This is a genomic window from Streptomyces sp. NRRL B-24484, from assembly GCF_000717715.1.
In the GTDB taxonomy this organism is placed as follows: Bacteria; Actinomycetota; Actinomycetes; order Streptomycetales; family Streptomycetaceae; genus Kitasatospora.
Window position 1 is genome coordinate 1 of the sequence record NZ_JOAI01000007.1, and the last position, 54112, is coordinate 54112.

Genomic DNA, 54112 nt, shown 5'->3' on the forward strand with positions numbered 1-54112 from the left:
GGCAGGCACTCCGGTTCACCGCGAACGCCCGGTGGAAGATCACGCCGGGCGGGAAGCTGTCCCTGCCGAAGGTGGGCGACCTGGACGTGAAGTGGTCGCGCATCCTGCCGTCCGACCCGTCCACGGTGACAGTGGTCAAGGACTCCGCCGGCCGGTACTTCGCCTCGTTCGTCATCGAGACCGACCCCGCCGCGGACCTGGCCCGCATGTCCGACACCGACACGGCGGTGGGAATCGACCTGGGGCTGACGCACTTCGCGATCCTGTCCGACGGCACGAAGATCGACAGTCCCCGCTTCCTGCGCCGCGCCGAGAAGAAGCTGAAGCGCGCGCAGCAGGCCCTCGGCCGCAAGGCCAAGGGATCGAAGAACCGCGACAAGGCCCGCACCAAGGTCGCCCGCGCACACGCGCGGGTCGCCGACGCGCGGCGCGAGTTCCACCACCAGTTGTCCACCCGGCTGATCCGCGACAACCAAGCGGTCGCCGTCGAGGACCTGGCGGTGAAGGGGCTCGCGCGCACGCGCATGGCCAAGTCGGTGCACGACGCCGGCTGGTCGCAGTTCGTCAACATGCTGGAGTACAAGGCCGCACGGTACGGGCGCGCCCTCATCCGGATCGGCCGCTTCGAGCCGACGTCCCAGGTGTGCTCACAGTGCGGCGTCAAGGACGGCCCCAAGCCTCTGTGCGTCCGGACATGGACCTGCGGAGCCTGTGGGGCCGTCCTCGACCGGGACATCAACGCGGCGGTCAACGTCGCCAGGGCCGCCGGACTGGCGGTGTCGGCCTGTCGAGCGCAGGTAAGACGGGCATCCGTGCCCGCGCAGCGCAGTGAAGCAGGAACCCACCCGAAGCCCTCACCCATCCGGTGGGAGCAGGCGGGCTCCACCGCACAGGTCGCACGGCCCGGCAGCTCCGCCCCGCCGGCCGGCGCCGCATCGAGGAAGGCCCGGGCCGTCCCCGGTTCGTGCAGGCTCAGCACCGGCCCGTCCGCCGTCGTCACCGCACCGGAGGGCAGGAACCCGTCCGACACCGTCCGGCCCAGCCCCTCGGCGAACACCACCGGCAGCCGCCCGGCGACCCCCGGCCGGCGGACCGTCAGGACATTGCGGCACTGACGCTCCGCGCGCTCGCCACCCACGTGGGAGTGCCGCACCGACCACAGGACGGTCCCGTCACCGACGACCGTCCGCCGGGCCCTTTGCCCGCTGCGCACCATGGGCGGCAGCCTGGGCCCTGCCTTCCGAGGCGCAGGGGTCGTCGGCCTTCGCCCGCGATGCCGTACGTCCCCGAACCGACCTCCCGGGGGTCCTCGAAGACCGCTCCCGGGCGAACCCCGGAGGCGGCCGCCGGGCGGGGCGGTGCGGCCGTTCGGTGGCCCGGGTGTGCACTTTTCGGTTCTGGCTCGTTGGGTGGGTGTGGCGGAAGATGCGGGTGGTGGTGGACGGCGTGCCGCGCCGATGGTGTGGGCCCTGGCGGTGCGCGAGGGGCCGGACGGCCGGTCGGAGGCGGAGGCGATCGTCGAGGTCGGGCAGGAGTGGTACGGCGAGCTCGTCGCGGACGCGATGGACAGCGGGTTCGTCCTCGCCGCGGGCAAGCCCCCGGCCACCACCGGCGTGGTGGAGGTCCGGGAGGGCTGGTTCGAACGGCTGGTGCTGGTCGGCGGCCGCGGGGTCTGGGAGCCGCACCCGCCGGTGCAGGCCTCCTCGGTCTGGCAGACCGCGGCGGCCGAGCCCCCGGGTGTGCTCGTCCTCGTCGTCCCGCCCGGCACCTGGCCGCCCGGGCTGATGGGCCTCGACCCGATGCAGCAGGCGGAGGCCTTCGGCCGCAGCCTGGAGGCCGCCCGCCTGCGGGGACTCGTCCTGCACGGCACGGCCTCGGTCGTGAAGCACTGACGAGGTGTCAAATCCCTTGCACGGGTTACACGCAGACCGGTCGGGACACCGACGCGTGGATCCGGGGAGGGCGGGGCGATGGCCTTGAGGCGCACGGGCACGGGCAGCGGGGCGGTCGGCGGTGCGGCCGCCGCGGTGGCGGAGCGGGTACGGGCGGAGGGCGCGGCGCCGCGGCGCGTCCGGAAGCGGCGGCGGCCGGAGCCGGAGCGGCCGCTGCCGTTCCTGCACCGCCCGGGCCCGGTGGCCGCACTGGTGCGCCTGCTGGTGTTCCTGGTCGCCCTGGCGGCGACCGTCCTGTTCGCGGTGGCGCTCGCCCGCGCCACCCTCGTCCCGCAGCCGGGGTCGCGCGGCCTCGTGCACGCCAACCTCCGGCCCGGATCGACCCTGGAGCTCTACCTCGACCGGCCCGCGGTCCGCGAGGCGGTCAAGCAGGTCGGCGGGAACCTGCTGCTCGGGGCCCCGTTCGGGGTCCTGTTGCCGCTGCTGTCGCGGCGGGTCGGCGGGCTGGTGCGCGTCACGCTGCTCACGGCCCTGACGATGGCGTTGGTGGAGTGCGCGCAAGCCGGGCTCGTTCCGGGCCGTGCCTTCGACATCGACGACGTGCTGCTCAACACCGCCGGTGCGGTGCTGCTCCACCTGGTGGCCGGCCGCCGGATCGGGCGGGCGCTGCACCGCGCCCCGCGTGCCGGCCGCGTCCGGGATGACGGCACGGCGGGCTGTGCCGGACGCGCCGGCGATGCCGAGTGCGCCGGATGCGGGCGGCCTGTGGCCCAACCATGACCTGGCCCCGGGCCCAGGCCGCCCGGTGCCGACTGTGGCACAGGTGCGTCCGGTTGTGCGCGATCGTCTCAGCAGGCGAAAGGGCGGTGGTCCCGGTCACGGGTCGACGGCGGAGAGCGTGGCGTAGACGACGACGTTGCCGAGGTAGCCGGTGCGTTTGGTGAAGCCGCCGCCGCAGGTGATCAGCCGGAGTTCCGGCCGGCCGCCGGCGTTGCCGTAGACCTTGCCGTCGGGGAAGGACTTCTTGTCGTAGACCTCGACGGCGTCCACGGTGAACACCGCGGTCCGGCCGTCGGCCCGGTCGACCTCGACGGTCCGCCCCTTGGTGAGGGCGCCGAGCCGGAAGAAGACGGCCGGCCCGGTACGGGTGTCCACGTGACCGGCGAGGACGGCGGTGCCTGAGGAGCCGGGGGAGGCACCGCCGCCGTACCAGCCCGCGAGGTCCGGGCGGTCGGCGGGCGGAGGTTGCAGTGCTCCCGCCGGGTCCAGGTCCAGCCTGGTCATCGGGGCGTTCACGCCGACGGCGGGGATGCGCAGGCGCACCGGGTCCGAGGGCGGCAACGCTCGGACGGCGTCCGGTTCGGCCGGGCGCTGCGTCGCGGGTGCGGGTACCGGAGTCGGTGCGGGCGCGGATGCGGGTCCCGGCGCGGCAGAAGGGGACGCGGCGGACGGGGACGTGACAGAAGGGGGCGGAGCGGGCGAGGGCGTCGGAAAGGCCTGGGCGGCCGAGGGCTGCGGCGGCCGTTCGGGGTGCGTCCCCCGGCCCACCAGCAGGAGGCCCAGCGCGAGTGCGCAGCCGAGGGCGAGGGCCGACGGCGTGGGGCGGCGTCCGCGGGTCGGACTGCCGGGCCCGGTCTCCATGGTGATCACGCTTTCGGGTGCGGGGGACGGGAGGTGCCCGGCGCCCCGGACGGGTCCGGGGCGCCGGGCGAGGGGGCTGCCGCCCGGTCAGATACGGCCGGGGCGCACGCGGCGGCGCACCTTGACCGCGCCGCCGACCGCGGCACCGGCGACCAGCAGGCCGCCCAGGGCGACCCGGGCGCCGTCGGTGTCCGCGCTGCCGCCGAGCCCGGCGGCTACGGCACCGGTGGGCCGGCGGGTGATCTCGACGGTGTCCGTCATCTGGATCCGCGGAGGACACTTCACGGTGACCTTGCTGCTGCCGGGCGCGGCGTCCTCGGGCACCTCGAAGGTGCCGACCAGCACGCCCGGACGGTCGCCCTGGAAGAGGTGGAACTGGCCGCCGGCCTCGGACTCGCCCTTGCCGTAGGTCACGTCGGGGCCGCAGGCCGTCGTGCTGACGGTGACGGTCGAGCCGGGGCTCGCGTTCCCGGGGCCGATGCGGATCCCGGAGTCGTCCGCCGCGGCGGCGGGGGCGGACAGGGCGAGGGCGCCGAGAGCCAGGGCGGAACCGATGGCGACGCGTGCAATCTGCATGGATGTCCTCCGACGGGCACGTGGCCGGGCCGTCTGCCGGGTGCTGTGCCGTGCCCTCTGCCCGAGGAAACCGACGGCCCGTCAGTGCGGCAACCTGACGGACGCTCGACAGGGCCGTCCCGCCGGGCGCGTCCCGTCCCCGGCGGGCAGGATCCGTGCAGGTGGGAGGGGGTGTTCGACCGGAGATCGGCCGGGGTCGGCCGCGGTCGTGCGCACGGCGTCCAACGGGTGACGGCGCATCAGTGCGGCCCGGTCGCCCGCCCCCGTTCCGCCCAGGGACTTCCGTTGCCGGGAGCGCCCGTGACCGCGGGCCGGGAGCGTGGTGTGATGGGGCCGTGAGCCGCGCCGCCGAAGACACCAACCGCCGCATGCTCCGGGCCCGGGACGCGATGGACCGCCGGTACGCGCAACCGCTGGACGTCCCGGCGCTGGCCCGGATCGCGCACGTCTCCCCGGCGCACTTCGCCCGCACCTTCCGGACGGTGTTCGGCGAGACGCCGCACCGCTACCTGCAGCGCCGCCGGGTCGAGCGGGCGATGTTCCTGCTCCGGGAGACGGAGCGCAGCGTGACCGACATCTGCTACGAGGTGGGCTTCGGCAGCACGGGCACGTTCAGCCGCACCTTCCGCGGCATCGTGGGCCGGTCGCCGCGGGAGTACCGCAGGGCCGCGGTGGCGGCCGACGTGCCCACCTGCTTCACGATGGCGTGGACGCGGCCGCACACCTGAGCCGGATCGCGGCGCGCCGCGGCCGGATGCGCAGTTTCGGATAAGTCTTCCGCCGCTGCCGGCCCTAGCGTGGTTCCCATGTTCACCTCCATCACGCACTCGCAGATCTACGTCCTCGACCAGGACGCGGCGCTCGACTTCTACGTCGGCAAGCTCGGCCTGGAGGTCGGGGCCGACGTCGACCTGGGATTCATGCGCTGGCTGACCGTCAACGTCCCCGGCCACCCCGACCGCCAGGTCCTGCTGGAGAAGCCGGGTCCGCCGGCCATGTCCGAGGAGACCGCCCAGCAGGTCCGCGAACTCGTCAGCAAGGGCGCGACGGGCGGCTCGCTGATCTTCAGCACCGACGACTGCCGCAAGACCTACGAGACCCTGCTCGGCCGCGGCGTCGAGTTCACCGAGGAGCCCACCGAGCGGCCGTACGGGATCGACTGCGGCCTGCGCGACCCGTTCGGCAACAGCATCCGCTTCACCCAGCCCAAGGGCTGAGCCGGCCGGCCGGATCAGGGGCGCGCCGGGGCCGTCCGCCCCGCGCGCCCCTCGCCGTCCGTCGCGAGGCGCTCCAGCCGGCGGCGCAGGAGGGCGGTCTCGGCGGGCTCCAGGGCGGTGTCCGGGGCGAGGACGAGGAGACCGTCGCCCGCCTCGCCGCGCAGCCGCCGCTGCAGCGGCTCGGCACCCCGCAGGACATCGCCGAGGTGGTCGCCTTCCCGGCGAGCCCCGAGGGCCACTGGGTCAACGGCCAGGTGCTCCGCGCCAACGGCGGCATCGTCTGACCGCACGCCACCGCCGGTGCGCGGCGGACCGACGGCGCGCCACCGGGCATGTCGTGTACGCGTCTTCCCCTGGCGGCGGTGGACTGGCAGGCTGGTCGGGTTTGCCGACACCGGGAGGTCCCTTGTTACGCCTGTCAACCCTGGCCGTGGCGCTCACCAGCGCGTTCGTCCTCGTCACCGGAACGGCCGCCACCGCCACGGCCGCACCGGAGCCGGCGGCGGCCAAGGTGGAGCCGGTCGCCTGGACACCGTGCAACCCCGACCCGTCCAAGCCCGACCCGAAGATCTACGACTGCGCCGTCTACCCCGTCCCGCTCGACTACGCGCACCCGTCCGGCGAGAAGATCGGCATCGCGATGATGCGCCGCCGCGCCGGGAACCCGGCCGAACGGATCGGCTCGCTCTTCCTCAACCCCGGCGGCCCCGGCGGCAGCGGATACCTCTGGGCCACCACCACCCGGTTCGAGCCCCGCGTCACGGACAGCTTCGACCTGATCGGCTTCGACCCGCGCGGTGTCGCCCGCAGCAACCCCCTCAGGTGCTTCACCACCGACGAGGAGGCCACCGCCGTCTTCGACCGCATGGTCGGCGTCCCCGTCACCCGCGACGAGATCGGCGGCACCCTCGCCGCCGACAAGGACTACACCGGCGCCTGCGCCCGCAACGCCGGCGAGCTGGTGAAGCACATGTCCACCCTGAACGTCGTCCGCGACCTCGACCGGATGCGGCAGGCCGTCGGCGACACCGGACTCACCTACGCCGGCTTCTCCTACGGCACCCTGATCGGCGCCACCTACGCCGCCCTGTACCCGGGCAAGGTGCGGGCCGTGATCGTCGACGGCAACGTCGACCCGCAACTGCGCCTGCACGACGGCCTCGAGTACGACCGGCAGCGCGCCACCGGCTTCGAGCTCGCCCTGGGCGAGTACCTCCGGCGCTGCCAGGCCGCCGGCGCACCGCGCTGCGCCTTCGCAGCCCCCGACACCCGAGCGAAGTTCGACGCCCTCCGCGACCACCTGCGGACCGCCCCGGTCACGCTGCCCGACGGCTCCACCGTCACCCTGAGCACCTTCACCGGCCAGGTCGCCAACGCCCTCTACGCGCAGACCCGCCAGGCTCCGCTGGCCCGTTCGCTCCAGGCGCTCCACCTGGTGGTGAACCCGCAGCAGACCCTCGGCGCCGCACCCTCCGCGGACGAGGCGAAGCTGCTGGCGACCCCCGCCCCGACCGCACTGCGCGAAGCCCCGGCGGACACCCCGTACAGCGCCGACGACTCCTACTACGCCGTCAACTGCCAGGACAAGCCCTTCCCGCCGGTGCCGCAGCTGTTCCCGCTGGTGGCCCGCGCCTGGGAGCGGGAGTCGCCGACCTTCGGCCGGTACCAGGCCTTCGACGCGCCGCCCTGCGCCACCTGGCCGGCTCCGGCCCTCACCTCCGAGCGGTACACCGGGCCGTGGAACCACCGCACGGCCACCCCGGTCATGGTGATCGGCAACACCTTCGACCCCGCCACCCGCTACGCCTTCGCCCAGCGGATGCAGCGGGAACTCGGCAACGCCGTGCTGGTCACGGTCGACGTGGTCGAGCACTGCGCGGTCGGCCGCAGCGCCGCGCTGAACACCCTGGTCACCTCGTACCTGGTCGACCGGACGCCGCCGCGGCCCGGGCAGCTGCTGAAGCCGGACGCCGAGGCGTTCCCCGCGTGAGCCGCGGACGCCGCTGAGCGGACGGGTCCGGCGGCCGACCGGTGCGGCCGGTCGCCGGACCGTCGCCGGGCCGTCAGCCGAACAGCTCGGAGGCGGTCACCGCGCGGAGCCCGCGGGCGTCGAGGTCCTGCAGGATGGCGGGCAGCGCGAGCACCGTGCCCCGGTGGCCGAAGTGCAGGCTCACCACCGAGCCGGGCCTGATCCGGTCCATGACGTTCCGGCGGACGGCGGCCGGCCCGGGATCGGTGTAGTCGAGCGAGTCCACGTCGTACCCGAGGCAGTGCTCGTACCCGATCCGGCGGGCCTGCTCCATGACGGTGGGCGTGCAGTACTCCGTCTGCGAGGGCCGCAGCCAGCGGCCCTTCGAGCCGGTCAGGCGCTCCAGCCGCTCCGCGCAGCCGGCGATCTCGGCGTAGGCCGCGTCCGCGTCCATCGCGGCGAGGTTGCCGTGGCTCAGGGTGTGGTTGCCCAGCTCGTGGCCGGCGTCCAGGATGCGCTTGGCCATGTCCGGCTGGTCGTCCAGCCAGGTGCCGACCGCCAGCACGGTGATCCGCGCGCCGGCGGAGGCGGCCTCGGAGAGCAGCGCCTCCGCGATGTCGGCACTGCCCTGGCCGTGGAAGGTCAGCGCGACCTTGGTGCCGTCCCGCGGCCCCGAGGACACCTGGAACGGCAGGCCGGCCGGCAGCGGCCGCAGCGCGGCAGGAGTCGACGCCGTCGCGCTCGGGCTCGGCGCGGGCGACGGCGGAGGCGAGGCGGTCGGCGCGGGCGAGGGCGCAGCGGTCACGGCCCGGCTCCGGCCGGCACAGGCAGCGGCGGCCGCGCCCACCGCACCGAGCCCCACGGCCCGCAGGAGGCCCCGGCGGTCGATCGGATTCACGGTCGAGACCATACGGCGTCCACGGCGAACCGCCACTCGGGCGCCGTCCGGCCCCGGCGACCGGTGGGCGCCGCCGGCCCCGGGGCGTCCCGCCGCCCGTCAGGCGCGCCGGACGGTACGGGGGCCGGTGACCAGGGCGCCGAGGGCGGTGACACGGGTGCGCAGGCCGCGGTCGGCGGTGACGACCAGACAGCTGCGACCGGGGTCGGCGGAGAGGGCCTCCTGCACCGCGGCGACCACCCGGTCGTCGCCGCTGCCGGGCGCCTCGACGACCCGGACCTGCGGCAGCCCGGGCACGCCGCGGGCCGCGCCCTCCACGACGAGGACCACCTCCAGCGGACCGGTCCGCGCCCAGGGCGGCACCTCCGCCCCGTCGCCCAGGCCGTGACCGGTCAGCGGCGCGAGTGCGTCACGCAGCCGTTCGGCCGCACCCCGCCGGTCCCGCCACCAGCCGTCCGGCACCGAACCCACCACGTTGGCGGCGTCCACCACCAGCAGCGGTACGGCCCGTGCCCGTCCGCCCGCGTCCTGCTCGCCCATGGCAGCCAAGGCTGCCACACCCCCGCACCCCGCCGTCCCCGCCGACGGGCCGGGGCGACCGCCATCCGGGTGCGGCGCCGTGTCGCACCGCCGCGGACGGGCCGCGGCGGGTTTGATGAAGCCATGGAGAGCGACCCCACCGAGCCGTACACCGACGAACTGCTCGCCCTGGCCGCCGGCCTGGACCGCCCGGCCGCCGACCTCTTCGTCCGCCGGGTCTTCGAGGGCGGCGTCGAGCACGGCGCCCGGACCGCGCTGGCGAACGTCGCCGCGGCCGAGCACGAGAAGGAGACGCAGATCCGGCGGCTCGGCGAGCGCCTGGTCGAGCTGGGCGAGGACCCGCTCGACGTCGCCCGGCTGCTGAGCGGCGGCTGAGCGGAGACCGCACGGCGGCCGAGCCGCGACCGGGCGGGCGGCCGGGCCGCCGGTCTTGCCTGCGCCCTGGTGGGCGAGGGCCCGGGGCCGGCTCAGAGCCAGCCGTTGCGGGCCGCGTGCAGCGCCAGCTGGAAGCGGGTGCGCGACCCGGCCCGGGCGCCGATCTGCTCCAGGTGCCGGGAGAGCGTGCGGCGGCTGACCCCGAGGAGCTCCGCGATGGTGTCGTCCGTGACGCCGGTGGCGAGCAGTTCCAGGATGCGGCGCTGCACCGGGCCGAGCCCCGGCGGCGAGCCCCCGCCCCGGTGCATCGGCAGCGCCGTCCGCCACGAGGTCTCGAACAGACCCGTCAGCGCGGACAGCAGGCTCGACGGGTGCACCAGCAGCAGTGAGTCGTTGACCTCCGCCTCCACGAACGACATCGACACGATCGCCAGCCGGCCGTCGAAGACCGTCAGCTTCACCGGCACCGTCGGCAGCACCCGCGCCTGCTCGCCGGCGGCGATGCAGGGCCGGATGTTGACGTCGTAGTAGGCGGTGTTCTCCACCGCCGAGCGCGAGTACACCACCCGGTAGGCCACGCCCCGCTCCAGATTGCGCTCCTCCACCGGGTTGGCCGTGGCGTTCGTGTGGTACGGCGGCGAGTCGAAGCGCAGCACCTCGCGCTCCGCCGCCGCCTCGATCTGCCGGATCCGTTCGGTGACCGCGGGGCCGGTCACCACCTCCAACAGGTCCTCCGTGCCCTGCGGGCTGACGGTGCGCCGGTAGCCGCGGTAGGCGTTCACCGCGGCCTGGTGCGCCCGGTGCAGCTCGGCCGTCCGGGTGTGCGCGAGGTGGTCGAGGGCCACCGACGGCTCCACCGGGGCGTGCTCGGCGCCCTCCGGACCGGCCGCCGTGATCAGGCCCAGCCTGCGCAACTCGGCGAGCTGCCCCTCCAGTTCCCCGTCCAGTTCCCCGTCCGGGCCGTCGGCGCGGCCGATCCGGTCGGCCAACTCCTCGCGACCGCAGGGCCCGTCGGCCAGCAGCGCGGCGTAGGCGTCGGCCTGGCGCCGGGTCAGGCCCAGTCGGGCGAGGTGCGTCCCCAGGTCCTCGTCGATCAACGGGCCTGCCTCTCCGTGCGGATCACGGCGCCGGGTGCGCGCCGGTGGGCTGCATAGTGGCACGTCCGGCGGCCGGCGCACCAGAACGGGAGCGACGCGAGTGACGGATCGTCACGGTACGGCGGCGGGTGCCCGTCCGCGTCACTGACCCGGCTGTGCCACCGGGCGGCCGGTGCGGCAGTAGACCGTTGCTGTCCCGGACGGTCCGGGGCGGCAGCACCCACACCGAACGGGAGTCACCCGTGCCCAAGCACCGCGCCCACCGCATACGCCGCAGGACGCTCGCCGTCGCCGCGGCCGCCACCGCGGCGACGGCCGTCGCCGCCACCCTGGCGGTCACCTCCGCGGACGCGACGCCGCCGCCCACCGGCGAGGTCCGCGCCGCCGCGGCCGAACCGATCGCCGGGCGCTACCTCGTGGTGTTCAAGGACGCCGGCGACGCGCTCCAACAGGCCGCCGCGGTCGCGCCGGCCGCGGCCAGGATCGCCCGGGAACGCGGCGGCACCGTCCGCACCGTCTTCGACACCGTGCTGCACGGCTACGCCGCCGAGATGACGGCGGCCCAGGCGCAGCGGGTCGCCGCCGACCCGGCGGTCGCCTACGTCGAGCAGGACGCGGTGCAGCACCGCTCGGCCGGCCAGCAGAACCCGCCCTCCTGGGGGCTGGACCGGATCGACCAGCGGAACCTGCCGCTGGACCACAGCTACGGCTACTCGACCACTGCCTCCGACGTCACCGTCTACCTCGTCGACAGCGGACTGCGCACCACCCACGCCCAGTTCCAGGGCCGGGCCTCGATCGGCGTCGACGAGGTCGGCGACGGCCGCCAGGGCACCGACTGCCTGGGCCACGGCACCCACGTGGCGGGCACGGTCGGCGGCAGGGACTACGGCGTGGCCAAGGGCGTGAAGCTGGTCGCCGTCCGGGTGACCGACTGCAACGACAGCGCCGCCACCTCGGCGATCGTCGCCGCCGCGGACTGGATCACCAAGAACGCCGTCAAGCCGGCCGTCGTCAACATGAGCATCAACGGCGGGGTCAGTGCCACCGAGGACAAGGCGATCAAGCGCTCGATCGCCTCCGGCGTCACCTGGGTGGTCTCCTCCGGCAACGGCAACTCCGACGCGTGCAAGAACTCGCCAGGGGACATCGCGGAGGCCATCGTCGTCAACAACGCCACCTCCGACGACAAGCGCCGCTCGGACTCCAACTGGGGCTCGTGCACCGACCTGTTCGCACCCGGCACCGACATCGTCTCCGCGTGGAACACCGGCGACAGCGCCACCAAGTCGCTCACCGGCACCTCCATGGCCGCACCGCACGTCACCGGCGCCGCCGCGCTGTACCTCGCGGCGCACCCCGGTGCCACCCCCGCCCAGGTGCAGAGCGCGCTGCTCTCGGCCGCCACCACCGGCAAGATCGGGAACGCCGGCAACGGCACCCCGAACCGCCTGCTCTACACCGGGGACAAGCCGAACGGCTGACCCGCCCCCGCCCGGACGAGCGCCGGGCCCGGCACACCGCCGGGTCCGGCGCGCACCGGCCTGCCCAAAGGCCGCGCCCACCCGTTGCCCGCCCGCGGCCCCGCCTGCCGCCGGCCCGCGGAGCAGCGGTGGACGCGGCCTTCGGCATGCCTGCGCACCGATCCTCCTCCGGTTCCCCACCGGTCGTGGCAGGCACACCAGTTGACGAATCCACAGATTTGGACGGAGACCCGGGGCGGCAACCCGCCCGGAACTCCCGGCCCGCAAGGGCGGGCCCGTCCACAGAATTGGGCCGAGCTTGACAGGACGCACCGCACCCACTGCACCGACCTTGACGCACCCCGGCCGTGGAGAGGAGGTTCGAGCCGCGTCCGATGCAGCGGAAGGCGCCCCGCGGATCCCGGACGGCTCCCCGACTCACCCCTGGAGACAGGCATGTCCAACTCACGCCAGAACCGACACCGCCGCACCCGCACCAAGGCCGCGGTCCTGCTCACGGTGCCGGCGGCCCTCACGGCCGGTGTCTTCGCCACCGTCGCCGGGATCGACAGCGCCTCGGCGGCCGTCGTCCCGAGCCCCGACCACATCGTCGTCGTGATGATGGAGAACCACGCCTACGGCCAGATCATCGGCAGCAAGGACGCCCCGTACATCAACCAGCTCGCCACGGGCGGCGCGCTGCTGAAGGCCTCGTACGGCATCACCCACCCCAGCCAGCCGAACTACTTCGCGATCTTCTCGGGCAGCACCCAGGGCATCAGCGACGACGGCTGTTTCAAGGCCGGCTCCATGACCGCCGCCAACCTGGGCTCGGAACTGATCGCCGCGAAGAAGACCTGGGCCAGCTACAACGAGTCCCTGCCCGGCGAGGGCTCGACGACCTGCAAGAGCGGCAGGTACGCGCAGAAGCACAACCCCTGGTTCGCGTTCAAGAACGTGCCGACCAACACCGGCAAGACCTTCGCGCAGTTCCCCAGCGACTTCACCAAGCTGCCGGAGGTGTCCTTCGTCACCCCCGACCTCTGCTCGGACATGCACGACTGCTCGGTCGGCACCGGTGACGGCTGGATCAAGAACAACCTCGGCGCGTACGCCTCCTGGGCCAAGACCCACAACAGCCTGCTCGTCGTCACCTACGACGAGGACAACAAGCACAGCGGCAACCAGATCCCCACCGTCCTCTACGGACAGCCCGTCAAGGCCGGTACCGCGCCGACCACCAAGTACAACCACTACGACATGCTCCGCACCCTGGAGGACCTGGCCGGGGTCGGCAGCCACGCCGGCAAGGCCGCCAGCGCGTCCGACATCACCGGCGTCTGGAACTGACCGTGTACCTCGCGGACAGCCGCCGCACCCAGACCGCGGCGTCCGCCGCCGCCCCGGCCGACCGGCCGGGGCGGTCCGCGCGGATCGCCGGCACCGTCCTCGCCCTCGGGACGGTCAGTCTCGTCACCGACGTCTCCTCCGAGATGGTCACCGCCGTCCTGCCGCTCTACCTGGTCACCGCCCTCGGCGTGTCCCCGCTCGGCTTCGGACTGCTCGACGGCGTCTACAACGGCGCCTCCGCCGCCGTACGACTCCTCGGCGGACTCCTCGGCGACCGGGGAGGCGGCCGCCACAAGGCCGTCGCGGCCGCCGGCTACGGGCTCTCCGCCCTCTGCAAGCCGATGCTGCTGCTCGCCCGGACCACCCCGCTGATCGGACTCGTCCTCGCCGCCGACCGGACGGGCAAGGGCCTGCGGACCGCCCCCCGCGACGCGATGATCTCGCTCGCCACGCCGCCCGCGCAGCGCGGCCGCGCGTTCGGCGTCCACCGGGCGATGGACACCGCGGGCGCGCTCGCCGGCCCACTGCTGGCCTTCCTGATCCTGCGTGCCGCACCCGGCGGCTACCACGCCGTCTTCACCGTCAGCTCCTGCGTCGCGGCGCTCGGCGTGCTCGTCCTGGTGCTGCTCGTCCCCGGCCGCCTGCTGCGCCGCGCCGAACCGGCGCCGACCGCCGCCCGGCTGCGGCCGCTGGAGACCCTCCGGCTGCCGGGCCTGCGCCGGATCGCCCTCTGCGCGACCCTGCTCGGACTCGCAACCGTCAGCGACTCGTTCGTCTACCTGCTGCTGCAGCGCCGACTCGATCTGTCGGCGGGCTGGTTCCCGCTGCTGCCGCTCGGCACCGCCGCCGTCTACCTGCTGCTCGCCGTCCCGCTCGGCGCGCTCGGCGACCGGATCGGCCGCCGCCGCACCTTCGTGCTCGGCCACACCGCCCTGCTCGGCGGCTACACCCTGCTCCTGCTGCGGCCCGGCACCGGCCTGCCGCTCGCCGCCGCCGTCCTCGCCCTGCACGGCCTGTTCTACGCGGCGACCGACGGCATGCTCGCCGCCGCCGCTGCGGGCACCGTGCCCGAGGAGGGCCGCGGCGCCGGCCTCGCCCTCGTCGGCACCGGGCAGGCCGCCGGACGGTTCGCCTGCTCGATCGCGGTCGGCGCGCTGTGGGGCCGGTGGGGGGACACCACCGCACTCACCGTGATGACCTGCGCGCTCGCGATCGCCGCCACGGCGGCCGCCCGGCTCCTCGGCCCGCAGACCGACCACCCCGGACCGGAGGAGGCCCGATGACCATCGCCCGCCGGCTGACCGTCCTGGTCACCGCCACCGTCCTGCTCCTGCTCGCCGGCACCTGGGCGGTGCTGCACGCCGCCGACGACGCCCGGCACGACCGCCGGGCCGCGGCGGACGACCCGCCGAGCGAACCGGGCACCGTCACCCTGGGCGCCCGGCCCGACGGACCCCGGCTGCTCTTCCGCAGCATGATCTGGGGCCCGCACCGCGACGAGCTGGCCTCGGTGCCGCTCGACCACCCCGGCAGCACCCGCACCGTCTCCGCCCCCGACTGCCTGCGCTTCCACACCGCCGCCGGCACCGGCAGCTGCCTGCAGGCCGTCCACGGCGTCCTGCAGGACACCTACCGCGCCGTCGTCCTCGACGCGAACCTCCGCGAACTGCGCCACTACGACCTGGCCGGCATCCCCACCCGGACGAGGGTCTCGCCCTCCGGGCACATGGTCGCCTGGACGGTCTTCGTCGGCGGCGACTCCTACGCGGGCACGAACTTCTCCACCCGCACCTCGATCCTCGACACCCGCACCTGGACCCTGCAGGAGAACCTGGAGACCTACACCGCCACCGTCGACGGCAAGCCCCACCACGCCCCCGACACCAACATCTGGGGCGTCACCTTCGCCGACGACCAGTACTTCTACGCCACCCTGGCCAGCGGCGGGAAGACCTGGCTGGCCGCCGGTGATGCCGTCCGACACACCCTCACCACCCTGCACGGCAACGTCGAATGCCCGTCCCTGTCACCCGACGGCACCCGCATCGCGTACAAGAAGCGCGTCCCCGGCCTGCCCGACGACGAACCGTGGCAGCTCTACGTCCTCGACCTGAAGACCATGGCCGAGACCGCGACCGCCGAACAACGGGCCATCGACGACCAGGCCCTCTGGCTCGACGACCACACCCTCGCCTACGCCCTGGCCAGTGACGACGGATCCGCCCTGTGGCGCGTCCCCGCGGACGGCACCGGTGCCCCCGCGCTGCTCGTGGCCGCCGCACTCGCCCCCGCCGTCGTGCGCTGACCCCGCCGCCGACCGTCGCTGACGGCCCCCACGTCCCACCGCCGTCACCGGACCGGCGGCGGGACACCTCCACCACCGCATGTGCCTGGAACACCGCGTCGCACGCCGGTACATTCCTCGCAGTCGTCACGACCGCCACCCCAGCGGTCCCCTGGAAGGCAGGTGCGCCCTGACCGGACCGACACCCCGTCAGACCTGGCCGACACCCGGCGCCGAGCTCGCCCAGGCCCTGCGCACCGGGCCCTTCGACCTCGCACTGCGCACCGCGATCCGCGACAGCGGACTGAGCCTCGACACCGTCCAGCGCCGCCTCGCCCGCCGGGGCGTCCAGGTCAGCGTGTCCAGCCTCAGCTACTGGCAACGCGGGCGCAGCAGACCCGAGCGGCCCGAGTCCCTCACCGCCGTCCGCGCCCTGGAGGCCGTCCTGGGACTCGGCGCGGACTCGCTGATCGTGCTGCTCGGCCCGCGCCGGCCCCGCGGCCGCTGGCTCGACCACGTCCCCGGAGCGCTCGACTACCTCACCACCTTCGGCGACCCCGCCGTCGAGGGCGTCCTCGCCGGCTTCGACCCGCGGACCAACGCCCGGGTGGAGAACCTGCACACCCGCGTCGACATCCACATCGGCGTCGGCCGCGAGGAACGACGGATCGACGTCCTGCAGATCGTCCGCGCCCTCGGCACCGGCGCCGACCGCCTCCTCCTGATGACCCACGAAGGGCCGGAGGGCACCGACCGGAACGGCCCCGCCGTCTTCGACCTCGTCGGCTGCCGGCTCGGCCGCCGCCGGTACGACCCCGAGCACGGCCTCGCCGCCGCCGAACTCCTCTTCGACCTGCCGCTCCAGCCCGGCCGGTGCGCGGTCGTCGAGTACAGCTACTCCTATCCGCAGTCCGAGCCCTCCACCCAGTACGAGCGGATGGTCCGCTTCCCCGGCAAGGACCTGGTGCTGCGCGCCCGCTTCGACAGCCGGATGCTCCCCGTGGGCTGCCGGCTCGCCTGGCGCCCCAGCCACGACGCCCCGCCGCAGGAACTGGAAGAACTCCGGATCCCCCCGACCGGCCACGCCTGCGCCGTCCTGCCCGCCACCGACCCGGGCGTCTACGGCCTGTACTGGGAGTGGGGCGACGACCGGCTGCCCGACCGGCCGCCGGCGGGCTGACCGCCGCGGCACGGCGGCCCCGGCGCGTGCCGAACGGACCCGCACCGACCGGCCGGTCCGCCGTGCACCCCGGACGCACCCGGGGCCCTGGGCCGGACCGGACCGGGCTTCGGCCGGTTCTGCCGCCGCACCGCGGGGAAGGCATCACAGCGGGCCGCCGACCCGGCCGCCCGCACCACCGCCGCCACCCCGGCAGGAGGGCCCCGCGTGACCGGACCCAGCACGCAGACATCCGCCGAACGGCCCGACGACGGCCGGACGGACCCGCTCGTCCGGTACTCGCTGGACGACCTCCGCCGGCGCACCAGCATGAAGTGGCGCACCCACCCCGAGGACGTGCTGCCGCTCTGGGTCGCCGAGATGGACGTCCCGCTCGCGCCCGCCGTGGCCGAGGCCCTGCACCGGGCCGTCGACCTCGGCGACACCGGCTACCCGTACGGCACCGGCTACGCCGAGGCGCTCGCGGCCTTCGCCGCCGAACGCTGGAAGTGGGACGGCCTGCGGGTCGAGCACACCGCCCTCGTCCCGGACGTCATGCTGGGCATCGTCGAGACGCTCCGCCTGGTCACCCTGCCCGGTGACGCGGTCGTGCTCTGCCCGCCGGTCTACCCGCCGTTCTACGCCTTCGTCGGCCACGACGGCCGCCGCATCGTCGAGGCACCGCTCGGCCCCGACCTGCGCCTCGACCCCGCCGCCCTGGACGAGGCCTTCCACCGGGCCCGCAGCGGCGGCCGCAGCGCCGCCTTCCTGATGAGCAACCCGCACAACCCCACCGGCACCGTGCACACCCGCGCCGAACTCGAAACGGTCGCCGCACTCGCCCGCGAGCACGGCGTCCGGGTCGTCTCCGACGAGATCCACGCACCGCTGGTGCTGCCCGGGGCGGTCTTCACCCCCTACCTGAGCGTGCCCGGCGCCGAGGACGCCTTCACCCTGACCTCCGCCTCCAAGGCGTGGAACCTGGCCGGCCTCAAGTGCGCCCTGGTGGTCGCGGGCCCCGAGGCCGCCGCGGACCTGCGTCGGATGCCGGAGGAGGTCGGCCACGGCCCGAGCCACCTCGGGGCGATCGCCCACACCGCGGCGTTCCGCGAGGGCACGCACTGGCTCGACGAACTGCTCACCGGACTCGCCGCCAACCGCACCCTGCTCGGGCAGCTCGTCGCCGACCACCTCCCGGGCGTTCGGTACCGCCCGCCCGAGGGCACCTACCTCGCCTGGCTGGACCTCACCCACCTCGGCCTGCACGACGACACCCCCGCCGACGGCCCCGGCGTGGTGGGCGACCTGGCCGGCCCGGCCCGGATGTTCCTCGACGAGGCCCGCGTCGCACTCAGCTCCGGCCACGTCTTCGGCACCGGCGGCGCGGGCTGCGTCCGGCTGAACTTCGCCACCCCGCCGGCCGTCCTGCGCGAGGCGCTGGCCCGGATGGGAGGCGCCCTGCGGTCGCACTGACCGGCGGTCAGCGCGAGGGCCGGCGCTCCACCGGCTCGTACAGCTGCCCGTCCGGTGCCCGGAAGTGCGCGTAGCGCTCCTGCGCGTTCTCCGAGACCGGGCCGACCGGCACGCCCGCGGACCGCAGTTCGGCGAGCGCCCCCGCCAGGTCGTCGACCAGGAAGCCCACCGAGCGGTCCGTGTCGCCCGTCCCGCCCGGCGAGGCCACCGCGAAGGTCGAGCCGTCCGGCAGCCGGAACAGCTCCGCCTCCACCCCGTCGACCGCGGCCGGGGCCAGGCCCAGCGTCTCCCGGAGGAACCGCGCCATCGCCGGGCGCCGTTCGGTCGAGGTGCCGGCGAAGACCAGTCCGAGGATGCGCACCCCCGCACGGTACCCGGCCGCCGCGGTGCGGGGCCGGGTACCGGTCCGACGGGGTGTCAGCGGAGACTGCCGCCTTCGGCCCCGCTCCGGACGAGTTCGAGGAGGTACCGGTGGGCGGTCGTTCCTTCATGGTGGCGGCGCGGATCCCGATGCCGCGCGAGGGCTTCGACGCCTGGCTGCGCACGCCGCCGCCCGGCCCCGGCGCCATCGACAACCCGTCCGCGATGTACACCGGTTGGGCCCTCGACGGCGCCGAACCGGACTGGGGGCTGACGGCGCTCGCCGCGTACCCCGCGGCCGTCGCGGCGATCCTCGCGGCCCGTGCCGCCACGGGCCTCACCCCGGCCCGGCACCGCGACGGCGCGCCGGAGGTCTACCTGTACGACTACCACGGCGCCGAACACCGCACCCAGCCGACCTGTTGATGCTGGCCGCAGCCGGGCGCTCCGCGCCGGACGGCACCGAGACCGCGGTGATGTACCGGGGCGGCGACGTCGCCCCCGGCCTGCCGACGGCCGGCAGCCGCCCGCTCGCGGTCCTGCTGACCGGCCCCACCCGGGCCCGGTTCACCGACCGCCACCCGCTCGCCGCACTGATCGAGCAGCTCCGGCCCGTCGAGGCGGACTTCCTCGCCGCCGTCGCGGCCGCCGACGGGTACGCGGAGGAGACCGTCGGCCAGGACCCGGCGGGGGTGCTCGACCCCGCACTCCTCGACGCTGCCCGACCTGACTGACCCGTGGGCCTGCCGGCCCCGCTCCACCGTCAGGGCGCCGAACGGCTCCGGCGAGGCAATTCCCGTCCTGACGGCGGAAGACGACGGGTGGTCAGCCGCGCGGCACGGCGAAGTCCACCAGCCGGGCGCTGCCGGACGCCGCGTCCCGCCACGGGCCGGTCAGGGCGAGGACGGCGACGCCGCTGGTGGGGTACTTGGCGCGGAGCCGGTCCATCGCCTCGCCGCCCGGGCCGCCGGCCATGAACTCGACCAGGTCCTGCACCCCGGGCTGGTGGCCGACGAGCAGCACCGTCGCCGCGGCCGGGTCCAGCCCCCGGACGACCTCGACCAGGTCGTCCCCGTCGGCGCCGTAGAGCCGCTCGTCGAACACCACCGGCGGGGACTCCTCCCACCCGGCGGCGGCCAGTTCGAGGGTCTGCCGGGTGCGCAGGGCGGGGGAGCAGACCACGGCGTCCGGCACCAGCCCCCGGCCGTGCAGCCACCGGCCGGCGACCGGAGCGTCCCGCAGCCCGCGCGGCCCGAGCGGCCGGCGCCCGTCCGGCACCCCCTCGGGCCAGGCGGACTTCGCGTGCCGCAGGACGACCAGGGTCCGGGACTCGGATGCGTTCACACCCGCATCCTGCCCGCCGGCGGTCACCGGGGCCACCACCGGGCCCCGCGGCGCCCGGCACGGCCACCGCCACCGGGACGGCCGCCGCTCAGCCCAGGTGACGGCGGAAGAACGCGACCGCGTCGGCGGCGACCCCGGCACGGGTCGGCCGTCGCCCGCTACGCCCTGGCGGACGTGGTGGACGACCCGGAGGGCAGGCTCTCCTCCTTCGAGGAGACCGTCCGACTCCTCGAACAGCGAGGGGTCACGGTGGTGCTCCGACGACCCCCGGACGGCGGCGCGGCGGGCGCGGTGCTGCCGAGGACCCGGGACTCGACCGGGGGAGGGGCGGCCTGCCGGGATGCCGCCCGTGAACCGTCCTGCCGCGATGCGCCGCCTGTCGTACGTCGTTCCCGCCTCCTGGTGGGGGCGCGGCTATGTGGCGGCGGCCGCGGTGGCGGTGGCGGTGGAGCCGTCCGTCCCAGGGGCGCGCGCGGTGGCGCAGGTGCTGACGGCGCCGGCCTGGCTGGTGCTGCCGGTCGCCCGGCCGCTGTTCGCCGTCCTCCCCGGGGCGGTGTCGGCGGTGGCGCCGGCCCTGCTCCAGCTCGGCGGCGCACTGGCGTCCGTGGCCGTGTTCTCCGCCCTGGCCCGCCGGGCCCGGATCGGCCGGAGCGTCCACCCGGCCGCCCGCTGAACCCCGTTCCTAGCCGTGCGCCAGCGGGCGGACGGTGAGGATCTGCTGGGCGTGGCCGACGGGTCCGGCGGCGTCGTGGAGGACGGTGCTGGTGAGGCCGTGGCCGGTCGGGCCGAAGCTGACGGTGGTGTCCAGGCCCGTCCAGGGGCCCTCGGGGCTGCGGTGGAGGTGGACGGTCAGGTCCGTGTTGGGGTACATCCAGTCGGTCGGCGGCTGCTGGACGGCGATGCCGTTGGCGGTGTCCACCAGGGCGACGAAGGAGGCCAGCGGGCTGCTCGGCTCGCCGGCGACCAGCCCGAGCCGGGTGCTGATCCAGGCTGCGGCGCGTCCCGCCCGGCCCGGCTGCGGCCGGCGCACCTCGATCGAGGAGATGTAGCCGCCGTCCCACAGCTCGTCCATCGCCCAGGGGTCGCACGCCTCCGGCGGTGCGAGCCGCTCCACGGGGGAGTCCGCGACGGCCGCGGTGTCGAGGACGGCGAGCAGCCAGGCGCGGGCCCGGACGACCGCGCGGTCCCCGATGGTGACGACGGCCTCCAGGAGCTCGACCGTGCGGCCCGGCCGGATGCTCTCCACGGTGATCTCGCACTCGTCGAGGGCGATCCGGCCGAGGATGTCGTAGCTGATCCGGGCGAGTGCCAGGCCGGTGGCGGGGCGTTCGGCGAGGTACCGGTCGACGGCGTGCACGACGAGGCCGGCCAGCGGGCTGAAGTGCTGCTCCTCGGTGTTCCAGGCGCCCCCCGCGTGGGCCGTGGGCTTGTAGCGGTGCTCGCCCGTGCGCTGGTAGTAGCTGTCGGACGGAACGGCGGGGGCGGTCACGGTGCACCTCTCGTCGGCCGGCCCCGCGGGGCCGGACCAGGGTGGCCGGCGGTGCGGGGCGGGCCGCCGGCCGGTGCCCGCGTTCAGGATCGTAGGGGGCCGAACCGACCCGCCGTAAGGGTGAGCCTGCCCACACCGGGCGGCGGGCCGGGGGGGCGTGGTCACCCGGCCGGACGGCTGCGCAGCATCGCGTCCAGTGAGTCGACGATCCAGTCCCAGGACTGCTGCGGGTCGACCGGGGTGTGGCTGAAGCCGCCCGCCGCCTCCAGGCTGACGTAGCCGTGGAAGACGCTGCCGAGCATCCGGACGGCGTGCGTCTGGTCGGGCTCCGCGAGGTCGTAGCCGCGCAGGATCGCCCGGGTCATCTGGGCGTGCCGGACGCCGGCGCTGGCGGCGGCCGTCTCCGGGTCGAGCCGCAGCCGGGCGGCGGCGTAGCGGCCGGGGTGCCGGCGGGCGTAGTCGCGGTAGGCGGCGGCGAAGGCGGCGAGCGCGTCCCGCCCGGCCCGGCCGGCGAGGGCGTCGGCGACCTCGTCGGCGAGCTCCTCCAGGGCGAGCAGGGCGATCCGGGTGCGCAGGTCCTGGGAGTTCTTGAGGTGCGCGTACAGGCTGGCGACCTTGACGTCGAACCGGCGGGCCAGCGCCGTCACCGTCACCTGGTCGAATCCGACCTCGTCGGCGAGCTCGGCGCCCGCCCGCACCAGCCGCTCCGTGGTGAGCCCCGCGCGAACCATGTGCACTCTCCCGTCTGTCGTGGTCGATTATGCATTTGCCTAATAGTGTTAGGCAAATTAGCCTGCGACTCATGAAGCCGTTGACCGATTCCGAGATCCGTGCCGCCTTCCTCAACTGCACCAAGGGCGAGGCCAAGCGCATGTACGTCCCGCGGGACCTCGCCGAGCAGCCGTGGGAGGAGCTGGACCTGCTCGGCTGGCGCGACCCGCAGGCCCCCGACCGCGCCCACCTCGTCGCCGAGATCGACGGGCGGCCGACCGGCGTCGTGCTGCGCTGCCCCTCCGGCCCGTCCTGGAGCGCCCGCCGCAGCATCTGCTCGCTCTGCATCACCACCCACACCGGAGGCGTCTCGCTGATGGTCGCGCCGCGGGCCGGCCTCGCCGGCCGCCAGGGCAACTCGGTGGGTGCCTACATCTGCAGCGACCTCGCCTGCTCGCTCTACGTCCGGGGCCGGCGCGACCTCGGCCCCGGCACGCGCATGCCGGAGTCGCTCACCCTGGAGGAGCGGATCGACCGGCTCGCCGCCAACACCGCCGCGTTCGTCGCCAAGGTCGCCGCCTGAGCGACACCCGGCCACGGTGCCCGTGCGGCTACGGCACCCGTGCGGCTACGGGGCCCGGTCGGCGCCGTGCGGCGCGTCGACCGAGGTGGGCAGCGCCTGCTCGGCCCAGATGATCTTGCCGCGGGGGAAGTAGCGGGTGCCCCAGTGCGTGGTCAGCTGCGCGACCAGGAACAGCCCGCGGCCGCCCTCGTCCGTGGTCGCCGCGTACCGCAGGTGCGGGGCGGTGCTGCTGCCGTCCGACACCTCGCAGATCAGCGCGCGGTCGCGCAGCAGCCGCACCCGCGCCGGCTCGGTGCCGTAGCGGATCGCGTTGGTGGCGAGTTCGCTGAGGATCAGCTCGGTGGCGAAGACCAGGTCGCCGAGGTCCCACTTCTCCAGCGCCGCCGCCGCCCAGGTGCGCAGCTCGGCGACGGCCTCCGGCTCGAACGGGATGTCCCGCTCGACGATGTCCTCCGGGTCGAGCACCCGGGTGCGGGCGATCAGCAGGGCCACGTCGTCCTGCGGCCGGGCCGGCAGCAGCGCGTCGATCACGGCCCGGCAGTTCTCCTCGGGCTCCCGCCGGTGGTCGGCGAGGGCCTCGCGGAGCAGCTCCATGCCGACGTCGAAGTCCCGCGCCCGGTCCTCGATCAGCCCGTCGGTGTACAGCACGATCTGGGTGCCCTCGTCCAGCTGCAGCTCCGCCGTCTCGAAGGGCGCGCCGCCCGTGCCCAGCGGCGGCCCGACCGGGAGGTCCGGGAAGTCGACGCTGCCGTCCGGCCGGACGAGCGCGGGCGCCGGGTGGCCGGCCCGGCTGACCGTGCAGAGCCGCGAGACCGGGTCGTAGATGGCGTACAGGCAGGTGGCGCCGGAGACGCCCGTCCCGGTCGCGCCGTCGCTCTCCTCCTGGTCGATCCGGTCCACGAGCTCGTCGAGGTGGCCGAGCAGCTCGTCCGGCGGGATGTCCAGGGCGGCGAAGTTGTGGACGGCGGTGCGCAGCCGGCCCATGGTGGCCGCCGCGTGCAGGCCGTGGCCGACCACGTCGCCGACCACCACCGCGACCCGGCTGCCCGGCAGCGGGATCACGTCGAACCAGTCGCCGCTGACCCCGGACTGTGCGGGCAGGTAGCGGTGCGCGACGTCGAGCGCGCTCTGCTCCGGCAGGGCCCGCGGCAGCAGGCTGCGCTGCAGGGTCACCGCCATCGCGTGCTCCCGGGTGTACCGCCGGGCGTTGTCGATGCTCACCGCGGCCCGCGCGACCAGCTCCTCGGCCAGCGAGAGGTCCTCCTCGTCGAAGGGCTCCGGCTTCTGCGAGCGCCAGAAGTTCGCGACGCCGAGGATGATGCCGCGCGCCGTGAGCGGGGTGGTGATCAGCGAGTGCACGCCGTGGTCGATGATCCGGTGCGTCCACTCCGGGTCCTGCGCCTGCCAGCCGTCCGCCGTCGACAGGTCGGGCACCACCTGGGAGAGACCGCTGTCGAAGCCCTGCGCCATCGGCGTCGACGGGACGAAGGTGATCAGCTTGCCGCGGGGGTAGAAGGGGTGGTCCTCCTCGATGCCGCTGACCGCGACCCGGCGCAGCTGCATGTCGCCGCCGGTCGGCTCGTTGCCCTGCAGCACCGGGTCGGCGAGGTCGACGGTGACGAAGTCGGCGAGGCCGGGGACGGCCACCCGGGCCAGCTCCTCGGCGGTGTGCTCGACGTCGAGGGTGGAGCCGATGCCGGTGCCGGCCTCGTAGAGCAGGGCCAGCCGCTTGCCGGTGGCCTCGGCCTTGCCGGTCACCGCCAGCAGCTCGGTGGAGTCGCGGATCGTCGCGACCGAGCCCATGGCGCCGCTGTGGCGGTCGGTCGGCCGCTGGTTCACCACGAGCAGCCGCCCGCCGGCCCGGTGCACCTCGTCGGTGGCCTCCCGGCCGGACAGCAGCAGCTCGGCGGTGTCCGGGTCGAGGTTCTCCAGGTCGCCGACGTGCCGGTGTTCCGCGTCGGCGGGCAGCCCGAGCAGCGACTTCGCCTCGTCGTTGGCGAGCACCAGCCGCCCGTCCTGCCCGACGATGACCACGCCCTCGCGCACCGCGTGCAGCACCGCGTCGTGGTGCTCGTACATCCGCGTCATCTCCTCGGGGCCGAGCCCGCGGGTCTGGCGCTTCAGCCGCCGGGCGGCCAGCGCGGTGCCGGTGGTGGCCAGCGCCAGCGCGGCGGCTCCGGTGCCGAGGATGATCGGCAGCTGCTTGTTGCCGGCGGAGGTGACGTTCTTGACCTTCAGCCCGGCCGAGACCAGGCCCACCACCTGCCCGTCGGCGTTCTTGACCGGCACCACGGCCTGCACCTCGTGGCCGAGCGGGCCGTGCACGCTCTCGGTGTAGATGCGGCCCGCCAGCGAGGGGCCGATGGTGCCGACGAAGCGCTTGCCGATGCGGTCGGGCAGCGGGTGGGTGTACCGGATGCCGTGGGTGTCCATGACGACGATGAAGTCGACCCCGGCGTCCTTGCGGGCCGCCTCCGTCAGCGGCTGCAGCGTCGTGGTCGGCGAGGGCGACTTGAGGGTGTCGACCAGCCCGGGGGAGTGCGCGAAGGCCTCCGCGACGGCCACCGACCGGTTCTTCGCCTCCTTCTCGCTGGCGCCCCTGGACTCCAGGACCAGCGCCAGGATCGCGCCCAGCACCAGCAGGACCACCACCGCCACTTGCACGGCGAAGACCTGCCCGGCCAGGCTCCGCGGACTCCTCGCTCTGCGTGACTGCTTGGAGGTGCCCCGGGAACGGTCGGCGCGATCGACCATGGCTCCATTCAAACACCGAGCCGAGGGCGACCACGAAGCGTGGCAGTCGGCGCGGCGCGGGACCGGGACCTCCGGCGGGGGCGGTCCCGGTCCCGCGCGGGCCTCAGGCCGCCAGTGCGGTCGCGGTCGCGGGCACCGGTGCGCCCCGGTGCAGCCAGGCGCGCTCGGCGGCCGTCCACGCGGTGGTGGTCAGCAGGTACAGCCCGGCCGCGAGCGGCACGAACGCGGCGAACACCACCGTGCCGAACGACAGGTACGACAGCAGGCGCGCACCCGGCACGACGGGCGCCCCGGCCGCGGCGGACGAAGCGGCCGCGGCGGCCGAGGCACGCCGGGCCCGGCGGAAGCCGACCCAGCAGACCGCGCCGATCGCCGCGTACAGCGTGCCGAGGACGGCGTACTGGCCGGCCGTGCGGGCCTCGCCGAGGTGCAGGCCGAGCGGCACCCCGGCGAGGGTGTGGCCGAGCAGGTCGTTCGGGGTGGTGAACAGCCGGTACATCACCGAGAAGAACGGGATCTGCACCAGCATCGGCAGGAAGCCGGCGAACGGCGAGGACTTCTCCTCCCGGTACAGCTCGGTCAGCGCGGCCTGCAGCTTCTCCGGCTTGCCCTTGTGCCGCCGGTTCAGCTCGGCGACCTTCGGCGCGAGCCGCATCCGGGCCTTCTCGCCGCGGGCGGCGGAGCGGGCGAGCGGGTGCAGCGCCAGCCGGACGAGGGCGGTGAACAGGACGACGGCGAGCGCCGTCGGCACCACCGCGGCGAGCGCCGAGACGGCGTCGTGGGCGAGGTGGACGACAGGATCGAGAACAGCGAGAACGGACATGCGGGGCGGGCCCTCCGGGACTCGGACGAACGAGGTGTCGGCGGAAGGCGGCCGTGCGGAAGAGGACTACGCGGCCGCCGGGGCCGCACCCGGTGCCCTGGGGCGGCGTCGGCCGCGGGCATCCGGATCACGCTGCGGGAGGAAGGCCGTACCGAGGGCCCGGCGGCGCAGCACACCGGCGCGGACGGCGGCCGGGGCACGGGCCCCGAGCAGGCGGGCGGCCGCGAGGGCGCCCGCGACGGCACCGGCCAGCAGGACGGCGGCCGCGGTCGCCGCGACCGCGGTCAGCGCGGACGGGCTGAGCGGCAGCTCACCGGCGAACAGCCGGAGCACGGCGAGGAGCAGCGCGACGAAGGGCACTGCACACCTCCACGGGGACCGGCTGACGGGACGTGAGCCCGATGGTACGTGGCCGCAGCGCCGAACGGTACCGACCGGAGGAGGAACCTCGCCGCCCCCCGTCGCCGCCCCCGCGGTGCACCGGGCGGCCGGGTGCCGTGTGAGGATGGCCGGCGAGCCGGCGGACGGACCGCCCCCGGCCGCGGACCTCCGAACGGACGACGACGTGACCCCCGCACCGCGCCCCCTGCTGCTGCCGGACGGACGCCCCGCCGCCGCGGCGTGGACCCTGGACCCGGCGATGAGGCACCTCAACCACGGCTCGTTCGGGGCGGTGCCGCTGGCCGCGCAGCGCGAGCAGCAGCGGTTGCGCGAGGAGATGGACCGGGCCCCGGTGGTGTGGTTCCCCGCCCTGGCGGGCCGGGTGGCCGCCGCGCGGGCCGAGGTCGCCGAGTTCCTGCGGGTACCCGCCGGCGACCTCGCCCTGGTGCCCAACGCGAGCGCCGGTGCCAGCGTCGTCTACGGCAGTCTGGAGCACCGCCCCGGCGGCGAGGTGGTCGTCACCGACCACGGCTACGGCGCGGTCACCATGGGCGCCGAGCGGCTGGCCCGCCGCTGGGGCGGCACCGTCCGGACGGCCCGGGTGCCGCTGGACGCCGGCCCCGAGGAGGCCGCCGCGGCGGTGCTCGCCGAGGTCACCGACCGGACGGCCCTGATCGTGCTCGACCACATCACCTCGGCGACCGCCCGCTGGATGCCGGTCGGGGCGGTCGGGGCCGCCGCCCGCGAGCGCGGCATCCCGCTGCTGATCGACGGCGCGCACGTGCCCGGCCTTGCCGAGGACCCGCTCGACGGGCTGCAGTTCGACGTGTGGGTGGGCAACCTGCACAAGTTCGGCTGTGCGCCGCGCGGCGCCGCCGCACTGGTCGCCGGCTCCGGGCTGCGGGAGCGGCTCTTCCCGCTGATCGACTCCTGGGCTGCCCGCGAGCCCTTCCCCGAGCGCTTCGACACCCAGGGCACGGTGGACGCGACCGGCTACCTCGCGGCTCCGGCCGCCCTCGGCTTCGTCGAGCGGACCTGGGGGTGGAAGGCCGCCCGCGACTACCTCGGCGAACTGGCCGACTACGCGGAGCGGATCGTCGGCGCGGCGTTCGCGGAGGCGACCGGCACGGACGCGGCGGTCGACGTCGGGATGCCGGTCAGCGCCCTGCGCCTGGTCCGCCTGCCGGACGGTCTGGCACCCGACCGGCTCGCCGCCGACGGACTGCGCGACCGGGTCGCGGCCGAGCTGGGCGTCGAGGCGGCCTTCACCAGCTTCGGCGGCACCGGCTACTTCCGGCTCTCCACGCACGTCTACAACACGCCCGCGGACTACGAGTACTTCGCCGAGCACTGCGTGCCCGTCCTGACCGCCTGGGCGCGGGGCTGATTCCCGCCGCCGACCGCCCCCGCGCGGCCGCCGCCGGCTGTTAGGGTCCGGGCATGTCCAAGGCCGAGATAGACGCGATCACGACGGAGTTCTTCGGTGCGTTCGACAACCGGGGCGGGAAGCCCGCGGACGTCGCCCGGATCCGCCGGCTGCTGCTGCCGAACGGTGTGATCGTCAAGACCGGCCCGGACTTCGCCGCCTACGGCGTGGACGAGTTCGTCGAACCCCGGGAGCGGCTGCTCGCGGACGGCCGGCTGGTCGAGTTCTCGGAGTGGGAGACGTCCGAGCGCACCGAGATCGTCGACGACATGGCGACCCGGGTCGGCGACTACCGCAAGTCCGGCGTCCTGGACGGCGAGCCCTTCGAGGGCGGCGGCACCAAGGTCATGCAGTTCGTCCGCACGCAGGACGGCTGGCGGATCGCCGCCGTGTCCTGGTTCGACCGGGACTGATCGTTCGGCCGGGACCGGTCCGGAGCTCGGCGCCGCCGGTCACCGGTCGGCGGTGTCGCCCTCGGGCCCGGGGAGTGCCTCGGGCCGGGTGAGGGCGACGGTCGCCCGGCGGGCGGCCTCGACGACGTTCCGGTCGGTGGCCGTAGTGCCCTGGGCGGCGAGCAGTGCCGCCCGTACGGTGTCGAAGGCCATCCGGACGGCGAGCCGCTGCTGCTCGTCGGCGGGTTCGTCGACCAGCAATGCGACGACCTCCTCGAACGCGCCCGGGATGTCTGCCGCGTCCTCCGACAGACGGCGCATCACCGGCTGGTTGGCCTGTGCCAGGCGCATCACCGCCAGCCGCTCGGGCGTGGTGCCGGCGATCCACCGCAGTGCGGCCTCCCGCACCAGGCCGGGCGTCCGCGGCTGCGCGGAGATCCAGGCGGCGAGCTCCCGCACCTCCTCGCGCCGCTCGGCCACCAGGCTGGCGACGATCTCCTCCTTGTTGCGGAAGTGGTAGTAGAGGGCGGACTTCGTCACGCCGAGGGCCTCGGAGATGTCCCGTACCGAGGTGGCCTCGTAGCCCTTCTCCGTGAACAGGGCCAGGGCGACCCCGAGGATCTCGGCACGGGTCTCCGCGGCCGGGCGGCGGCCTCGCGCGGCGGGGCTGGTCATGTCCGGCTGCTCCGTCCCTCGGCTGGTGCGTCCCCGGCCGTCCCGGGGCGACTCCCATCCTACCTTGCTTACTGAACGGACGTTAAGTAGCGTGGAACTTAATGACCGGTCGTTCAGTACGGCCGGTCCTGCCGTCGTGCCCGAGGAGGCGCCCGTGAACGCCGTACCCGCAGTCCCCGCCATCGCCGTCGTCGGAGCCGGTCCGGGCGGACTGCTCTGCGCCCGCGTGCTGCAGCAGCACGGTGTGCCCGTCACCGTGTACGAGGCCGACGCCTCCGTCGACGCCCGCGACCTCGGCGGCACCCTCGACCTGCACGCCGACTCCGGCCAGATCGCCCTGGAGGACGCCGGACTCACCGCCGCCTTCCGCACCCTCGCCCGGCCCGAGGGCCAGGCCAAGACCCGCATGGACCACCGCGGCACGGTCCTCGACCGCTTCGTGCCCGAGGCCGACGACGAGGCCGCCCCCGAGATCGACCGCGGCCAGCTCCGCCGGACGATCGCCGCGCACGTCGACCCCGCCTCGATCCGTTGGGGCCACCGCCTCACCCGCGTCGAGCCGCTCGCCGGCGGCGCCCACCGGCTGCACTTCGCCGACGGCGGCACCGCCGAGGCCGACCTGGTGATCGGCGCCGACGGCGCGTGGTCCCGGGTCCGGCCGCTGGTCTCGCCCGCCACCGCCGACTACAGCGGGGTCTCCTTCCTCGACGTCGTGTACGCGGACGCGGACACCCGCCACCCCGCGATCGCCCGGCTGGTCGGCGACGGCCACCTCTTCGTCCGGGACGGCGAGGGCCGGGCGGTCATCGCCCAGCGCAACAGCGGCGGCCACGTCCGGGCCTACCTGGCCATGCGCACCCCGGCCGACTGGTACACGGCGGCGGGCATCGCCGACCCCTCCGACCCGGCCGAGGCCGATGCCGTCCGCCGCCACCTGCTCACCGAGTTCGCCGACTGGGACGCGCAGCTGCGGCCCTTCCTCACCGACGTCGACGGCGGATACCGGCACCGGCCCATCCACGTCCTGCCCGCCCCGCACACCTGGGAGCACCGCAGCGGCGTCACCCTGCTCGGCGACGCCGCCCACGTGATGGCCCCCTTCGGCGGGTACGGCGTCAACCTCGCCCTGCTCGAAGGCGCCGAACTCGCCCGTGCGATCGCCGAGGGGCCGACCCCGGACGCGGCCGTCCGCCGCTACGAGGCCGCGATGACGGACCGCGCCGCGCCGCTCGCGGCCGACGCCAACGACGCGCTCGCCCGCTTCTTCGGCGCCACCCCGCCCGCCGCGCACACCGCACCCGACCCGGCCGAGGAGCACCGCCGCTACCGGCAGGGCGCAGCCGAGTACCGGGCCCGGCAGACGGCGGCCCCGGCGGGCGGCAGCCCGCACCGGTGATGCCGACCGCTGAACGGCGGCCCACCACGGGCCTCGGGCCGCATGGTCGGACGGGCGCGTGGGGGAGATCGTGACGGCGGTGGTGGCCGTGGTGGGGACGCTGCTCGGTGCCGGGCTGACCTCGTTCCGGCAGTTCCGGCCGGCCGACCGGACGGAGCGCAACGGCCGCGACGGCTACACCTGGTCGCAGTGGGTCGAGGCGTACAGCGGTTTCGCCGCGGCGATGGCCGAGCTGTCCAGGGCGCGGTCGAACCGCTGGCACCGGCGGCTCGACCACCCGGACCGGGATCCGGAACCGGCCCGGCCCTCGTCTTCGAGCGCCGGTCGACCGCCCGGCAGGCGCTCTTCCGCGTCGTGCTCGTCGCGGGCAGCGACCGGGTGAAGGAGGCGGCCCGGGCGGCGTTCGACTCGCACCGGCCGATCGGCGACGCCCGCGACGAGGCGGAGTCCGCGCAGCTCGGCGCGGCCTGCCGACAGGCGGTGGAGGCGTTCCTCGCGCAGGCCGCCCAGGAGATCGCCTGAGGCGGCCTCGCAAGCTTGTTGACGATGCATCAGGGAATCGTCGGTAGCCCTTGACGCGGGGCGTCCGCCGGGACAGGGTATGGCCCGGTCCGGGTGCGGTCGGACGGCGCGACCTCCCCTCCCTCGGGGAGCCTCCACCAGCCCACCGACTCCTCGGAGAGCCCTTCCGTGTCCAGACTCCTCCACCGCCTGGCGGCCTGCGCGGCGGGCGCGGCCCTAGCCGTCGCCGGACCGTTCGCCACCGGTGCGCACGCCGACACCCCGGCCGCCGTCAACCTCGCCACCAACCCGGGGTTCGAGATCCCCCAACTGCCCCTGGACGACTGGGGATCGGTCCCCGGCTGGCAGTGCACCGCCGGTGAGGCGGCGATCGGCGGCACGGCGCACAGCGGCGGCTCCGCCCTCCTCGTCACCCCCGCGGCCGCCGACTCCACCGGGCGCTGCGAGCAGCTCCTCGCCGTCCGGCCCGCCACCACCTACACGGTCTCGGCCTGGGTGCGCGGCGCCTACGTCTTCCTCGGCGCCGAGGGCACCGGCCACGACGCGGCCCCCGCCTGGACCCCGGACACCGGTGGCGAGTGGCACCGGCTCACCACCTCGTTCACCACCGGCGCGGCGGTGACCAGCGTCCGCCTCTACCTCCACGGCTGGTACGGCCAGGGCGCCTACGCCGCCGACGACGTCCGGGTGGACGGGCCCGAGCCGGCCCCCGCACGCGCCCTGTGGAACGTCCCGACCGACGACCCGGTCTTCTTCGTCACCGTGGACGACGGCTGGCAGCGCACCCCGGAGGCGGCCGCGCTGATCGCCGACCGGAAGCTGCCCGTCACCGCCTTCCCGCTGCCGATGCCGCTCGGCTTCGACCCGGACTGGTTCCGTGCCGTCACCGCCGCGCCCGGCTCCTCGGTCCAGGACCACAGCGTCTCCCACCGCGACCTCACCACGCTGAGCGCCGAGGAGCAGCAGGCGGAGATCTGCGGCGGCCGTGACGCCGCGCTGCGGCGCACCGGCACCGCACCGACCGTCTTCCGGCCGCCCTACCTCGCGTGGAACGCCGACACCCTGCAGGCCGCCGCCAACTGCGGCGCGACCACGGTGATGACGGCCACCGCCGACTTCAGCTGGGGCGCGTCGAACGTGTACCACGGCGGGCCGCTGCGCCCCGGCGACGTGGTGCTGCTGCACTTCACCGACACCCTCGCCGGCGACCTGGCACGGGTGCTGGCCGCCGCCGACGCGGCCGGTCTGCGGCCCGCGGGCCTCACCGAGTACCTCTCCTGACGGCCGCTGCGGGCCGCCCGGTGCACCCCGCCGGGCGGCCCGCAGCGCTGCCCTTCCCGGCGGGCCGGGCAGCGCGGTCTCAGGGGACGGTCTCCACCGGCACCGCCTGCCGGCGGTCGAGCCAGTAGCGGCCGACCAGGGCGCCGCCGTAGAAGACGAACCCGGTGCCGATCAGCCAGGACTCCACGACGAGCAGCACGCCCACCGTGCCGTACGACTCGGCGTTGGACACCACCATCGGGTCGAACACCAGGGCCGAGAACACCCGCAGGCCGCCGAGCCCGGCGGTGGTGGCGAGTGCACCGGGCAGCAGGGACCGCCAGCCGACCCGGCCGCCGAGCAGGAAGTGCTGGCCCCACCAGAAGAACGCCACGCTCATCGCCGCCAGCAGGAGCAGCCGCTCCGCGGTGTCCCACCAGCCGGGCCGCAGCACCGTGCCGGTCTCCACCTCGACGACCAGGAACACGGTGAGCGCGCCCAACCACAGCACCTGCCGCCACAGGTGCCGCCACGACGGCGGTGGAAGCCGCCAGACCCGCTCGTAGACGGTCTGCACCGCTGCCACGAAGGACAGGCCGAACAGCGCCAGGGAGAGCAGCGACAGTGCGCTCGCGGTGCTGCGGACGTGGTGGTCGGCCGCGAACAGGTGCTGTACCGGTGCCGCGGTGCGGCCCGGCAGGCCCATGCCGTCCACCACCCACTGGGCGAAGCCGTGCTGCCGGAACGGGTCGATCGCGGCGACCACGATCAGCAGCGGGACGAGCGTCACCAGCCCGAGGGCCGCGAACCCCATCGACCGCTGCATCAGTTCCAGCCCGGTGCCCTCCCGCCAGAGCCCGCCCGGCCAGCCGCGCCGCCACCGGTCGGCCCATCGCCCGTCCGTCGTCCGTCCGCGCACCGGCCACGAGATCCCGCCGACACCGTGCATGGCACACCTCCCGACGATCCGCCCGCCCTCACCACCATCCTCCGCGCCCGGCGCCGTCGCGCACCGGCGCCCGCGCCCGGGTGTACCCGCGGTCGCCCCTCCGGGCGCGCCGGCCGTCGGCGTCAGGGGCGCTGCCACCAGCGGCGGGGGCGCTCCTGCTCCGCGGCGTCAGCGGCGTCCCGCTCGGCGGCGACGGCCAGGCGCGCGGCCTCCGCGGCCCGCGGGTCGTCGTACTCGCGCGACAGCACCTCGACCCGGCCGGTGGCGGGGTCGTGGCGCACCGTGTCCAGGGCCATGCCGTCGAGCTCGGCGACGGTCTCCGCGTGGGCGGTGGTGTCCAGGGGCATCATCATCAGCTTCGGGTCGTCCGGGGTGACGGTCACCTCCTCGGCGAGCAGGGTGTCCAGCAACCGGCGCGGGGTCTCGGAGGGCAGTCGCTCGTCCACCGCGACGTGCATCAGCAGCTGCTCGAACCCGGTGTCGATCCACCGTGCGTGGGAGACCCACACCGACCGCACCGTCGGGAACTCGCGGATCCGGCGGCGGAGCGCGTCCCGGAGGGCCACGGCCACCGGGTGGGTGGAGCGGGTCAGCCGCATCGTCCTGCCCTCGGTGCCCCGCATCCCGCGGTCGGACAGCGTCCGGATCACCAGCCCGATCGACAGGGCGACCCGGTTCCGGTCGGAGTGGACCAGCAGCACGCGGACACCCGTCCGTTCGGCGATGTCCCACAGCCGCAGCACGTCGCAGTGGAAGGACGCCGCCGGTTCCGTGACCTGCTCGGCGAGGCACGCCGCACTCACGTAGCCCGGCAGTGCCGGAACGCCGTCCTCGCGCTGCAGGAACATCAGCTTGCCGCTCGGCAGGACGGGCAGGTACACCCCGTGGTCCGCCACGGCGGCGATCAGCGCCTCCGCATCGTTCTCGTCCGCGCCACGGTCGAGGATCTCGGCGAGCGCCGCATTCGTGTCCACGCGCACAGCGTACGGGCGGCGTCAACTGCCCTGCGAAGGACGGGGAATCGAAGGGCGTGACAGGATTCCGGAGTGATCGCCGGGACGAGGGGGCGCCGTGACGGAGCAGTGGAGCACCCACGGGATCGAGCTGCTGGACGACCGGGTGGTGAAGCGGTTCCGCCCGTGCGGCGACGGCGAACCCGAGCGGGAGTGGCGCGCCCTCACCCTGCTCGGGCAGCACTGCCCCGACCTGGCCCCCGCACCGCTGGAGGCGGACCTCGCCGCGACCCCGCCGACCGTCGTCATGGCCCGCATCCCGGGCGTCCCGCTGCGCGGCACGGTGGTGACCGATCATCAGGTACGCGCCATGGCTGCAGCGCTGGACGCGATGCACTCCGCCGTCCCCGGCCCGGTCGCCGAGCGGCTGCCGCTCCGCCTGTGGAACGAGCGGCACGCCGCCCGCGGCATCCGCACCCGGTGCGAGCACCTGTGCCGGGCGGATCCGCCCCGGGCCGTACGGCGGGCGGTGGCGGAGGGGATGCGCTGGCTGGACCTGGCGGAACGGGCCCGTGCGGCCGGCCCGGACCTCCCCGCCGTCCTCGGTCAGGCGGACGGCAACCTCGCCAACTTCCTCTGGGACGGCGCGAAGGTCCGCATCGTCGACTTCGAGGACTCCGGCCGCAGCGACCGCGCCTACGAGCTCGCGGAGGTGGTCGAACACGTCTCGGCCCGGGTCGACAGCGACCTCGACGTCCCGTCCTTCCTGGGCCGCTTCGACCTCACCGCGCCCGAGGAGCGGCGGCTGCGCGAGTCCCGCAGGCTCCTCGCCCTGCTGTGGCTGCTGATCCTCGCCCTGGAGGACCCGGCACGCGCCCGCAACCCGGCCGGCACGGCCGAACGCCAGGCGGATCGCCTGCTGACCCTGCTCGGTTGAAGCCGGCGGTCCGGGCCGCCCCTTACCCGTTGTCCGGCCCGGCCGGCCGGTCGGGGTCCTCGTCCGCCGGGGGTGCGGGCTTGCTGTGGAGGACCGCGCGGGCCTGTTCGGCGGCGCGGACGATGCTCTCGCTGATGAAGTCGAGGAACCGGGCGATGTTCTCCAGGCGGGCGGCCGCCGGGGTGTCGGCGCCGAGGACGGCGACGCCCTCGCGGGCGGTGGCGACGAGCCGGTCGTTGGCGCGGGCGCTGGCGATGGTCGCCTGGTAGAAGAGCTCGTCGTCGACGATGTAGCGGTCGCGGCGGCGTTCGTCGCGCTCCCGGCGGACGAGGCTCTGGCCCTCCAGGAAGGCGATCGCCTTGGAGATGGACGCCGGGCTCACGTCGAGGTGCCGGGCGAGCTGCGAGGCGGTGAGGCTGCCCTCGTCGCTCAGGAAGAGACAGGTCAGCACCCTGGCACCCATCTTGGGCACGCCCGAGGCCATGAGGACGGTGGTGAGGGTCTCCTCGTAGTCGGCGACGGCCCCGGCGTCGCGGCCCTGCGGGTGCGGGACGGGCGCCGATCCGCGGGGCGGGGCCGGCTTGCGCCGGTGGGCACGGCGCTCGGTCGCGCGGTGCGCGAGGTCGGACCGGTACGAGGTCGGGCCGCCGTTGCGCATCACCTCGCGCGTGATCGTCGAGGTCGGCCGGTCGAGGCGACGGGCGATCTCGGCGTAGGGGAGGCTGTCGGCCAGCCCCAGCGCGATCTGCTGGCGTTCCTGCTGGGTGAGCCTGCCTCCCGGCATCGCGTTCTCCTCCGTGCTGTTGCGTGCTGCGTGCTGCTGCGCGCCGGCCCGTGGTGGGGTCGGCCGCGCCAGCCTAGCGTTCACCTCTCTCCCATTGCAATGATCGTCGCCCTGCCTGTTGCGTTATCCTCTCGCTGGTTGCAACGATTTGGCGGCTTCTACCTGCTGTTATGTGGATCGGATGCAACGGGTGTGTTGCCATCAATTGGAAAGCAACGTAGCGTTTCTCATGTCAGAAACACAGAGCGAGCACAGGAGAGCACGATGCAGACGTTCGACACCACCGCCCCGATCTCCGCCGTCCTGGACGTGCCCGCCGGACGCATCCAGCTGATCGCCGCCGACCGGGCGGACACCGTCGTCGAGGTCCGGCCCGCCGACCCGTCCAAGGGACGCGACGTCCGGGCCGCCGAACGGGCCACCGTCACCTACTCCGACGGTGTCCTGCGGATCGGCGCCCCCGAGCCCACGGGCAAGCTCCTCGGCTCCTCGGGCTCGCTGGAGGTCACCGTCCAGCTGCCCGCCGGCTCCCGCATCGAGGGCACGGCCGCCGCCTGCGAGCTGCGCGGTGTCGGCCGCCTCGGCGACGTCGCCTTCGACGGCGCGTACCACCGGATCAAGCTCGACGAGGCGGCGAGCGTGCGGCTCACCGCGGTCGACGGCGACGTCGAGGTCGGCCGACTGGGCGGCTCCGCGGAGATCAGCACCACCCGCGGCAGCATCCGGATCAACGAGGCCGGCCCCGGCACCGTCGTCCTCAGCACCCGGTCCGGCGACATCTCGGTCGGCGCCGCCGCCGGCGTCTCCGCCGCCCTGGACGCCGGAACCGGCCACGGCCGCGTCGGCAACGCCCTCAAGAACAACGGCACCACCGAGCTCGACATCCGCGCCACCACCGACCACGGCGACATCACCGCCCGCAGTCTCTGAACGACCGTCACCACGACGGCCGGGCCGCAGCGCACCACCCGCGGCCAGGCCGGCCGTCACCGCCGCCCCGCGATCCACCGCGGGGCGAGGAGCGGCCCGAACACCACGACCCGCGAACGACCAGGGGGAACACCATGACGAAGAACAGCACGACCTCGAACGCTGCGACCTGGACCGGCACGGTGCCGGTCGACGACACGGAACTGGCCGTCACCGACACCGGCGGCCCCGGCATCCCGGTGGTCTACCTCAACGGCCAGTTCGCCACCCAGGGGTACTGGCGGCGGGTCGTCGCCGACCTGGGCGCCGGGTGGCGGCACATCACCTACGACGAGCGGGCCCGCGGCCGGACGTCGGGTCGCTCGGCGGACTACTCCTTCGAGGCGGCCGTCCGCGACGTCGACGCCGTCCTCGCGGCCAGGGGCGTCGACCGGGCCCTGGTGGTGGGCTGGTCCTACGGCGCGTTCGTGGGGGCGCACTGGGCCGCCCGGAACCCGGAGCGCGCCCTGGGCGCGGTCCTGGTCGACGGCGCCTTCCCCTACGACTGGCTGGACGAGGCGATGGAGCAGCGGATCCGCAAGCAGTTCCGGCAGTGGGGCCGATTCCTGCCGCTGCTGCGCCCGACCGGCCTGACCCCGCGGATGACCGCCGACGAGATGGCGGACTGCAACATCGAACTCGGCCGGATCTCCCGGGAGCGCGAACTGGGCCCGGTGCTGGACGGCATCACCGTCCCGGTGCGGTACGTCGTCGCCTCGGGGTCGTCCCTCGGCAGCCGCGGTGACGAGCAGGAGCGGATCCGCACCAGCCTCGACGCGGTGACCGCCCGCAACCCGCTGATCGCGGTCGGCGCGAAGGTGGCGAGCAACCACGGCGGGGTCCTGAAGAAGGACTTCGCGGCCATCGCCGCCGCCGTCCGCGAGGTCGCCGCCCTCGGCGGAGAACGGAACTGACGACGCGACCGCGGGTGGCAGGCGGCGGCCGACGGTCAGGCGTGCTCCGTGACGCCGCCGTCGGCCGCCGCCTCGTACACCGCGATGCCGAGCCGCGCGCGGACCCGGGCGGGCACGCGCAGCGCCTCCAGGCCGGAGTACCGGCCGGTGGGGGTGACGATCCGCCGGCCCGCCGCGGTGAACCGGGCGCCGAAGGCCTCGACGACGCGGTCCTCGTCGCGGGGGCCGGGTCGGTGCGCTTCGTTGCTGTGCGGTCGTCCGCCCGTGGGACGGCATTCTGCCGGTCGCCGCCGACCGGCGGGGCGTGGTCAGCCGATGACGATCATTCCGGCGAGGAGGACGGCCAGGCAGACCAGGCCGGTGACCCGCTGCCGCCGGTTCCAGTGGCTCCATCCCAGGCTGCTGGACGGCGTCCTGCTCCTGACCCATCCGAGCCCCGCCAGTCCTGCCGTGAACAGGACCCACCCAGCGGTCGAGCGCATCGTCGTCCCCCGTCTGCCGCCGGTCCCCGCCCGCGGCGCCGCCGATCGTCCCACGGGTGGGACGCGCGCACCACGGCGATTCCCCCGGCGGCCGGGGGTCAGGCGTCGTCGGGGGAGAGGTGCGGGATGTCGGCGCGGAAGAGGCTGACCAGGAGTCCGTAGGCCTCGCCGTGCGGGGTGCCGTCGGCGGAGTACGGCTCGGTGGAGTAGGGCTCGGTGGCGTGCGCCCGGACGCGTCCGGTGAGGGCGCGGGCCTCGTCCGGGGTGAGCCAGAGGTGGCGGAGCACGGTGTGGGTGGTGTCGCCCTGGTCGGGCAGCATCTCGGAGAGGGCGGCGTTGATCAGGAACTCGGGGCCGATCGCGGCGTCCTCGTGCAGGCGGAAGCCCCGGCCGACCAGGCCGAAGTACTGCTCGGTGCCGCCACGCACCTGCCGGGTCTCCGCGAGCCGGACGAGTCCGGCCTCCTGGAGCACCCGGACGTGGTAGCCGACGGTGCCCTTGGCGAGCCCCATCGCCGTGGACAGCTGCCGCAGGGTGGCCGGCCGCTGCCGCAGCACGTTGACCATCCGGTGGCGCACCGGATGCCCGAGCGCCTTGAACTGGGCGGGCGATTGCAGCACGAGGGGCTCGTCCCCGGTGGCGTCCATGCGGAAAGTGTCCAACTTTCTCAACGCTTTGACAAACGGGCCGACGGGCCGTCAGACTCCACTCGAAAGCGTTCGGATTTCTCGACACTTGATGGTCCGTCCGCCAGTCCGCCCGCCTGCCACCCCGTCTTCGGAGGAACCGTGCCCCTCTCCACCGCACAGGTCGTCACCGACCGCCCCCAGCACCACCTGGAGCAGATCGTCAAGGAGCTCCGCCACTCCGCCGCCGCCGCACACCTCACCCCGGACGGCCGGGCCACGGCCGATCTCGGCACCGGCCGCTGCGTCCTGACCTTCGAGGGCGACCACCTGGCCCTCACCGCCACCGCGGCGGACGCCGAGGCGCTGGCCGCCGTGCAGCAGACCGTCGGCGAAGCCGTGCAGCGCGCGGCCGCCGATGTCCCCGCCGTCGCCTGGAGCGACCGGTTCCCCGGGGACACCGTCGAGCCCACCCACCCGGTCACCGCCGACTACGTCCTCGACCACTGCACGCCCGCCGACGGCCTGCTGCAGGACCTGGTCGCCGAGACCCGCGCCGCCACCGGCGGAGCGTCCCGCATGCAGGTCTCCCACGACGAGGGCGCCCTGCTCACCATGCTGACCCGGCTGGTCGGCGCCCGGCGGGCCGTGGAGGTGGGCGTGTTCACCGGCTACTCCTCGATCTGCATCGCCCGCGGCCTCGCCGACGGCGGACGGCTGCTCGCCTGCGACGTCAGCGAGGAGTGGACGGCCCTGGCCCGCCGCTACTGGGAGCGCGCCGGTGTCGCCGACCGGATCGACCTGGAGATCGCCCCGGCGCTCGACACCCTGAAGGCGCTGCCCGCCGAAGCCGACATCGACATCGCCTTCGTCGACGCCGACAAGGGCTCGTACCCCGCCTACTACGAGGAGCTCGTGCCCAGGCTGCGCCCCGGCGGGCTGATCGTCCTGGACAACGTCTTCCTCGGCGGGCGCGTCCTCGACCCCGCCTTCACCGAGCCCGCCCACCGGGCGATGCGCGACCTCAACGCCCTGGTCGCGTCCGACCCCCGGGTCGACGCCGTGATGCTCCCGGTCCGCGACGGCGTCACCCTCGCCCGCAAGCGCTGACCACCCCGGGCCGGAGCCGGGCCACGACACGGGCCGACCGGGGCGGACGGGCCGGCGCCGCGTCCGACCGAATGTGCTTGCGCAGCCGTCCCGGGTCGGGACAGGGTGGGCCGACACCCCGACGGAAGCAGCAGAGATGACCGCGCAGAGCACCCACGTCGACCACGAACTCGTCGCGGCCGCGGCCGAGGTCGCCCGCACCCGCTGCCGGGGCGACAACCACACCATGGCGGCTGCGGGCCGAGCCCGGGACGGACGGATCGTCACGGCGGTGAACGCCTATCACTTCACGGGCGGCCCCTGCGCCGAGCTCGTCCTCATCGGTGCGGCTGCGGCCCAGGGCGTCCACGAGCTGGAGACCGTCGTCGCCGTGGGGGACCGCGACCGGGGGATCGTGCCGCCCTGCGGCCGCTGTCGGCAGGTCCTGCTCGACTACTTCCCCGGCATCGAGGTCATCGTCGGCTCGGGCGACCGCGTCCGTGCCGTGCCCGTCGCCGAGCTGCTGCCCGAGACCTACGTCTGGGCCGACCACCGGATCGACGCCGAGTAGGTCAGGGCTCGGGGAGGTCGGTGAGGCCGGCCGGGAAGTCCGGGTGCGAGGACCAGGCGGCGAGGCCTTCGAGGACCACGGCCCAGGCGCGGGCCGCCTCACCGGACTCACCCCGGTCCAGGGCCTCCTCCGTCCGCGTGAGGTGCTCGTCGACCGCGCGGGACCACGTCTCGTACGCCGCGGCGACCTCACCCCTGCCGCTCCACGGCCCCGCCGGCCCGGCCTGCTGCCGGCGCGCGGTGACGAACGCCCGGACGGCGGCCAGTTGTCCGGCGGTCGGAAGGCCCTCGTGCGTACTCATGCCCGGTCCTCGGTGGCGGTGGCGGCCACCCGGCCCGCTGCAGCTCCTCGACGGGACGGCGCCGTGATCTCCGGCTGCCCAAGCTACCCCGGCGGCGCTACGGACGCGATCCCGGGCGCTGCCCGCGCGCCACGACCTGTCCGGGGCCGCCGGTCCCTTGCGGCGCGCGCCCGCCGGGCCGTCCGGTCAGGGCAGGGGCTCGCCGCGGGCCGTCAGCCACAGGTCGTACCACTCCTCGTGGGTGAGCTCCGGCTCGCGGACGGCCGCATCGCGGCAGGCGCGGATGCGGTCCGGGTTCGCGGTGCCGACGACCGGGGCGATCCGCGCCGGATGCCGCTGCAGCCACCACAGCACGACCGTCTCCGGCGTGGTGCCCTTCGCCTCCGCCAGCTCGGCGACCAGCCGGGCCGTCCGGTGCTCCCGTTCCGACTGCTGACGGCCGGTGAAGCGGCCCTGCGCGAGGGCGCCCCAGGCCTGCAGCCGGACGCCGTTGCGGCGGCAGTGCTCGACCGTGCCGAACGGGAACCCGTTGCCCGCGGCCGCGGCCGTGTTGACCAGCACACCGGCCTCCAGCCAGTCCCGCTGCGCCAGACTCATCTCCACCTGGTTCGCCACCAGCGGCAGGTCCAGGTGCGCCTGCAGGTCCTCGATCTGCGCGGCGCCCATGTTGGAGACGCCGAACGCCCGCACCAGGCCCTGCCGGTGCAGGGACGTCAGGGCGTCGGCGATGTCGGCCGGATCCGCCAACGGGTCGGGACGGTGCAGCAGCAGGACGTCGAGGACGTCGGTGCGCAGCCGGGTCAGGCTCTCCTCGGCCCGGCGGACGATGCTGCTGCCGCGCAGGTCGTAGATGCCGGGCCGGTCGCCCTCGGAGAGGCGGATCCCGCACTTGGTCTGCAGGGTGATCCGCTCGCGCAGGCCCGGCGCCCGGGCGAGCACCTCGCCGAAGACCGCCTCCGCCTTGCCGCGCCGGTAGATGTCCGCGTGGTCGAACACCGTGATCCCGGCGTCCAGCGCCGCCTCGACCGCGGCCTCCGCCGCCGCGACGTCCGCCGGGCCGTACCCCTCGGAGTCCCAGTCACCGCCCAGGCCCATGCAGCCGTACAGCAGGCGTTCCCCGTCCGGGCGCGTCGTCGTCATGCGGCCACCCTAGGCGCTCGCTCGCGGACTCCCCGCCGGTGGGTGCGGTGGCGGCGGCGAAAACCCGGTCCCCGTGCCGGGCGCGGGGCCGTAGGCTCGGCGCATGGCTGATCATGATCACGTTGAACGGGCCGGAGCCGCGGGGCCCGTGACGGCCGAGGACCTCGCCGAGGGTGTGCGGCTCGTCGTCGCCCTGCTGCGCCGGCCCGCTGCGCTCGCCGCGGACTGGGGGCGGCCCGCCGGCAGTCTGGAGTGGAGCTGCTGGGAGACGGCCGAGCACCTGGCCGACGACCTGTTCTCCTACGCGGCCCAGCTCGGCCCGCAGTCGCCCCCGGCCGACACCCACGTGCCGTTCGTCTGGCGCCGGGAAGCCCCGGGCAAACCCGCGAACGCGATCTTCGCCGAGCGGGCCGGCGGGCCGGAGGGCGTGGTCCAGGTGCTGGAGGCCTGCGGGGCGCTGCACGTGGCGATGGTGCGGACGGCGCCGCCGCAGGCCCGCGCCTTCCACGTGTTCGGGACGACGGACCCCGAGGGCTCCGCGGCCATGGGCCTGGTCGAACTGTTCGCGCACGCCGAGGACCTGGCGCTCGGCCTCGGGCTCGACTGGCAGGCCCCCGCCGACGTCTGCGCCCGCGTCCTGCCCCGGCTGTTCCCCGGGGCCCCGACCGGCACCGACCCCTGGCCGACCCTGCTGTGGGCGACCGGCCGCGGCGACCTCCCGGGACGGCAGCGGCTCACCCGATGGCAGTGGGACAGCACACCGCGGTCCTGACCGGAGGGCACCCGCTCGCTGTGGGGTCAGCGGCCGGCCGCCGGCCCGCCGGTGCGTCGGCGGTCCGGCCGCTACGCCTCGGTGCGGGCCCGCAGGGCGTCGGCGAACCAGCTGAGGACGGGGGCCAGGGCGGGCGGGACGGGCCAGCCGTTGATCACGGCCAGCAGGTGCCAGTACCGCTCGGTGCGGGGATCGCCGGCGATCTCCAGACGGGTCAGCAGCCAGCGCCGCAGCCCGGCGTCGTCGGGACGGCCGAAGGTCCGCGCGTAGCGGGCGGTGAGTGCGTCGACCACGGTCGCCGCCCCGGCCGAGCGCGGCGCGGTCCCGGCGGCGAGTGCCCGGCCGACGGCGTCGCGGACGGCCTCGGTGAGGTCGTGGTGCAGGCCGGTGGTGTCGCCGAGGGCCCGCTCGGCCGCCTGGTACTCCGCCATGCGGCGGACCGAGGCGCGGAAGTCTGCGTCCCGGGCGAGTCCGGCGAGTTCGATCCAGGCCTCGACCTGCTCGGGTTCGGGGTCGTCGGGCAGCTCCGGCAGTGCGGAGCGGAGCATCTCGACGAATTCGGCGTTGGCGTCCAGGCCTCCGAAGGCCGCGTCGACGAACTCGTCGATCAGGTTCCGGCGTTCGGCGTCGGACAGGGTGGCGAGCTTGTGCATGAAGTCCGTCTCCTCCAGGGTCGAGCCCTTCTTGGCCACCGCGCGGAGCACCGCCCGGCGCAGCCGGAGGGTGCGGATCTGCACCTCCAGGGCGTCGGCGTGCGCGGCCGCGACCTCGGACACCGAGACCTCCCGGTCCAGCACCCGCCGGATCGCGGCGAGGTCCAGTCCCAGGTCGCGCAGGGTGCGCGCCAGGTCGAGGCGCGCGAGCGCACCGAGGTCGTAGAGCCGGTAGCCGGCCGGGCTGCGGTCCGTCGGCGGCACGATCCCGGCATCGGACCAGAACCGAACCGTCTTGACCGTCAACCCGGTCCGCCGGGCCAGGGCCCCGATCGTCAAGAGCGTGTCGCCGTCCATGCCCCCACTCTGACGTCTCCCCCCACGGGAGACTCAAGTCCGCCGTCCCGGCGGCTCCTTCCCGCCCGCGCCAGGGTCGTGAACCGTCGGGCTCCCGATCCGCGCGGCGGGACAGGGGGGGGAGCGGACCGTGCAGATGACGGCTTTCGACGCGTACGAGCGCCGGACGTGGGCGGGCCGCGCAGCGGCCTTCGCGGGGAGCGTCGCGGAGCTGTGTGCCCGTCCCGTCCCGCAGTTGCTCGACGCGGCGGGTGTCGCGGCAGGGGACCGCGTGCTCGACGTGGGGACGGGGCCGGGCACCGCGGCCGCGGCGGCCTGCGAGCGGGGTGCGAGGGTGACCGCGGTGGACGCCGAGCCCGGCATGGTGGCGCTGGCCGCCCGGAACGTGCCCCGGGCCGAGGTCCTGACGGCCGTTCTGCCGGAGCTGCCCTTCGCGGACGGCGGGTTCGACGCCGTGGGTCGGCAACTTCGTGCTCAACCACGTGGGCCGTCCCGGGCGGGCGCTGGCGGAACTCCGCCGGGTGGCCCGCCCCGGCGGGCGGATCGCCCTGACGGTGTGGGCCCACCCGGCCCCCGCGGGCCAGTCGCTGCTCGGCCGCGCCGTCGCGGCGGCGGGTGTGGTCGGGCCCCCGTACCTGCCGCCGCCGCCCGGCGAGGACGAACTCCCGCACGGCCCCGACGGACTCGTCCGGCTGCTCACCTCGGCCGGACCGCGCGGGGCGAGGTGCGACACGCTGCACTGGCGGCACCGCACCGGCGCCGAGGAGTGGTGGAGCGGCCCGGCCGCCGGGGTGGGCTTCGTCGGCCAGGTGCTGCTCGGCCAGGACGAGCCGACCCGGGAGCGGGTCAGGCACCACTTCGACACCCTCTCCCGGGAGTTCCTCTCGCTGCCCCGTACCGCCCTCCTGCTGAGCGCCCACCGCTGACCCGGGGGCAGGCCGCCGGTGCCGGCCGGGGGTCAGGCGTGGTGGTGGAGGACGGCGTCCTTGAGGTTCCGGTTCTCGGGTGGGAGGGGCTCGGTGCGGGAGAGCCGGACGGCGGTGCCGCGGGCGAGGTCGAAGGCGGCCACGGGGTCGGGCCGGTCCGTCCAGGGGGCGGCGCCGCACCAGCGTCCGACCAGCCGGAACTGCTCCAGGGCGGCGGCGTGCAGACCCGCCTTGGTCAGGTGGTCGGCGAGCAGGTGGCGCACGGGGGGCAGGCGGGGATCGTCCGCCGGGACGGTCGCGAGGGCCGCCGCAACGGCCTTGAGCCGCCGCCTGGCGGCCAGCGTGCGGGGGAGCGCCCGCAGACCGCTGTGGGTCTCGAGTTCGGAGAGCGCGTGGACGTAGACGCCGGCCAGCGGGCTGCCGGCGGGGGCCTTGTCCATGGCACGGCGGGCGAAGGCCATCATCTTCCGGTTGCTGCCGTACCACTTGGCGCACCAGTACTGCATGGCCTGCCAGTGCCCCTCGTAGTGGTACGGGGCGCGTTCGACCAGCCCGTCCCAGAGCGGTCCGAACCGGTCCGGCGTGTACTGGGCGCCGCGTGCCGCGAGCACCATGACCACCCACGGGCCGGGGTTCTCCGGCGCGAGCCGCGCGGCCCGCTGCGCCGCGCCGATCGCGGCCGGCAGCAGCTCCCGGAACTTGGTCATCCGCTCGGCCGGGACCTGGTGCGCGTAGCCGCTGCCGCGGATCGCCCACGCCCGCTGCACCATGTGCTTGGCCTCCAGGGTGGCGGCGTCGCAGTCGTCCGGGGCGGCGGCCCGCCAGGCGGTCAGCCAGCCGTCGTCCTGTTCGGCGATCTCGGCGAGCAGCTCCAGCCTGGACCAGTGTTCGTCCCAGTCCTCGCCCGCCGCCGCCACGAACGCGGCGGCGGGCCGCCAGTCGCCCGTCCAGGCGGCCTCGCACATCGAGCGGACGGTGGCGCCGCGGTCCGCCGGCGCCGGCGGACCGGCCCGGCGCGGGTCGAGCAGGGCGCGCGGCACCAACCCGTACGCGGCGGGATCGAAGGTGGTGCGCGCCCATGCGGCGGCCTTGGACGTGCGGTAGGGACCCCGGAGCCAGGTGACGAAGTACGTCCCGGCGATGACCATCAGCAGGAGACTCACGGCCGAGGATCCTTGCAGGTCGTGAGTGGTACGGGCAATGGGGATGCGGCCACGTTCACGAGGCCTTCGCGGGGCCCGCGGGACGGCACCGGCCCGGCTGCCGGGGGAGCCGGCACACGCGGGTCGGACACCTCCCGCGAGGCGGCGGCGCACGGCCGCAACGCCCGCTCCCGACAAGCAGGATGACGATGGACCGGGCCGTCCGTGACGGAGCGCGACGGGCCGCCAGCGGGCCACCGGCGGCAGACCCGGCGCGACGCCGTGATTGCGGCGCGGACCGGCTGAGCAGGCTCAGGTGAGGCCGGCCGGCCGTCGCCGACGGCCACCCGCTGTGCGGCGTGCCCGAACCGGCCTGCCGCACCCGACCCGGAGGACGCCCGTGCCGCTTCCCGCGGAACCCCTGCGCAAGCTCGGCTTCCTGACCATCGGCCTGTTCGACGAGCACGACCCCGGCCGCGGCCACGAGTCCACCCTGCAGCTCGTCGAACTCGGCGAACGGCTCGGCCTCGACAGCGCCTGGCTGCGCCACCGGCACCTGCAGTTCGGCATCTCCTCCCCGGTCGCGGTGCTGGCCGCCGCCTCGCAGCGGACGAGCCGCATCGAGCTCGGCACCGCGGTCGTCCCGCTCGGCTGGGAGAACCCGCTGCGGCTGGCGGAGGACCTCGCGACCGTCGACGTCCTCTCCGGGGGCCGCCTCAACCCGGGGGTCAGCGTCGGTCCGCCGATGCACTTCGAGCGGGTCCGCGAGGCCCTGTACCCCGACACCGCCGAGGCCGAGGACTTCGGGTTCGCCCGGGTGCGCCGCCTGCTCGACCTGGTCGGCGGCAAGCCGGCCGGTGACTTCCGCGGGACGGAGGGCATCGAGGCGTTCTCCGACCGGGTCCAGCCGTACGCGCCCGGTCTGGCCGACCGCATGTGGTACGGCGCCGGCAGCCTGGGCTCCGCCCGGCAGGCCGCCGAGCACGGGATGAACCTGCTGGTCAGCAGCGTGGTGAAGGCCGAGGAGGGCGAGGACTTCGGCGCCGTCCAGCTCTCGCACGTGCGGGCGTTCCGCGAGCGCCACCCCGACGGCGCCCGCGCCCGGGTCTCGCAGGGCCTGGTGGTGATCCCCACCGACAGCGCCACCCCGGCGCAGCGGGCGAAGTACCGCGAGTACGCCCGCGCCCGGCTGCCGCGGACGGCGGCCCCGCAGGGCCCGGCCCGGCTGCTCTTCGCGCCCGACCTGGTCGGCAGCTCGCAGGAGATCGCGGAACGGCTGTACGCGCACCCCGCCTTCCGCGAGGTCGACGAGGTCGCCTTCGCACTGCCCTTCACCTTCGGGCCGGAGGACTACGTGCAGATCCTCACCGACATCGCCACCGCCCTCGGCCCGGCCCTGGGCTGGCGTCCCGCCACCGACTGACCTCCCCCGCCCGCCCGATCGCCGCCCGGCCCGCGCCGGGGGGACGCCGCTCAGCCCGCCGGCAGCCGGACGGGTGCCGAGGTCGGGCCCTCGCGTCCCGCCCGGTCGGTGCAGCTGACGGCGTACCAGGGGCCGGTGGCGGCGGACGGCGGCCGGTACCTGCGGACGGTGAGCGCGGGCAGCAGCGCCACCAGCCGGGCGGGGTCGGCCGGCGGACGCGGACCCGGGTCCTCGGCGTACCCGTAGACGGCGAACCGGAAGGCGTGCGGGCGGCCCGAGCGCGGCGGCGGGGTGATCTGCAGGTCCCGCCGGTCCGGGGAGGGGTGCAGGGCCGGTGCCGCGGGCGGCGCGGTGCCGGCGAGCCGCGGCAGCAGGGGCACCAGGGCGGGGCGCGACCAGTGGTCGGCGGCGAGCCTGCGGATCGCGCCGATCCGGTCGGTGCGGGCGGACCGGGCGCTGAAGAAGACGTCCCCGCCGATCGAGCCGACGGCCTCGTTGAGCGCGAGGTGGCGGGAGAGCTCCGCCGGGTCCTGCCAGGGCGCGGGCCGCCCCGGGGCACCGGGCCGGGAGGCGGACTGGCCGATCCACACCTGGGTGTCGGTGCCCGCCGCCTGTGCGGCCCACCAGCGTGCCAGGACGGCGTAGTCGGCGATCTCGAAGCCGATGTGCCAGTACAGCTGCGGGGCGATGTAGTCGACCCAGCCCTTGCGCACCCAGCCGCGGGAGTCGCAGAACTGCGCGTCGTAGGACTGCAGGGCGGTGGTCGCGGACCCGGCCGGGTCGGTGGACCGGTTGCGCCAGACGCCGAACGGACTGATCCCGTACACGGCGTCCGGCCGGGCCGCCCGCACCCGGTCGCGCAGCTGCCGGACGGTCAGGTCGATGTTGTCGCGGCGCCAGGCGGCCCGGTCGGTGAAGCCGCGGGCCTCGGCGGCGAAGCTCCGGTCGTCGGGGAAGCCGCGGCCGTCGGGCGCCGGGTAGGGGTAGAAGTAGTCGTCGATGTGCACGCCGTCCACCTCGTACCGGGTGACGGCGTCCATCACGGCGTCCAGGACGAACGCCCGCACCTCGGCGAGACCGGGGTCGTAGTACAGCTCGCCGTCGTAGGCGAGGGCCCAGTGCGGATTGCGGCGGGCCGGGTGGTCGGCGACCAGCCGGCCGGGATCGGCGTGGATCGCGACCCGGAACGGGTTGAACCAGGCGTGGAAGGCGAGGCCGCGCTCGTGCGCCGCACGGACCGCGAAGGCCAGCGGGTCCCATCCCGGGTCCTGGCCCTGGACACCCGTCAACCACTGCGACCAGGGCTCCAACCGGGACGGCCAGAGGGCGTCGGCGGTCGGACGGACCTGGACGAACACCGCGTTGAACCCGGTCGCCACCGCCGAGTCGAGCAGCGCCTCGAAGTCCGCCCGTATCTGCTCGGCTCCGAGCCGCCGCCGGTCCGGCCAGTCGGTGTGGTTCAGGCAGGCGATCCACAGGCCGCGCATCTGCCGCTTCACCGGGTGCGGCGCGACCGCCGGCGCCGGCAGCGTCCCGGGCGGATCCTCCTCCGGGCGCCCCGGCACCGGCCCCGGTGCCGGGGGAGCGGCGGCACCCGTGCAGACCGCCGCTGCCAGCGCGGCCAGCGCGGCCAGGACCTCCCGGCGCCCGGGCCGCCGATGGGCCGCCGTCATCCGGTGCCGCCCGGCGGCAGGGACGGGCCCGCCGGTGTCCTCGCAGCGGCGGCCGGGGCGCAGCGGATGCGGTGCAAGGGGGCTCCTCCTCGGTCGGGACGACCGTCCCCCGGGCGGAGCCGCCGCGCCGGGTGACCGTCCCGCCGCGTCCCCCGAACGGGAGTCCGGATGCGGCCGAATGCCGGGCAGCGGGCCGCCGCCGTGCCCCGGTGTCAGCGGGTCGGGACCGGACCCGTCGACCCCCTGACGATCAGTTCGGTGGCCGGTTCGACGTGCAGCGCTTCGACGGTGTGGCCCTCCATCAGCCGCATCAGGAGACCGACGGCCAGTCCGCCGAGCTCCTCCAGCGGCTGGCGGACGGTGGTGAGCATCGGCGCCGTGCTCAGGGTCAGGTACAGGTCCGGCCGGTACCTGCAGCTGGACCTCGGCCAGCCGACCCGCTTCGACCGGGTCGCCGTCGACAGCGGCGACAAGCCGGGTGACTGCGCCCGGGCCTGGGAGCTGTCGGTCAGCGAGGACGGCACGACCTGGCACCGGGTCGGCTCCGGCACCGGGACGGGCCAGCTCACCACGGTCGACGTCCGCGGGACCCGCGCCCGCTACCTGCGGGTGACCGGTACGGGCAGCGCCCCCAGCTGGTGGAGCGTGGCGGACGTCCGCCTCTACCGCTGACGGCCCTGCCCGAACCCCGGGGCGGAACAGCGGTGCGGCGGCACGGTCCTGGACCGTGCCGCCGCACCGGAGCCGCCGGGGTCAGGCGACGCTTACCGCGCTCCAGGCCGCCGCGACCGCGTTGTACTCGGTGCTGCCGGCGCCGTACAGGTCCTTGGCCGCGTTCAGGGACGCGGTGCGCGCGCCCTTGTAGTCGGTGGTGGACGTCATGTAGACGGTCAGCGCCCGGTACCAGATCCTGGCGACCTTCTGGTTGCCGATGCCGGTGACCGTGGAGCCGTTGCAGGTGGGGCTGTTGTAGGTGATGCCGTTGATCGTCCGGCTGCCGCTGCCCTCACTGGCGAGGAAGAACCAGTGGTTGCCCACGCCCGAGGAGTTGTGCACGTCCAGCTGGCCGACCTTCTTGCTCCAGCAGTCGGCCGAACGGCCGTCCAGCGAGGGCTTGTCGAAGCGGCGCAGCCACGGCGGGGTCGACTGGTCGCTGAACAGGTAGTCGGGGGTGTCGATGCTGTTGTTGGCGTACCACTCGACCATGGTGCCGAAGATGTCGCTGGTCGACTCGTTGAGGCCGCCGGACTCGCCGCTGTAGCGGAGGTTGGCGGTCGCGCTGGTGACGCCGTGGGTCATCTCGTGGCCCATGGTGTCGAGGTCGACCTGCTCCGGGTCGGTGGTGCCGTCGCCGTCGCCGGTCATCATGCAGAAGCAGCTGTCGGACCACTGGGCGTTGTCCCACTTGGTGCCGACGTGCACGAAGACGGTGGCGCCCTTGCCGTCGTTCTTGATGCCGTTCCGGCCGAAGGTGTTCTTGTAGTAGTCGTACGTCCAGGCGGTGTTGGCGTGGGCGTCGACGGCGGCGGTGGCGCGGTCGGTGGAGAACTTCCGGCCGTCGCCCCAGATGTCGTCGGCGTCGGTGTAGAGCGTGCCGGAGCCGGCGTTCAGGCTGCTCGCCGAGACGTTGCGGGCGTCCTTGGTGACGGTACCGCGGGTCGGGTCGACCAGCGCGTACAGGCCGTTGGACTGCAGCGTGGTGTCGACGGTGACGGTGCCGGTGTACTCCGAGCGGCCGGTGCCGGAGGCCTCGTGCTCGGCGTCGAACTGCTCGATCTCGGCACCGGTGGTGGCGTCGGTGACGACGACCCGGCCGGAGGGCTGGCCCTGCTTGCCGAGGCCGCTCACCGTGGTCTGCCAGGCGAGCCGGGCGGTGCCGTCGGCGGCCCAGACGACCAGCTGGGGCTGGGAGGTGGCGGACGAGATGCCGGGTGCGGCGGCCAGCGCCTTCGCGGCGATCGCCTGCGCGGGGACGCTCGGGACGGTGCTCCGGACGGCGGGGCTGTGGCCCTTGGCGCGGGTCGAGTCCTTGAGCCGTCCGCGGGCGTCCTGGTGCACCACCAGGTCGCCGCCGATCACCGGCAGGCCCTGGTAGGTGCGGTCGAAGCGGACGTGCTGGGTGCCGTCGGGGTCGATCACGACGTCCTTGACCAGGAGGTCCTGGCCGGCGCCGAAGCCGAACTGTCCGGCGTTGCGGGCGACGTTGGCCCTGGCCGCGGCGATCGCGCTGCCGTGGCCGGGGACGGCGGATGCGGTGGAGACCTGGACGCCTGCGGCGACGAGTGCGGCGGTTGCCGCCAGGGCGCCGGCCGTGAGGGTACGCCGGCGTGAAGAGGAGGTGGGGCCCACTCTGTACTCCAGTCGGTAGCTGTGGGGGTGCCGACTGAGAGCGTGGCCGTGAACAGACAAACACTTCTACGAAACAGTATGGAATTTGACCATTCCGTAGCCGAAGATGTGATGAATTCCGATCGAATCCGATCGAAATGAACAGGTGTCAGGGCATGCAGAAGGGGCGCGTGGGATGTCCCACGCGCCCCTGGTCCGTTCGTGCCTAGCTGAGCGTCCGCAGCGCCGAGGCGTCGAAGGCCTTCAGCTCGTCGTGGCGGCCCTGAAGGACCTTCAGGGCCCAGTCCGGGTCCTGGAGGAGGGCGCGGCCGACGGCGACCATGTCGAACTCGTCGCGCTCCAGGCGGTCCAGCAGGTCGTCGATGCCCTGCACGGGGGAGCCCTCGCCGGCGAAGCCGCGGATGAAGTCGCCGTCCAGGCCGACCGAGCCGACCGTGATGGTGGGCCGGCCGGTGAGCTTCTTCGTCCAGCCCGCCAGGTTGAGGTCGGAGCCGTCGAACTCGGGCAGCCAGTAGCGGCGGGTGGAGGCGTGGAAGGCGTCGACGCCGGCGGCGGCCAGCGGCGCCAGGATCGCCTCCAGCTCGGCCGGGCTCTCCGCGAGCCGGGCGCTGTACGCCTCCTGCTTCCACTGCGAGTAGCGGAAGATCACCGGGAACTCCGCGGAGACGCGCTCGCGCACCGCCGCCACGATCTCGGCCGCGAACTTCGTGCGGGCCACCGGGTCGCCGCCGTAGGCGTCGGTGCGCCGGTTGGTCCCCGCCCACAGGAACTGGTCGAGCAGGTAGCCGTGGGCGCCGTGCAGCTCGACGCCGTCGAAGCCGATCCGCTCGGCCGCCGCGGCGGCGTCGGCGAAGGCGCCGATCACGTCGTCCAGGTCGGCGCGGGTCATCGCCCGGCCGGTGCCCTCGGTGCCGTCGATGCGCAGGCCCGACGGACCGACGGCGGGGGCGTCGGCGTACGGCGGCTCGCCCTGCTTGCGGACCATGCCGATGTGCCACAGCTGCGGCACGATCGTGCCGCCCTCGGCGTGCACCGCCGCGGCGACCTCCGCCCAGCCGGCGAGCTGCTCCTCGCCGTGGAAGCGCGGCACGCGGTCGCTCTGCCCGGCCGAGTCGTGGCCGACGTACGTCCCCTCGGTGACGATCAGGCCGACGCCGGCGGCGGCCCGGCGGGAGTAGTACGACCGGACGTCCTCACCGGGCACGCCGCCCGGGGAGAACATCCGGGTCATGGGGGCCATGGCGATGCGGTTCGGGACGGTCAGCCCGTTCAGCGTGACGGGGCGGGACAGCAGGTCGGCCGCGCGGTTGGCGGTCGATGCGGTGGCGGTCATGGGTGTGTTCCTCGCAGGCACCGGACGACGACGTATGTACGTGCATGTACTGGTGTCTGCCAACGGCGCCCGACGCGGCCGCATTCCGCCGACCCGCCGGCGGTCGGGTGATCCCGGTCACAGCCCGGCCGGCCGTGCCCGGGGCCGCCCGGTCCTCAGGCCGCGCAGCGTCCGCGCGGCAGTTCGACGACCTCGGCGCCGGTGCTGTGCAGGAACCCGGTCACCGACCTCGCGGTGGGCCCGTCCAGGGAGAACGCCCACGGGCCGGGGACGAGCACCGTGTCCACGTCGCCGGCCGCGGCCAGGGCGAGCAGGCTGCGCAGCCCGGCCCTTTCGAGGCAGGACGATCCGACCGTGTCGATCAGGACGCGCGGCCGGGCCAGTCCGAGCGTGCCCGCATGGTCCTGGAGGGCGTGCAGCTGGGTGAGCATCTCCCAGCGGTCGTACGGATAGCAGCGCAGGTAGATCGCCGCGCGGGTGCGGGCGGGGCTGAGGGTCATCGTCGTCCCTTCGGCAATGGGCTGCCCGCCCTCCCGCGCTGCGCGGTGCGCCCCGGGGAGTCCGGGGCCGCTGCGCGTCGGTGTGGGGCGGGGGCGGCCGTGTACTGCCGAAGGGGGCGCGGGGGTGGTGCGCGTCGCCCCGCGGGAGGTGGGTCACCGCGGCCGAGACATCCAGAGTGACCCACTGTGTCCTTATTTGTCTAGACCTACTCGGCGGTGTTACCGGGGCGTCGGCACGTCCGAGGGTGCCGGACCCGTCCCGACCTGCGCACGGGCCGGGCGCGGTCGGCCTGCGGACGGGTCGGACGGTACTACGCGGCGTGCCGGCGGGGTGCGGGGTGGAGCCTTCGGGGGCGCCGGATGCGGGGCCGGTCCGGAGGCGTCCTCGGGCGGCGGCGGTCCCCGGGCGCCGGGTGAGCCGGGGGCGCAGCGCGAGCAGGAGTGCGGCGAGGGCGGCCCAGAGGGCGAGCGTCACCACCGGGCCCGCGAGGTGGGCGCCGCCGAAGTAACTCAGGTCGCTGATCGCGCGGACGGCCGCACCCGGCGGCAGCAGTGCCGAGACGGCGCGCGCCGCGCCCGGCAGGAGGTCGGCGCCGATGGTGGCCCCGCTGGTGGCGTTGCCGACGGTGAGCAGCACCAGGGTCGCCACCGGCAGGCCGACCGGGCCGAGGTAGGTGCCGAGCAGCTTGGTGGTGAAGGCCGCCGCCGCGGCCAGCAGGGACAGCGTGAACACCAGGGGCAGGACGGGGGCGGGCACCGCCCCGAGGACCGGTCCGGCGATCACCGCGCCGACCGCGCCGATCGCCGCCGAGGTGCCGAGCAGCAGCCAGAACCGGTGGCGCAGACGGAGCAGTCCGGCCAGGCCGAGTGCGTTCGAGCCCAGGACGAATCCGGCCAGGGTCACGCCGAAGGCCATGTAGAAGCCGGCGGTGCCGCGGGCGTCGAAGTAGGCGAGCGGCACCACGTCCACCGTGTCGACCCGGTCGCCCGCGCCCCGGGCGTAGGCGTCGACCAGCCGCGTCACCGCGGTCGTGGTGGACGTCCCGGCCGCTCCCGCGGTCTGCAGGGCGAGCCGGTCGGGCCCGTCGGCGGAGAGCGCGGCCACCACGTCGCCGTGCTCCACCGCACTGCGTCCGGCCGCGGCGTCCGGGACGGCGTGCACCTCGACGCTGTCGCCGAGCGCCCGGCCCACCCGGTCCGGCAGGGCGGATCCGGTGAC

At 75.0% G+C, this 54112-nt stretch carries 58 protein-coding genes and 4 pseudogenes (1 of these 62 cut by a window edge); 34 read left to right on the top strand and 28 right to left on the bottom strand.

Annotated elements, in window-relative coordinates; genetic code table 11:
• From IE98_RS0108585 to IE98_RS0108595, 3 genes are all read left to right on the top strand, one after another.
• Positions 1 to 1115 (top strand): RNA-guided endonuclease InsQ/TnpB family protein (locus IE98_RS0108585; protein WP_234443459.1); only part of this gene is annotated, 1115 nt, incomplete at its 5' end.
• A gap of 342 nt (positions 1116 to 1457) precedes the next feature.
• On the top strand, positions 1458 to 1892 hold the full coding sequence (locus tag IE98_RS0108590; RefSeq protein WP_030266802.1) for a hypothetical protein: 435 nt from the start codon (positions 1458 to 1460) through the stop codon (positions 1890 to 1892).
• A gap of 78 nt (positions 1893 to 1970) precedes the next feature.
• Complete coding sequence (locus IE98_RS0108595; RefSeq protein WP_063748889.1) at positions 1971 to 2672, top strand: VanZ family protein; 702 nt, start codon at positions 1971 to 1973, stop codon at positions 2670 to 2672.
• 96 nt (positions 2673 to 2768) lie between these two features.
• On the opposite strand, the gene IE98_RS0108600 is transcribed toward IE98_RS0108595, so the two are convergent.
• Positions 2769 to 3533 (bottom strand): class F sortase, encoded by a 765-nt coding sequence (locus IE98_RS0108600; protein WP_030266807.1) that lies wholly within the window; start codon positions 3531 to 3533, stop codon positions 2769 to 2771.
• An 87-nt stretch (positions 3534 to 3620) separates the two neighbouring features.
• Complete coding sequence (locus IE98_RS0108605) at positions 3621 to 4109, bottom strand: hypothetical protein (protein ID WP_030266810.1); 489 nt, start codon at positions 4107 to 4109, stop codon at positions 3621 to 3623.
• A gap of 335 nt (positions 4110 to 4444) precedes the next feature.
• Here IE98_RS0108605 and IE98_RS0108610 point away from each other — a divergent pair, with 335 nt between their 5' ends.
• Positions 4445 to 4837, top strand: coding sequence for a helix-turn-helix domain-containing protein (locus IE98_RS0108610; RefSeq protein WP_030266813.1), 393 nt, complete (start codon positions 4445 to 4447; stop codon positions 4835 to 4837).
• Positions 4838 to 4915: 78 nt separating this feature from the next.
• Positions 4916 to 5326, top strand: a complete 411-nt coding sequence (locus IE98_RS0108615; RefSeq protein WP_030266816.1) for a VOC family protein — start codon at positions 4916 to 4918, stop codon at positions 5324 to 5326.
• A 14-nt stretch (positions 5327 to 5340) separates the two neighbouring features.
• Here IE98_RS0108615 and IE98_RS50630 read toward each other — a convergent pair whose 3' ends face one another.
• Entirely contained in the window at positions 5341 to 5520 is a 180-nt protein-coding gene (locus IE98_RS50630) for a hypothetical protein (protein WP_234443470.1), read from the bottom strand.
• Between IE98_RS50630 and IE98_RS46065 the strand changes: the two are divergent.
• Both IE98_RS46065 and IE98_RS0108625 read left to right on the top strand, forming a co-directional pair.
• Positions 5452 to 5610, top strand: a pseudogene (locus IE98_RS46065) (SDR family oxidoreductase); the annotation flags it as partial. The gene IE98_RS50630 and the pseudogene IE98_RS46065 sit on opposite strands and share 69 nt — an antisense overlap.
• 122 nt (positions 5611 to 5732) lie before the next feature.
• Positions 5733 to 7316 carry an alpha/beta hydrolase gene (locus IE98_RS0108625; protein ID WP_052390293.1) on the top strand — a complete coding sequence of 528 codons (1584 nt, stop codon included), beginning with the start codon at positions 5733 to 5735 and terminating at the stop codon, positions 7314 to 7316.
• A gap of 73 nt (positions 7317 to 7389) precedes the next feature.
• Here the strand turns inward: IE98_RS0108625 and IE98_RS0108630 are convergent, their stop codons facing one another.
• Both IE98_RS0108630 and IE98_RS0108635 read right to left on the bottom strand, forming a co-directional pair.
• Positions 7390 to 8100 carry a polysaccharide deacetylase family protein gene (locus tag IE98_RS0108630; RefSeq protein WP_234443460.1) on the bottom strand — a complete coding sequence of 237 codons (711 nt, stop codon included), beginning with the start codon at positions 8098 to 8100 and terminating at the stop codon, positions 7390 to 7392.
• A gap of 192 nt (positions 8101 to 8292) precedes the next feature.
• A complete protein-coding gene (locus tag IE98_RS0108635; protein WP_052390294.1) occupies positions 8293 to 8733 on the bottom strand; it encodes a hypothetical protein in 441 nt (146 codons plus the stop codon).
• 123 nt (positions 8734 to 8856) lie between these two features.
• On the opposite strand from IE98_RS0108635, the gene IE98_RS0108640 reads away from it, so the two are divergent.
• A complete protein-coding gene (locus IE98_RS0108640; RefSeq protein ID WP_030266833.1) occupies positions 8857 to 9108 on the top strand; it encodes a hypothetical protein in 252 nt (83 codons plus the stop codon).
• Positions 9109 to 9290: 182 nt separating this feature from the next.
• Here the strand turns inward: IE98_RS0108640 and IE98_RS52515 are convergent.
• A pseudogene (locus IE98_RS52515) lies at positions 9291 to 9527 on the bottom strand (helix-turn-helix domain-containing protein); the annotation flags it as partial.
• Positions 9528 to 10447: 920 nt separating this feature from the next.
• Here IE98_RS52515 and IE98_RS0108650 point away from each other — a divergent pair.
• From IE98_RS0108650 to IE98_RS0108675, 6 genes are all read left to right on the top strand, one after another.
• Positions 10448 to 11689 (top strand): S8 family peptidase, encoded by a 1242-nt coding sequence (locus IE98_RS0108650; RefSeq protein ID WP_043173756.1) that lies wholly within the window; start codon positions 10448 to 10450, stop codon positions 11687 to 11689.
• Positions 11690 to 12124: 435 nt separating this feature from the next.
• The gene (locus tag IE98_RS0108655) at positions 12125 to 13018 is read left to right on the top strand and encodes an alkaline phosphatase family protein (RefSeq protein WP_030266841.1); all 894 of its coding nucleotides are present in this window, start codon (positions 12125 to 12127) and stop codon (positions 13016 to 13018) included.
• 2 nt (positions 13019 to 13020) lie between these two features.
• Positions 13021 to 14301 carry an MFS transporter gene (locus IE98_RS0108660; RefSeq protein WP_030266844.1) on the top strand — a complete coding sequence of 427 codons (1281 nt, stop codon included), beginning with the start codon at positions 13021 to 13023 and terminating at the stop codon, positions 14299 to 14301.
• Entirely contained in the window at positions 14298 to 15323 is a 1026-nt protein-coding gene (locus IE98_RS0108665; RefSeq protein WP_030266847.1) for a PD40 domain-containing protein, read from the top strand. The genes IE98_RS0108660 and IE98_RS0108665 overlap by 4 nt, the downstream gene beginning before the upstream one ends.
• Before the next feature lie 79 nt (positions 15324 to 15402).
• On the top strand, positions 15403 to 16482 hold the full coding sequence (locus IE98_RS0108670) for a helix-turn-helix domain-containing protein (RefSeq protein ID WP_052390295.1): 1080 nt from the start codon (positions 15403 to 15405) through the stop codon (positions 16480 to 16482).
• Between the two features lie 207 nt (positions 16483 to 16689).
• Positions 16690 to 17934: a MalY/PatB family protein gene (locus tag IE98_RS0108675; RefSeq protein ID WP_052390296.1), complete on the top strand. Its 1245-nt coding sequence runs from the start codon at positions 16690 to 16692 to the stop codon at positions 17932 to 17934.
• A 7-nt stretch (positions 17935 to 17941) separates the two neighbouring features.
• Here the strand turns inward: IE98_RS0108675 and IE98_RS0108680 are convergent, their stop codons facing one another.
• A complete protein-coding gene (locus tag IE98_RS0108680) occupies positions 17942 to 18295 on the bottom strand; it encodes a VOC family protein (protein WP_030266856.1) in 354 nt (117 codons plus the stop codon).
• 110 nt (positions 18296 to 18405) lie between these two features.
• Here IE98_RS0108680 and IE98_RS44350 point away from each other — a divergent pair, with 110 nt between their 5' ends.
• A complete protein-coding gene (locus IE98_RS44350) occupies positions 18406 to 18720 on the top strand; it encodes a hypothetical protein (protein ID WP_030266859.1) in 315 nt (104 codons plus the stop codon).
• A complete protein-coding gene (locus tag IE98_RS44355; RefSeq protein ID WP_030266862.1) occupies positions 18720 to 19028 on the top strand; it encodes a hypothetical protein in 309 nt (102 codons plus the stop codon). The genes IE98_RS44350 and IE98_RS44355 overlap by 1 nt, the downstream gene beginning before the upstream one ends.
• A gap of 91 nt (positions 19029 to 19119) precedes the next feature.
• Here the strand turns inward: IE98_RS44355 and IE98_RS0108695 are convergent, their stop codons facing one another.
• Entirely contained in the window at positions 19120 to 19638 is a 519-nt protein-coding gene (locus tag IE98_RS0108695; protein ID WP_030266866.1) for a SixA phosphatase family protein, read from the bottom strand.
• Positions 19639 to 19987: 349 nt separating this feature from the next.
• On the opposite strand from IE98_RS0108695, the gene IE98_RS48950 reads away from it, so the two are divergent.
• The gene (locus tag IE98_RS48950; RefSeq protein ID WP_159400856.1) at positions 19988 to 20311 is read left to right on the top strand and encodes a hypothetical protein; all 324 of its coding nucleotides are present in this window, start codon (positions 19988 to 19990) and stop codon (positions 20309 to 20311) included.
• A gap of 9 nt (positions 20312 to 20320) precedes the next feature.
• On the opposite strand, the gene IE98_RS0108705 is transcribed toward IE98_RS48950, so the two are convergent.
• Together IE98_RS0108705 and IE98_RS0108710 are read right to left on the bottom strand one after the other, a co-directional pair.
• Entirely contained in the window at positions 20321 to 21127 is an 807-nt protein-coding gene (locus IE98_RS0108705; RefSeq protein ID WP_030266871.1) for a thioesterase family protein, read from the bottom strand.
• A 161-nt stretch (positions 21128 to 21288) separates the two neighbouring features.
• Complete coding sequence (locus IE98_RS0108710) at positions 21289 to 21858, bottom strand: TetR/AcrR family transcriptional regulator (RefSeq protein ID WP_030266874.1); 570 nt, start codon at positions 21856 to 21858, stop codon at positions 21289 to 21291.
• 71 nt (positions 21859 to 21929) lie between these two features.
• Between IE98_RS0108710 and IE98_RS0108715 the strand changes: the two genes are divergently transcribed.
• A complete protein-coding gene (locus IE98_RS0108715) occupies positions 21930 to 22421 on the top strand; it encodes an FBP domain-containing protein (RefSeq protein ID WP_030266878.1) in 492 nt (163 codons plus the stop codon).
• 45 nt (positions 22422 to 22466) lie between these two features.
• Here the strand turns inward: IE98_RS0108715 and IE98_RS0108720 are convergent, their stop codons facing one another.
• The 3 genes from IE98_RS0108720 to IE98_RS0108730 all read right to left on the bottom strand — a co-directional run bounded on the left by IE98_RS0108720 (position 22467) and on the right by IE98_RS0108730 (position 26358).
• Positions 22467 to 25175, bottom strand: coding sequence for a SpoIIE family protein phosphatase/ATP-binding protein (locus tag IE98_RS0108720; RefSeq protein WP_030266881.1), 2709 nt, complete (start codon positions 25173 to 25175; stop codon positions 22467 to 22469).
• A 103-nt stretch (positions 25176 to 25278) separates the two neighbouring features.
• Complete coding sequence (locus IE98_RS0108725) at positions 25279 to 25998, bottom strand: YidC/Oxa1 family membrane protein insertase (RefSeq protein WP_030266885.1); 720 nt, start codon at positions 25996 to 25998, stop codon at positions 25279 to 25281.
• A gap of 66 nt (positions 25999 to 26064) precedes the next feature.
• Positions 26065 to 26358: a DUF6412 domain-containing protein gene (locus IE98_RS0108730; protein WP_030266887.1), complete on the bottom strand. Its 294-nt coding sequence runs from the start codon at positions 26356 to 26358 to the stop codon at positions 26065 to 26067.
• A 145-nt stretch (positions 26359 to 26503) separates the two neighbouring features.
• Here IE98_RS0108730 and IE98_RS0108735 point away from each other — a divergent pair, with 145 nt between their 5' ends.
• Both IE98_RS0108735 and IE98_RS0108740 read left to right on the top strand, forming a co-directional pair.
• Positions 26504 to 27766 (top strand): aminotransferase class V-fold PLP-dependent enzyme, encoded by a 1263-nt coding sequence (locus tag IE98_RS0108735; protein ID WP_052390297.1) that lies wholly within the window; start codon positions 26504 to 26506, stop codon positions 27764 to 27766.
• A gap of 53 nt (positions 27767 to 27819) precedes the next feature.
• The gene (locus IE98_RS0108740) at positions 27820 to 28218 is read left to right on the top strand and encodes a DUF4440 domain-containing protein (protein ID WP_030266893.1); all 399 of its coding nucleotides are present in this window, start codon (positions 27820 to 27822) and stop codon (positions 28216 to 28218) included.
• A 39-nt stretch (positions 28219 to 28257) separates the two neighbouring features.
• Here the strand turns inward: IE98_RS0108740 and IE98_RS44360 are convergent, their stop codons facing one another.
• On the bottom strand, positions 28258 to 28872 hold the full coding sequence (locus IE98_RS44360; RefSeq protein WP_052390298.1) for a TetR/AcrR family transcriptional regulator: 615 nt from the start codon (positions 28870 to 28872) through the stop codon (positions 28258 to 28260).
• 154 nt (positions 28873 to 29026) lie between these two features.
• Here IE98_RS44360 and IE98_RS0108750 point away from each other — a divergent pair, with 154 nt between their 5' ends.
• The 4 genes from IE98_RS0108750 to IE98_RS44370 all read left to right on the top strand — a co-directional run bounded on the left by IE98_RS0108750 (position 29027) and on the right by IE98_RS44370 (position 32071).
• The gene (locus IE98_RS0108750) at positions 29027 to 30268 is read left to right on the top strand and encodes an FAD-dependent oxidoreductase (RefSeq protein WP_043173759.1); all 1242 of its coding nucleotides are present in this window, start codon (positions 29027 to 29029) and stop codon (positions 30266 to 30268) included.
• Positions 30269 to 30326: 58 nt separating this feature from the next.
• Entirely contained in the window at positions 30327 to 30650 is a 324-nt protein-coding gene (locus IE98_RS44365) for a hypothetical protein (RefSeq protein ID WP_052390299.1), read from the top strand.
• On the top strand, positions 30623 to 30790 hold the full coding sequence (locus IE98_RS48955; RefSeq protein WP_159400857.1) for a hypothetical protein: 168 nt from the start codon (positions 30623 to 30625) through the stop codon (positions 30788 to 30790). Before IE98_RS44365 ends, IE98_RS48955 begins: the two co-directional genes overlap by 28 nt.
• 168 nt (positions 30791 to 30958) lie before the next feature.
• On the top strand, positions 30959 to 32071 hold the full coding sequence (locus IE98_RS44370) for a polysaccharide deacetylase family protein (RefSeq protein WP_052390300.1): 1113 nt from the start codon (positions 30959 to 30961) through the stop codon (positions 32069 to 32071).
• Between the two features lie 79 nt (positions 32072 to 32150).
• On the opposite strand, the gene IE98_RS0108770 is transcribed toward IE98_RS44370, so the two are convergent.
• Both IE98_RS0108770 and IE98_RS0108775 read right to left on the bottom strand, forming a co-directional pair.
• Positions 32151 to 32999, bottom strand: coding sequence for a YhjD/YihY/BrkB family envelope integrity protein (locus IE98_RS0108770; RefSeq protein WP_052390301.1), 849 nt, complete (start codon positions 32997 to 32999; stop codon positions 32151 to 32153).
• Between the two features lie 122 nt (positions 33000 to 33121).
• Positions 33122 to 33973 carry a hypothetical protein gene (locus IE98_RS0108775; RefSeq protein WP_159400858.1) on the bottom strand — a complete coding sequence of 284 codons (852 nt, stop codon included), beginning with the start codon at positions 33971 to 33973 and terminating at the stop codon, positions 33122 to 33124.
• Between the two features lie 97 nt (positions 33974 to 34070).
• Here IE98_RS0108775 and IE98_RS45640 point away from each other — a divergent pair, with 97 nt between their 5' ends.
• On the top strand, positions 34071 to 34889 hold the full coding sequence (locus IE98_RS45640; RefSeq protein ID WP_030266912.1) for a phosphotransferase: 819 nt from the start codon (positions 34071 to 34073) through the stop codon (positions 34887 to 34889).
• 22 nt (positions 34890 to 34911) lie between these two features.
• Here the strand turns inward: IE98_RS45640 and IE98_RS0108785 are convergent, their stop codons facing one another.
• Complete coding sequence (locus IE98_RS0108785) at positions 34912 to 35673, bottom strand: helix-turn-helix domain-containing protein (protein WP_030266917.1); 762 nt, start codon at positions 35671 to 35673, stop codon at positions 34912 to 34914.
• Between the two features lie 264 nt (positions 35674 to 35937).
• Between IE98_RS0108785 and IE98_RS0108790 the strand changes: the two genes are divergently transcribed.
• Together IE98_RS0108790 and IE98_RS0108795 are read left to right on the top strand one after the other, a co-directional pair.
• Complete coding sequence (locus IE98_RS0108790; RefSeq protein WP_030266920.1) at positions 35938 to 36603, top strand: DUF4097 family beta strand repeat-containing protein; 666 nt, start codon at positions 35938 to 35940, stop codon at positions 36601 to 36603.
• 134 nt (positions 36604 to 36737) lie between these two features.
• Positions 36738 to 37556, top strand: a complete 819-nt coding sequence (locus tag IE98_RS0108795) for an alpha/beta fold hydrolase (protein ID WP_030266922.1) — start codon at positions 36738 to 36740, stop codon at positions 37554 to 37556.
• 308 nt (positions 37557 to 37864) lie between these two features.
• On the opposite strand, the gene IE98_RS48960 is transcribed toward IE98_RS0108795, so the two are convergent.
• On the bottom strand, positions 37865 to 38038 hold the full coding sequence (locus IE98_RS48960) for a hypothetical protein (RefSeq protein ID WP_159400859.1): 174 nt from the start codon (positions 38036 to 38038) through the stop codon (positions 37865 to 37867).
• Positions 38039 to 38136: 98 nt separating this feature from the next.
• Positions 38137 to 38685: an ArsR/SmtB family transcription factor gene (locus IE98_RS0108810; protein ID WP_052390302.1), complete on the bottom strand. Its 549-nt coding sequence runs from the start codon at positions 38683 to 38685 to the stop codon at positions 38137 to 38139.
• Here IE98_RS0108810 and IE98_RS52520 point away from each other — a divergent pair.
• From IE98_RS52520 to IE98_RS0108820, 3 genes and pseudogenes are all read left to right on the top strand, one after another.
• Positions 38620 to 39090: pseudogene (locus IE98_RS52520) on the top strand (DUF2218 domain-containing protein); the annotation flags it as partial. The gene IE98_RS0108810 and the pseudogene IE98_RS52520 overlap by 66 nt on opposite strands.
• Positions 39064 to 39774 carry a class I SAM-dependent methyltransferase gene (locus tag IE98_RS50640; protein WP_052390325.1) on the top strand — a complete coding sequence of 237 codons (711 nt, stop codon included), beginning with the start codon at positions 39064 to 39066 and terminating at the stop codon, positions 39772 to 39774. The pseudogene IE98_RS52520 and the gene IE98_RS50640, both read left to right, overlap by 27 nt.
• Positions 39775 to 39910: 136 nt before the next feature.
• A complete protein-coding gene (locus IE98_RS0108820) occupies positions 39911 to 40324 on the top strand; it encodes a cytidine deaminase family protein (RefSeq protein ID WP_030266931.1) in 414 nt (137 codons plus the stop codon).
• A 1-nt stretch (position 40325) separates the two neighbouring features.
• Here the strand turns inward: IE98_RS0108820 and IE98_RS0108825 are convergent, their stop codons facing one another.
• Positions 40326 to 40625, bottom strand: a complete 300-nt coding sequence (locus IE98_RS0108825) for a hypothetical protein (RefSeq protein ID WP_030266934.1) — start codon at positions 40623 to 40625, stop codon at positions 40326 to 40328.
• 186 nt (positions 40626 to 40811) lie between these two features.
• Positions 40812 to 41765 (bottom strand): aldo/keto reductase, encoded by a 954-nt coding sequence (locus IE98_RS0108830; RefSeq protein ID WP_030266937.1) that lies wholly within the window; start codon positions 41763 to 41765, stop codon positions 40812 to 40814.
• 103 nt (positions 41766 to 41868) lie between these two features.
• On the opposite strand from IE98_RS0108830, the gene IE98_RS0108835 reads away from it, so the two are divergent.
• Complete coding sequence (locus tag IE98_RS0108835) at positions 41869 to 42537, top strand: hypothetical protein (protein ID WP_052390303.1); 669 nt, start codon at positions 41869 to 41871, stop codon at positions 42535 to 42537.
• A gap of 71 nt (positions 42538 to 42608) precedes the next feature.
• Here the strand turns inward: IE98_RS0108835 and IE98_RS0108840 are convergent, their stop codons facing one another.
• Positions 42609 to 43547 carry a MerR family transcriptional regulator gene (locus IE98_RS0108840; RefSeq protein WP_030266942.1) on the bottom strand — a complete coding sequence of 313 codons (939 nt, stop codon included), beginning with the start codon at positions 43545 to 43547 and terminating at the stop codon, positions 42609 to 42611.
• A gap of 136 nt (positions 43548 to 43683) precedes the next feature.
• On the opposite strand from IE98_RS0108840, the pseudogene IE98_RS52525 reads away from it, so the two are divergent.
• A pseudogene (locus tag IE98_RS52525) lies at positions 43684 to 44473 on the top strand (class I SAM-dependent methyltransferase).
• 32 nt (positions 44474 to 44505) lie between these two features.
• Here the strand turns inward: IE98_RS52525 and IE98_RS0108850 are convergent.
• Complete coding sequence (locus tag IE98_RS0108850) at positions 44506 to 45636, bottom strand: hypothetical protein (protein WP_052390304.1); 1131 nt, start codon at positions 45634 to 45636, stop codon at positions 44506 to 44508.
• Between the two features lie 379 nt (positions 45637 to 46015).
• Between IE98_RS0108850 and IE98_RS0108855 the strand changes: the two genes are divergently transcribed.
• Positions 46016 to 47038 (top strand): LLM class flavin-dependent oxidoreductase, encoded by a 1023-nt coding sequence (locus IE98_RS0108855; RefSeq protein WP_030266948.1) that lies wholly within the window; start codon positions 46016 to 46018, stop codon positions 47036 to 47038.
• Between the two features lie 50 nt (positions 47039 to 47088).
• On the opposite strand, the gene IE98_RS0108860 is transcribed toward IE98_RS0108855, so the two are convergent.
• Positions 47089 to 48711, bottom strand: a complete 1623-nt coding sequence (locus tag IE98_RS0108860) for a glycoside hydrolase family 10 protein (protein ID WP_052390305.1) — start codon at positions 48709 to 48711, stop codon at positions 47089 to 47091.
• A gap of 212 nt (positions 48712 to 48923) precedes the next feature.
• A complete protein-coding gene (locus IE98_RS46080; RefSeq protein WP_078660864.1) occupies positions 48924 to 49082 on the bottom strand; it encodes a substrate-binding domain-containing protein in 159 nt (52 codons plus the stop codon).
• Between the two features lie 7 nt (positions 49083 to 49089).
• Here IE98_RS46080 and IE98_RS0108870 point away from each other — a divergent pair, with 7 nt between their 5' ends.
• Entirely contained in the window at positions 49090 to 49383 is a 294-nt protein-coding gene (locus IE98_RS0108870) for a discoidin domain-containing protein (protein ID WP_030266955.1), read from the top strand.
• A gap of 81 nt (positions 49384 to 49464) precedes the next feature.
• Here IE98_RS0108870 and IE98_RS0108875 read toward each other — a convergent pair whose 3' ends face one another.
• The 3 genes from IE98_RS0108875 to IE98_RS48965 form a co-directional block, all read right to left on the bottom strand.
• The gene (locus IE98_RS0108875; RefSeq protein WP_030266958.1) at positions 49465 to 51060 is read right to left on the bottom strand and encodes a M4 family metallopeptidase; all 1596 of its coding nucleotides are present in this window, start codon (positions 51058 to 51060) and stop codon (positions 49465 to 49467) included.
• Positions 51061 to 51265: 205 nt separating this feature from the next.
• On the bottom strand, positions 51266 to 52393 hold the full coding sequence (locus IE98_RS0108880; RefSeq protein ID WP_030266961.1) for an NADH:flavin oxidoreductase: 1128 nt from the start codon (positions 52391 to 52393) through the stop codon (positions 51266 to 51268).
• 117 nt (positions 52394 to 52510) lie between these two features.
• Positions 52511 to 54112, bottom strand: partial view of a hypothetical protein gene (locus tag IE98_RS48965; protein WP_078660866.1) — the 3' portion only. The gene runs 150 nt beyond the window's last position; only the last 1602 of its 1752 coding nucleotides appear in the window; its start codon lies off the right edge, out of view; the stop codon is at positions 52511 to 52513.

What these genes read in the sequence shown, in the direction of transcription:
- IE98_RS0108790 (WP_030266920.1), top strand. Translation starts at nt 35,938, where the DNA reads ATGCAGACGTTCGACACCACCGCCCCGATCTCCGCCGTCCTGGACGTG.
- IE98_RS0108670 (WP_052390295.1), top strand. Translation starts at nt 15,403, where the DNA reads ATGTGCCTGGAACACCGCGTCGCACGCCGGTACATTCCTCGCAGTCGT.
- IE98_RS0108615 (WP_030266816.1), top strand. Translation starts at nt 4,916, where the DNA reads ATGTTCACCTCCATCACGCACTCGCAGATCTACGTCCTCGACCAGGAC.
- IE98_RS0108710 (WP_030266874.1), bottom strand. Translation starts at nt 21,858, where the DNA reads ATGGTTCGCGCGGGGCTCACCACGGAGCGGCTGGTGCGGGCGGGCGCC.
- IE98_RS0108605 (WP_030266810.1), bottom strand. Translation starts at nt 4,109, where the DNA reads ATGCAGATTGCACGCGTCGCCATCGGTTCCGCCCTGGCTCTCGGCGCC.
- IE98_RS44360 (WP_052390298.1), bottom strand. Translation starts at nt 28,872, where the DNA reads ATGACCAGCCCCGCCGCGCGAGGCCGCCGCCCGGCCGCGGAGACCCGT.
- IE98_RS0108595 (WP_063748889.1), top strand. Translation starts at nt 1,971, where the DNA reads ATGGCCTTGAGGCGCACGGGCACGGGCAGCGGGGCGGTCGGCGGTGCG.
- IE98_RS46080 (WP_078660864.1), bottom strand. Translation starts at nt 49,082, where the DNA reads ATGCTCACCACCGTCCGCCAGCCGCTGGAGGAGCTCGGCGGACTGGCC.
- IE98_RS0108640 (WP_030266833.1), top strand. Translation starts at nt 8,857, where the DNA reads ATGGAGAGCGACCCCACCGAGCCGTACACCGACGAACTGCTCGCCCTG.
- IE98_RS0108590 (WP_030266802.1), top strand. Translation starts at nt 1,458, where the DNA reads ATGGTGTGGGCCCTGGCGGTGCGCGAGGGGCCGGACGGCCGGTCGGAG.
- IE98_RS0108635 (WP_052390294.1), bottom strand. Translation starts at nt 8,733, where the DNA reads ATGGGCGAGCAGGACGCGGGCGGACGGGCACGGGCCGTACCGCTGCTG.
- IE98_RS0108740 (WP_030266893.1), top strand. Translation starts at nt 27,820, where the DNA reads ATGTCCAAGGCCGAGATAGACGCGATCACGACGGAGTTCTTCGGTGCG.
- IE98_RS0108785 (WP_030266917.1), bottom strand. Translation starts at nt 35,673, where the DNA reads ATGCCGGGAGGCAGGCTCACCCAGCAGGAACGCCAGCAGATCGCGCTG.
- IE98_RS44355 (WP_030266862.1), top strand. Translation starts at nt 18,720, where the DNA reads ATGCTGGCCGCAGCCGGGCGCTCCGCGCCGGACGGCACCGAGACCGCG.
- IE98_RS0108725 (WP_030266885.1), bottom strand. Translation starts at nt 25,998, where the DNA reads ATGTCCGTTCTCGCTGTTCTCGATCCTGTCGTCCACCTCGCCCACGAC.
- IE98_RS0108715 (WP_030266878.1), top strand. Translation starts at nt 21,930, where the DNA reads ATGAAGCCGTTGACCGATTCCGAGATCCGTGCCGCCTTCCTCAACTGC.
- IE98_RS0108860 (WP_052390305.1), bottom strand. Translation starts at nt 48,711, where the DNA reads ATGACGGCGGCCCATCGGCGGCCCGGGCGCCGGGAGGTCCTGGCCGCG.
- IE98_RS0108665 (WP_030266847.1), top strand. Translation starts at nt 14,298, where the DNA reads ATGACCATCGCCCGCCGGCTGACCGTCCTGGTCACCGCCACCGTCCTG.
- IE98_RS0108770 (WP_052390301.1), bottom strand. Translation starts at nt 32,999, where the DNA reads ATGCACGGTGTCGGCGGGATCTCGTGGCCGGTGCGCGGACGGACGACG.
- IE98_RS48960 (WP_159400859.1), bottom strand. Translation starts at nt 38,038, where the DNA reads ATGCGCTCGACCGCTGGGTGGGTCCTGTTCACGGCAGGACTGGCGGGG.
- IE98_RS0108810 (WP_052390302.1), bottom strand. Translation starts at nt 38,685, where the DNA reads ATGGACGCCACCGGGGACGAGCCCCTCGTGCTGCAATCGCCCGCCCAG.
- IE98_RS0108820 (WP_030266931.1), top strand. Translation starts at nt 39,911, where the DNA reads ATGACCGCGCAGAGCACCCACGTCGACCACGAACTCGTCGCGGCCGCG.
- IE98_RS0108655 (WP_030266841.1), top strand. Translation starts at nt 12,125, where the DNA reads ATGTCCAACTCACGCCAGAACCGACACCGCCGCACCCGCACCAAGGCC.
- IE98_RS0108825 (WP_030266934.1), bottom strand. Translation starts at nt 40,625, where the DNA reads ATGAGTACGCACGAGGGCCTTCCGACCGCCGGACAACTGGCCGCCGTC.
- IE98_RS0108880 (WP_030266961.1), bottom strand. Translation starts at nt 52,393, where the DNA reads ATGACCGCCACCGCATCGACCGCCAACCGCGCGGCCGACCTGCTGTCC.
- IE98_RS0108735 (WP_052390297.1), top strand. Translation starts at nt 26,504, where the DNA reads ATGGCCGGCGAGCCGGCGGACGGACCGCCCCCGGCCGCGGACCTCCGA.
- IE98_RS0108600 (WP_030266807.1), bottom strand. Translation starts at nt 3,533, where the DNA reads ATGGAGACCGGGCCCGGCAGTCCGACCCGCGGACGCCGCCCCACGCCG.
- IE98_RS0108835 (WP_052390303.1), top strand. Translation starts at nt 41,869, where the DNA reads ATGGCTGATCATGATCACGTTGAACGGGCCGGAGCCGCGGGGCCCGTG.
- IE98_RS0108840 (WP_030266942.1), bottom strand. Translation starts at nt 43,547, where the DNA reads ATGGACGGCGACACGCTCTTGACGATCGGGGCCCTGGCCCGGCGGACC.
- IE98_RS0108795 (WP_030266922.1), top strand. Translation starts at nt 36,738, where the DNA reads ATGACGAAGAACAGCACGACCTCGAACGCTGCGACCTGGACCGGCACG.
- IE98_RS0108830 (WP_030266937.1), bottom strand. Translation starts at nt 41,765, where the DNA reads ATGACGACGACGCGCCCGGACGGGGAACGCCTGCTGTACGGCTGCATG.
- IE98_RS0108720 (WP_030266881.1), bottom strand. Translation starts at nt 25,175, where the DNA reads ATGGTCGATCGCGCCGACCGTTCCCGGGGCACCTCCAAGCAGTCACGC.